Source organism: Bacillus timonensis, from assembly GCF_000285535.1.
GTDB lineage: Bacteria > Bacillota > Bacilli > Bacillales > Bacillaceae_L > Ferdinandcohnia > Ferdinandcohnia timonensis.
Genome location: NZ_HE610986.1, coordinates 909,103 through 954,962 on the forward strand (window position 1 = coordinate 909,103; position 45,860 = coordinate 954,962).

44 protein-coding genes and 2 pseudogenes are annotated in these 45,860 nt (G+C 40.4%); 4 read left to right on the top strand and 42 right to left on the bottom strand.

What is annotated here, in order from left to right:
• The 27 genes and pseudogenes from BTHG_RS27085 to spoIIR all read right to left on the bottom strand — a co-directional run.
• A pseudogene (locus BTHG_RS27085) lies at positions 1 to 389 on the bottom strand (NADH-quinone oxidoreductase subunit C); the annotation flags it as partial.
• Between the two features lies 1 nt (position 390).
• On the bottom strand, positions 391 to 903 hold the full coding sequence (locus BTHG_RS13110; protein ID WP_010677187.1) for a NuoB/complex I 20 kDa subunit family protein: 513 nt from the start codon (positions 901 to 903) through the stop codon (positions 391 to 393).
• Positions 894 to 1,271 carry an NADH-quinone oxidoreductase subunit A gene (locus BTHG_RS13115; protein WP_010677188.1) on the bottom strand — a complete coding sequence of 126 codons (378 nt, stop codon included), beginning with the start codon at positions 1,269 to 1,271 and terminating at the stop codon, positions 894 to 896. The genes BTHG_RS13110 and BTHG_RS13115 overlap by 10 nt, the downstream gene beginning before the upstream one ends.
• A 397-nt stretch (positions 1,272 to 1,668) precedes the next feature.
• A complete protein-coding gene (locus BTHG_RS13120) occupies positions 1,669 to 2,967 on the bottom strand; it encodes a DUF4179 domain-containing protein (protein WP_010677189.1) in 1,299 nt (432 codons plus the stop codon).
• Positions 2,943 to 3,482 (bottom strand): sigma-70 family RNA polymerase sigma factor, encoded by a 540-nt coding sequence (locus BTHG_RS13125; RefSeq protein WP_010677190.1) that lies wholly within the window; start codon positions 3,480 to 3,482, stop codon positions 2,943 to 2,945. Before BTHG_RS13125 ends, BTHG_RS13120 begins: the two co-directional genes overlap by 25 nt.
• Before the next feature lie 364 nt (positions 3,483 to 3,846).
• Complete coding sequence (locus tag BTHG_RS13130) at positions 3,847 to 4,251, bottom strand: F0F1 ATP synthase subunit epsilon (RefSeq protein WP_010677191.1); 405 nt, start codon at positions 4,249 to 4,251, stop codon at positions 3,847 to 3,849.
• Between the two features lie 25 nt (positions 4,252 to 4,276).
• A complete protein-coding gene (gene atpD, locus BTHG_RS13135; RefSeq protein ID WP_010677192.1) occupies positions 4,277 to 5,698 on the bottom strand; it encodes a F0F1 ATP synthase subunit beta in 1,422 nt (473 codons plus the stop codon).
• A gap of 207 nt (positions 5,699 to 5,905) precedes the next feature.
• Entirely contained in the window at positions 5,906 to 6,763 is an 858-nt protein-coding gene (locus tag BTHG_RS13140; RefSeq protein WP_010677193.1) for a F0F1 ATP synthase subunit gamma, read from the bottom strand.
• Positions 6,764 to 6,877: 114 nt separating this feature from the next.
• Positions 6,878 to 8,389: a F0F1 ATP synthase subunit alpha gene (gene atpA, locus BTHG_RS13145; RefSeq protein ID WP_010677194.1), complete on the bottom strand. Its 1,512-nt coding sequence runs from the start codon at positions 8,387 to 8,389 to the stop codon at positions 6,878 to 6,880.
• Between the two features lie 18 nt (positions 8,390 to 8,407).
• Entirely contained in the window at positions 8,408 to 8,944 is a 537-nt protein-coding gene (locus tag BTHG_RS13150) for a F0F1 ATP synthase subunit delta (protein ID WP_010677195.1), read from the bottom strand.
• Positions 8,941 to 9,465 carry a F0F1 ATP synthase subunit B gene (atpF, locus tag BTHG_RS13155; protein WP_010677196.1) on the bottom strand — a complete coding sequence of 175 codons (525 nt, stop codon included), beginning with the start codon at positions 9,463 to 9,465 and terminating at the stop codon, positions 8,941 to 8,943. Before atpF ends, BTHG_RS13150 begins: the two co-directional genes overlap by 4 nt.
• Positions 9,466 to 9,692: 227 nt before the next feature.
• On the bottom strand, positions 9,693 to 9,911 hold the full coding sequence (gene atpE / locus BTHG_RS13160) for a F0F1 ATP synthase subunit C (protein ID WP_010677197.1): 219 nt from the start codon (positions 9,909 to 9,911) through the stop codon (positions 9,693 to 9,695).
• 87 nt (positions 9,912 to 9,998) lie between these two features.
• Complete coding sequence (gene atpB, locus BTHG_RS13165; protein WP_010677198.1) at positions 9,999 to 10,733, bottom strand: F0F1 ATP synthase subunit A; 735 nt, start codon at positions 10,731 to 10,733, stop codon at positions 9,999 to 10,001.
• A gap of 56 nt (positions 10,734 to 10,789) precedes the next feature.
• On the bottom strand, positions 10,790 to 11,158 hold the full coding sequence (locus BTHG_RS13170; RefSeq protein ID WP_010677199.1) for an ATP synthase subunit I: 369 nt from the start codon (positions 11,156 to 11,158) through the stop codon (positions 10,790 to 10,792).
• Between the two features lie 6 nt (positions 11,159 to 11,164).
• Positions 11,165 to 11,386: an AtpZ/AtpI family protein gene (locus BTHG_RS13175; RefSeq protein ID WP_010677200.1), complete on the bottom strand. Its 222-nt coding sequence runs from the start codon at positions 11,384 to 11,386 to the stop codon at positions 11,165 to 11,167.
• Positions 11,387 to 11,797: 411 nt separating this feature from the next.
• A complete protein-coding gene (locus BTHG_RS13180) occupies positions 11,798 to 14,032 on the bottom strand; it encodes a S8 family serine peptidase (RefSeq protein ID WP_026021811.1) in 2,235 nt (744 codons plus the stop codon).
• A gap of 173 nt (positions 14,033 to 14,205) precedes the next feature.
• The gene (gene upp / locus BTHG_RS13190; RefSeq protein WP_010677203.1) at positions 14,206 to 14,835 is read right to left on the bottom strand and encodes a uracil phosphoribosyltransferase; all 630 of its coding nucleotides are present in this window, start codon (positions 14,833 to 14,835) and stop codon (positions 14,206 to 14,208) included.
• 562 nt (positions 14,836 to 15,397) lie between these two features.
• Entirely contained in the window at positions 15,398 to 16,639 is a 1,242-nt protein-coding gene (locus BTHG_RS13195) for a serine hydroxymethyltransferase (protein WP_010677204.1), read from the bottom strand.
• 527 nt (positions 16,640 to 17,166) lie between these two features.
• Positions 17,167 to 17,784, bottom strand: a complete 618-nt coding sequence (locus BTHG_RS13200) for a TIGR01440 family protein (RefSeq protein ID WP_042341720.1) — start codon at positions 17,782 to 17,784, stop codon at positions 17,167 to 17,169.
• Positions 17,785 to 17,844: 60 nt separating this feature from the next.
• Positions 17,845 to 18,294, bottom strand: a complete 450-nt coding sequence (gene rpiB, locus BTHG_RS13205; protein ID WP_010677206.1) for a ribose 5-phosphate isomerase B — start codon at positions 18,292 to 18,294, stop codon at positions 17,845 to 17,847.
• Positions 18,295 to 18,434: 140 nt separating this feature from the next.
• Complete coding sequence (locus tag BTHG_RS13210; RefSeq protein ID WP_408605278.1) at positions 18,435 to 19,382, bottom strand: methyl-accepting chemotaxis protein; 948 nt, start codon at positions 19,380 to 19,382, stop codon at positions 18,435 to 18,437.
• A pseudogene (locus BTHG_RS27950) lies at positions 19,374 to 19,574 on the bottom strand (HAMP domain-containing protein); the annotation flags it as partial. The pseudogene BTHG_RS27950 and the gene BTHG_RS13210, both read right to left, overlap by 9 nt.
• A gap of 169 nt (positions 19,575 to 19,743) precedes the next feature.
• Positions 19,744 to 20,175 (bottom strand): low molecular weight protein arginine phosphatase, encoded by a 432-nt coding sequence (locus tag BTHG_RS13215; RefSeq protein ID WP_010677208.1) that lies wholly within the window; start codon positions 20,173 to 20,175, stop codon positions 19,744 to 19,746.
• Between the two features lie 205 nt (positions 20,176 to 20,380).
• Positions 20,381 to 20,944 (bottom strand): manganese efflux pump MntP, encoded by a 564-nt coding sequence (locus BTHG_RS13220; protein ID WP_010677209.1) that lies wholly within the window; start codon positions 20,942 to 20,944, stop codon positions 20,381 to 20,383.
• Between the two features lie 72 nt (positions 20,945 to 21,016).
• On the bottom strand, positions 21,017 to 22,060 hold the full coding sequence (locus tag BTHG_RS13225) for an L-threonylcarbamoyladenylate synthase (protein ID WP_010677210.1): 1,044 nt from the start codon (positions 22,058 to 22,060) through the stop codon (positions 21,017 to 21,019).
• Between the two features lie 342 nt (positions 22,061 to 22,402).
• The gene (locus BTHG_RS24975; protein WP_010677211.1) at positions 22,403 to 22,849 is read right to left on the bottom strand and encodes a GNAT family N-acetyltransferase; all 447 of its coding nucleotides are present in this window, start codon (positions 22,847 to 22,849) and stop codon (positions 22,403 to 22,405) included.
• 144 nt (positions 22,850 to 22,993) lie between these two features.
• Positions 22,994 to 23,659, bottom strand: coding sequence for a stage II sporulation protein R (gene spoIIR, locus BTHG_RS13235; RefSeq protein ID WP_010677212.1), 666 nt, complete (start codon positions 23,657 to 23,659; stop codon positions 22,994 to 22,996).
• 190 nt (positions 23,660 to 23,849) lie between these two features.
• On the opposite strand from spoIIR, the gene BTHG_RS13240 reads away from it, so the two are divergent.
• A complete protein-coding gene (locus BTHG_RS13240) occupies positions 23,850 to 24,059 on the top strand; it encodes a helix-turn-helix transcriptional regulator (protein WP_010677213.1) in 210 nt (69 codons plus the stop codon).
• On the top strand, positions 24,056 to 24,529 hold the full coding sequence (locus BTHG_RS13245; RefSeq protein WP_010677214.1) for a hypothetical protein: 474 nt from the start codon (positions 24,056 to 24,058) through the stop codon (positions 24,527 to 24,529). Before BTHG_RS13240 ends, BTHG_RS13245 begins: the two co-directional genes overlap by 4 nt.
• Before the next feature lie 98 nt (positions 24,530 to 24,627).
• On the opposite strand, the gene prmC is transcribed toward BTHG_RS13245, so the two are convergent.
• Both prmC and prfA read right to left on the bottom strand, forming a co-directional pair.
• Positions 24,628 to 25,497 carry a peptide chain release factor N(5)-glutamine methyltransferase gene (gene prmC, locus BTHG_RS13250; RefSeq protein WP_010677215.1) on the bottom strand — a complete coding sequence of 290 codons (870 nt, stop codon included), beginning with the start codon at positions 25,495 to 25,497 and terminating at the stop codon, positions 24,628 to 24,630.
• Positions 25,497 to 26,564, bottom strand: coding sequence for a peptide chain release factor 1 (gene prfA / locus BTHG_RS13255; protein WP_010677216.1), 1,068 nt, complete (start codon positions 26,562 to 26,564; stop codon positions 25,497 to 25,499). Before prfA ends, prmC begins: the two co-directional genes overlap by 1 nt.
• Positions 26,565 to 26,846: 282 nt before the next feature.
• Here prfA and BTHG_RS24980 point away from each other — a divergent pair, with 282 nt between their 5' ends.
• Positions 26,847 to 27,362 carry a MerR family transcriptional regulator gene (locus tag BTHG_RS24980; RefSeq protein ID WP_010677217.1) on the top strand — a complete coding sequence of 172 codons (516 nt, stop codon included), beginning with the start codon at positions 26,847 to 26,849 and terminating at the stop codon, positions 27,360 to 27,362.
• 63 nt (positions 27,363 to 27,425) lie between these two features.
• Here BTHG_RS24980 and BTHG_RS13265 read toward each other — a convergent pair whose 3' ends face one another.
• From BTHG_RS13265 to BTHG_RS13300, 7 genes are all read right to left on the bottom strand, one after another.
• Complete coding sequence (locus BTHG_RS13265; protein WP_010677218.1) at positions 27,426 to 28,046, bottom strand: thymidine kinase; 621 nt, start codon at positions 28,044 to 28,046, stop codon at positions 27,426 to 27,428.
• Between the two features lie 176 nt (positions 28,047 to 28,222).
• The gene (gene rpmE, locus BTHG_RS13270) at positions 28,223 to 28,423 is read right to left on the bottom strand and encodes a 50S ribosomal protein L31 (RefSeq protein WP_010677219.1); all 201 of its coding nucleotides are present in this window, start codon (positions 28,421 to 28,423) and stop codon (positions 28,223 to 28,225) included.
• Between the two features lie 224 nt (positions 28,424 to 28,647).
• Positions 28,648 to 29,940, bottom strand: coding sequence for a transcription termination factor Rho (gene rho, locus BTHG_RS13275; protein WP_010677220.1), 1,293 nt, complete (start codon positions 29,938 to 29,940; stop codon positions 28,648 to 28,650).
• A 399-nt stretch (positions 29,941 to 30,339) separates the two neighbouring features.
• Positions 30,340 to 31,302, bottom strand: a complete 963-nt coding sequence (gene glpX, locus BTHG_RS13280) for a class II fructose-bisphosphatase (RefSeq protein ID WP_010677221.1) — start codon at positions 31,300 to 31,302, stop codon at positions 30,340 to 30,342.
• Between the two features lie 147 nt (positions 31,303 to 31,449).
• Positions 31,450 to 32,736, bottom strand: a complete 1,287-nt coding sequence (locus BTHG_RS13285; RefSeq protein WP_010677222.1) for a UDP-N-acetylglucosamine 1-carboxyvinyltransferase — start codon at positions 32,734 to 32,736, stop codon at positions 31,450 to 31,452.
• A gap of 1,165 nt (positions 32,737 to 33,901) precedes the next feature.
• Positions 33,902 to 34,759 carry a class II fructose-bisphosphate aldolase gene (locus BTHG_RS13295; protein ID WP_010677223.1) on the bottom strand — a complete coding sequence of 286 codons (858 nt, stop codon included), beginning with the start codon at positions 34,757 to 34,759 and terminating at the stop codon, positions 33,902 to 33,904.
• 335 nt (positions 34,760 to 35,094) lie between these two features.
• On the bottom strand, positions 35,095 to 35,466 hold the full coding sequence (locus BTHG_RS13300) for a response regulator (RefSeq protein ID WP_010677224.1): 372 nt from the start codon (positions 35,464 to 35,466) through the stop codon (positions 35,095 to 35,097).
• Positions 35,467 to 35,724: 258 nt separating this feature from the next.
• Between BTHG_RS13300 and BTHG_RS13305 the strand changes: the two genes are divergently transcribed.
• Positions 35,725 to 36,258, top strand: coding sequence for a DUF2529 domain-containing protein (locus BTHG_RS13305; RefSeq protein WP_010677225.1), 534 nt, complete (start codon positions 35,725 to 35,727; stop codon positions 36,256 to 36,258).
• Between the two features lie 1,078 nt (positions 36,259 to 37,336).
• Here the strand turns inward: BTHG_RS13305 and BTHG_RS13310 are convergent.
• The 6 genes from BTHG_RS13310 to BTHG_RS27090 all read right to left on the bottom strand — a co-directional run.
• Positions 37,337 to 38,944: a CTP synthase gene (locus tag BTHG_RS13310; RefSeq protein WP_010677226.1), complete on the bottom strand. Its 1,608-nt coding sequence runs from the start codon at positions 38,942 to 38,944 to the stop codon at positions 37,337 to 37,339.
• Between the two features lie 393 nt (positions 38,945 to 39,337).
• Positions 39,338 to 39,913, bottom strand: a complete 576-nt coding sequence (rpoE, locus tag BTHG_RS13315; protein ID WP_010677227.1) for a DNA-directed RNA polymerase subunit delta — start codon at positions 39,911 to 39,913, stop codon at positions 39,338 to 39,340.
• Between the two features lie 198 nt (positions 39,914 to 40,111).
• Positions 40,112 to 43,372: a fused isobutyryl-CoA mutase/GTPase IcmF gene (gene icmF / locus BTHG_RS13320; protein WP_010677228.1), complete on the bottom strand. Its 3,261-nt coding sequence runs from the start codon at positions 43,370 to 43,372 to the stop codon at positions 40,112 to 40,114.
• 195 nt (positions 43,373 to 43,567) lie between these two features.
• On the bottom strand, positions 43,568 to 44,188 hold the full coding sequence (locus BTHG_RS13325; RefSeq protein WP_010677229.1) for a TetR/AcrR family transcriptional regulator: 621 nt from the start codon (positions 44,186 to 44,188) through the stop codon (positions 43,568 to 43,570).
• A gap of 241 nt (positions 44,189 to 44,429) precedes the next feature.
• Positions 44,430 to 45,569: an acyl-CoA dehydrogenase gene (locus tag BTHG_RS13330; protein ID WP_010677230.1), complete on the bottom strand. Its 1,140-nt coding sequence runs from the start codon at positions 45,567 to 45,569 to the stop codon at positions 44,430 to 44,432.
• 2 nt (positions 45,570 to 45,571) lie between these two features.
• Positions 45,572 to 45,860: hypothetical protein (locus BTHG_RS27090; RefSeq protein WP_010677231.1), on the bottom strand; the 289-nt coding region annotated here is incomplete at its 5' end.

The following is a 45,860-nucleotide window of genomic DNA, read 5'->3' on the forward strand; positions in this document are numbered from 1 at the left end:
GCCGTTGCCTTATCATCATCTCCTGTTGTTTCTCCGGATGCTGCTTCTGCCGCCTTTTGCTTCGCTAACGCTGCAGCCTTGGCCTTTGCCGCTGCAGCTGCTTTTTGCTTCGCAAGATCCAAGTCAGTTCCTTCAGATGATTCTGATTTTTTATCAGACCCAGCGTCCTCTTCCGCTTGTTGTTTCGCCTTTTGCTTCGCCAAAGCCGCGGCCTTGGCTTTCGCCGCCGCTGCCGCCTTTGCCTTTGCAATATCTATATTTTCTTCCTTCGATTTTTCTTCACCATTTGCTTCAGCCGCCTGTTTTTCAGCTAGTCGCTTTCTTGCAGCTTCCTTAGCCTTCTCAGCAGCCTCCCGTTTACGTTGTTCCAGGTCTTTTTCTTCGCTCACGCTAAATCACCTTCTTCCCCGTTTTAGCCTCATAGCGAATCTTTTCTCTTAATTTATTAATCCCGTAAATCAGGGCAGCTGGATTTGGCGGACAACCAGGAATGTACACATCAACCGGTACAATTTGGTCTACCCCTTTCACAACCGCATACGATTTCACATAAGGACCTCCTGCAGTTGCACACGACCCCATTGCAATCACCCATTTCGGCTCAGGCATTTGATCATACAATCTCTTTAAAACAGGAGCCATTTTCTTCGTCACCGTACCTGACACAATCATACAATCAGATTGACGCGGAGACGTACGGAAAAAGGAACCAAACCGGTCTAAGTCATAATGGGAAGAACCTGTCCCCATCATTTCAATCGCACAACAAGCCAGACCAAATGTAAGTGGCCACAACGAATTACTTCGTGCCCAACCTTTCACCTGCTCCAGCGTTGTCAAAAATACACTTCTCTTCAACTCTTCCATCTCTAAATCTGAAATTCCATCCATTTTTAAATCCATTTTAACACGCCCTTCTTCCAAGCATATACTAAGCCGATAACGAGCATAACAACGAAAATGAACATCTCTACTAATGCGAAAATTCCGAGTTTTTCGTAGGCGACAGCCCATGGATATAAAAATACAGTCTCAACATCAAAAATAACAAACAATAGCGCAAAAATGTAATAGCGTACATTAAACTGTACACGAGAATCATGGAATGGCTCAATCCCACTCTCATATGTAGTAGCCTTCTCCTCACTCGGTGCATGTGGTCGTAGCAACTTCCCCATAAACAACGCCACAATCGGGAGTAGAATACCTAACAACAAGAAGACAACCACAATCAAGTAATTATTCAAATACTGATTCAACAGATCCTCCATGCAGCCCCCTCCAATATCACACAATATTTTATTACCAAAATATTATGAATGTAACCGAATACATTATATCACTTTATCTGACCCAGTGTCGACCAATCCTTCCACTTATTCTATGAAATTACCATTTTTGACAAAACGGAGAAATACAGGCGGTGTATTCCGTTTCCTTAAAGCAATTTTCACTATTCGCCTCACCACCAATCACATTCCTATTTGAAGTAATAATTACTCCAAAACATCACCAATCCAATCAAACCCTAAACCCATTTCATCCATAAATTTTAATTATTATTCTATACTTATAGACTATTGTCCAAACACTAAATTTATCAGTGATAAATCAAAATTATTGCCTAATACGAAAAAAGGACTACTTAAAAGCAGCCCCTTACCTATATTACTTCAACTCAATTGTCACTTCTAAGTCCTCCAAAAATTTCGGAGCCTTTTGTTTATACGTGACAACCTTGATATCTTCAACAGCCACATCAGCCTTGCATTCAATCACATACTGCTTTATGGTGCCCTCCACTCTTTTTGGTGCTTGTTCTGAATAATAGGATTTGCCATTCTTATCCTCAATCCAAATACTGTTTGCCTGCCAGTACGCATCTTCTCCGTCAGTTTCCACGGTTAATGTCACTATCCCATTTTTACTCATTATGTCTACTACAGTTATTTCCCCAATGTCTCCTTGTGACAGCGTCAAATTTTCCCCTACCCAGTTTCCTTTTACTTCTTCTACCTTATCATTTCCTGCTAATAAATAAGGTTTAATCGTTAAGGACTTTGGCAAACTTTCAAGAGGTTCGAAGTATTGGGTCATTGTCTGCAGTATTTTTCCGTCCTTTGTGGGACCTCCCCCACCTCCACCACTTAAAGGTTGAAGAACACGCCCTTGGTCATCCACAACCTGATAATCCATCCAATCATACTTTTTACTTTCAAAGGCTTTTTCATCGATCACCTGTCGAAAAGCTATTTCGGTACTCGTTGGGAAGAATGTAACTTTATCATAGTGGATTGTTAAATCATTGGTTTCTACCGTTTGATTTACCAAGGTTGACCGATTTTCTCCCTGTTTTGTAATAGGCAATTCAACATACATTGATTTCTCATTCAGAGACTGTATGCCAAGCGTAAACGACTCAGGAAGCTTCTGATCTATTTTAATGCTAATCACACCTGCATAATCCCCATTTTCTAATATTTCGCCACGCTCACCCATACCATAGCTCACATGTTTACCATTAACTGTTAGCTTAAGTGGCGACAATAAATCAGCCGTACTCGCTGTCTTATTCGTATACGATTCGATAAGATACCCAATATGGATCTGAGACCCATCATATAAACTCTCAGTAAAGGTTATGACTTGACCATTGATTTCGACTTGCTGACCTAATAATGTAGTTAAACCCTTTTCCTCTCCCTTTTGAGCCCCAATATCACCTACCATTTTAAAAATAGACCCGATTACTGGAACAGATTTCAGCGTTTCGGCTAATGTCGGGGACATAAAGGATACGCCAAATAAAAGAAAACCCACTAAGATAACTGCCGCTACTGGATAATAAAAACGCGGAACTCTTTTTTTATTAGGAAGAGAACGAAGTGTTTCATTTATACGCTGATCCACACTTTTTGGAATTTGAGGATTTGAGTTCACGCTCATTTGCTTTTCCCATTTTTCCATACTGATCCCTCCTCTTTTATATCCCAGTATTCTCGCATTTTTTCACGAGCGCGTCGTAATCTTGTCTTAATTGTATTTTCAGGAACCTCATAAATGTGTGCCAACTCTATGATTGACATCCCTTCTATATGAAAAAGCTTCAACAAGTGAGATTGCTCTTTAGGTAGAATGCTCAACATTTGTTCCATCTCCACTGTCTCAAAACCGTGGTCCTGTGTTTCGAGTTCCAACCATTCCTCCATATGAACCACATTCTTTTTCTGCCTCAATAGCTGATAGCATTCATTTAAAACTATTCGACACAACCAACTTTTAAAATAAGCAGGTTCTTTTAACGTATTCATTTTTTGGTAGGCTTTGAGGATAGCCTCTTGGATTGCATCTGCGCAATCTTCGTCGTTCACTAAAATGGTTTTGGCAACGCGGTACATCAAAAGCTTATGGGCCATGATTAGTTTTTCAAAAGAAGAATTGCTCCCACGCCGTGCCTTTTTCACCTCTTTTTCAATATCCAAAGTCCGCTCTCCTTTCTCGGGTCGACCTAATCCTTAGATACAAGAAAAGGGCAAAAGGTTTCATTGAAAATAAAAAACCTTATTTAATGGCCAAAATCTGTTAAAACCATTTTATAAGGGATTGCTTGGAATCTTATTAATCAGTATTTAACCAAAATAGCTAACCTGCTATCGACGGTATTTTTACCCTATCGGTCCTATTTTGATTCTATCAGTTTTATTTTGTTGCTATCAATTTTATTTTCATTCTATCGACTTTATTCTGATTCTATCGACTTTATTCTGATTCTATCGACTTTAGCCTTACTCCAAAAACTACAAAACCCCCAGAGACTTCAAGCCTCTGGGGGTTTCCATTAACAAATTAGTATTTGTTTTGTGTTACATTTAATCGATTGATGGCACGTTTTAAAGCGAGCTCTGCTCGTTTAAAATCGACATGATCAGTTTTCGCCTGCAAGCGCTGTTCAGCGCGCTTTTTTGCTTCGCTAGCACGGTGAACATCAATTGACTCAGCTGTTTCAGCAGCTTGAGCAAGAATTGTTACTTGGTCAGGACGAACCTCGAGAAAGCCTCCACTTACAGCCACAAGTTCAGTGTTGCTTCCCTTCTTAAGTCTAACTGCCCCTACTTGAAGAGGAGCAACCATAGGAATATGTCCAGGTAAGATACCCAGCTCACCACTTTGAGCTTTGGCACTTACCATTTCCACATCAGCTTCATAAACTGGGCCATCAGGAGTCACGACATTCACTTTTACTGTCTTCATTTTATACCCTCCTAGGTCCCGTTAATTATGCTTCAACACCCATGCGCTTTCCAGCTTCTACTGCTTCTTCAATTCGACCAACTAGACGGAACGCATCTTCTGGAAGATAGTCGTATTTTCCTTCTAGGATTTCCTTGAATCCACGAACAGTTTCTTTAACTGGTACGTATGAACCTGGTTGTCCAGTGAACTGCTCCGCAACGTGGAAGTTTTGAGATAAGAAGAATTGGACACGACGCGCACGGTGCACGACTAACTTATCCTCATCACCTAACTCATCCATACCTAGGATTGCAATGATATCTTGTAGTTCACGGTAACGTTGTAATGTTTGTTGTACTTGACGTGCAACATTGTAATGCTCTTCACCAACAATCTCAGGAGATAAAGCGCGAGAAGTAGATGCTAATGGATCCACCGCTGGGTAAATACCCATCTCAGAAAGCTTACGCTCAAGGTTTGTTGTTGCGTCTAAGTGAGCAAACGTTGTAGCTGGAGCCGGGTCAGTATAGTCATCGGCAGGAACGTAAATTGCTTGGATTGACGTTACAGATCCAACGTTTGTAGATGTAATACGTTCTTGTAATTTACCCATCTCAGTTGCTAGAGTTGGTTGGTAACCAACGGCAGATGGCATACGACCAAGTAGGGCTGATACTTCAGAACCTGCTTGTGTGAAACGGAAAATGTTATCAATGAAGAATAACACGTCTTGGCCTTGCTCATCACGGAAGTATTCTGCCATTGTAAGACCAGTTAAAGCTACACGCATACGTGCGCCTGGTGGTTCGTTCATCTGTCCGAATACCATCGCAGTCTTTGAAATAACTCCAGAGTCCTTCATTTCGTAGTATAAGTCGTTTCCTTCACGAGTACGCTCACCTACACCAGCGAATACGGAAATACCACCGTGTTCTTGTGCGATGTTGTTGATAAGTTCTTGGATAAGAACTGTTTTACCAACTCCGGCACCACCGAATAGACCGATTTTTCCACCTTTAATATATGGTGCAAGAAGGTCTACTACTTTAATACCAGTTTCAAGAATTTCAACCTCAGTTGAAAGTTGTTCAAATGTTGGTGCTTCTCTATGAATAGCATCACGACGTGCTTCCGCAGGTACTGGTGCATCAAGGTCAATGTTTTCACCTAGTACGTTAAATACACGTCCAAGTGTTACATCACCAACTGGTACAGAAATTGGCTTACCAGTGTCAGTAACCTCTAATCCACGAACTACACCATCAGTAGATGACATCGCAACTGTACGTACAGTATCATCACCAAGGTGAAGCGCAACTTCTAATGTTAAATTGATGTCAACTTCGTTTTCGTTACGCGCACTATGTTTAATAGTAAGGGCGTTATATATCTCAGGAAGATGGCCACTGTCAAACTGTACGTCTACAACAGGACCCATAACTTGGGTAACGCGTCCTTTTGTCATCGTTTTCCCTCCTAACTTACTTTTAGGAAGTTCAAAAAGTCCGGGAAAAATTGTCGTCGAATCTCTTCGTTGGCTTGCTTCTCCGGTGCTCATGTATTACCTCATACACTCCGCTCCTCAAAGCTTCCCGCCTCGACCTTCTCCGCCCTTTTTGTCCTCCTTTTTGAACGTCTATTTACATAAAGTATGTTAATTTTATTTTTGTTTTTACTCGAGTGCTGCTGCTCCACCGACAATTTCCGTAATTTCTTGCGTAATTGCCGCTTGACGTGCACGGTTGTAAGAAAGAGTAAGTGAGTCGATAAGTTCTTTCGCATTGTCTGTCGCGTTTTTCATCGCAGTCATACGAGCTGAATGTTCACTTGCTTTTCCGTCTAAAAGTGCTCCGTAGATGAGACTTTCAGCATACTGAGGTAGCAATACCTCTAAGATATCTTCTTGTGAAGGTTCGAATTCATAAGAAGTTTGTTTTTTATTTGCAGCTAAATCTGTTAAAGGAAGTAGCTTTTTCTCCGTTACATCGTGTTGAATTGCACTTACGAAGTGGTTATACCACATGTAAAGCTCATCATACGTACCATCTGCAAACATATTCACAGTCGCATTTGCGATTTCCTTAATTTCAGCAAAAGATGGCTGATCAGATAAACCAGCGATTTCTAAGCTAACAGAAATTCCTCTTTTTACAAAGAAGTCTCGACCAACACGACCGATTGCTATTACTGTGAACTCGTCATTGCTTTTATGACGTTTTTGCATGGCTTGGTATGCACCACGAATTACGTTACTGTTATATGCACCAGCTAATCCACGGTCAGATGTGATGACGATATAAGCAGTCTTTTTAACTGGTCGATGAAGTAACATTGGATGGCTTGCATTTGAGCTACCCATTGCGATATTCGCTACGACCTCTTGAATCTTTTCCATATATGGAACAAACGATTTTGCATTTGCTTCAGCACGGCTAAATTTAGATGCCGAAACCATCTGCATCGCTTTAGTAATTTGACTTGTTTTCTTTGTTGAAGTGATTCTTGTTTTTATATCACGTAAGGATGCCAAAGGTTCTCACCACCTTTTCCTCGATTATTCGTAAACGCTTTGGAACCGAGTCTTCCTAGCTTTTATTCAGATAAGCGACGAACTATGAAAGCACGTCGCTCTTCATAATGTTAATTATTCAGAAACCGCAAATGTCTTTTTGAAGTCATTGATTGCAGAAGTAAATACTTCATCTTCTGGAAGCTTACCAGTTGATTTAATGTGATCAAAGATTTCAGCTTTACGGTTATGATCTAACCATACAAAGTATTCTTCTTCAAAACGAGAGATATCTTCGACTGGGATATCATCTAAGAATCCACGAGTTAACGCATATAGAATCGCAACTTGCTTTTCTACTGCTAGTGGCTTATTTAGACCTTGTTTTAATACTTCAACTGTACGAGCACCACGGTTAAGTTTTGCTTGAGTTGCTTTATCAAGATCAGAACCGAACTGAGCAAATGCTTCTAATTCACGGTAAGATGCAAGGTCAAGACGTAATGTACCTGATACCTTCTTCATCGCACTGATTTGCGCTGATCCACCAACACGAGATACGGATAAACCTGCGTTAACGGCAGGACGTACACCTGAGAAGAATAGATCAGATTGTAAGAAGATTTGTCCGTCAGTGATCGAGATAACGTTTGTTGGAATGTATGCAGATACGTCACCAGCTTGTGTTTCAATGAACGGTAAAGCTGTAATTGACCCGCCACCTTTTGCGTCAGAAAGCTTCGCAGCACGCTCAAGTAGACGAGAGTGTAGGTAGAATACATCCCCTGGATATGCTTCACGACCTGGAGGACGACGTAGTAATAATGAAAGTTCACGGTATGCAGAAGCTTGTTTTGTTAAGTCATCATAAATAACTAAAACGTGCTTTCCATTGTACATGAACTCTTCGCCCATTGTTACACCCGCATATGGAGCTAAGAATAACATTGGAGCTGGTTGAGCTGCAGAAGCAGTTACAACGATTGTGTAATCTAAAGCACCATTTTTACGTAAGGTTTCAACAACACCACGTACTGTTGATTCTTTTTGACCAATCGCAACGTAAATACAGATCATATTTTCGTTCTTTTGGTTTAGAATTGTGTCGATTGCAACAGATGTTTTACCCGTTTGACGGTCACCGATGATCAACTCACGCTGACCACGACCGATTGGAATTAACGCGTCAATCGCTTTAATACCAGTTTGTAATGGTTCATGAACAGATTTACGATCCATGATACCAGGAGCTGGGCTTTCAATTGGACGAGTTTTTGTAGTTTCGATTGGACCAAGACCATCAACTGGTTGTCCTAGAGAGTTAACAACACGGCCGATCAATGCTTCACCAACTGGAACTTCCATGATACGTCCTGTACGACGTACTTCGTCACCTTCACGAATGTCTGTGAAAGGACCAAGGATGATAATACCAACGTTGTTTTCTTCAAGGTTTTGTGCCATACCCATGACACCGTTTGAAAATTCAACGAGTTCTCCAGCCATGACATTGTCGAGGCCATGAGCACGTGCGATACCGTCACCGACACTGATAACTGTACCAACTTCGCTCACTTGTATTTCAGACTGATAGTTTTCAATTTGCTTTTTTATCAGCGCACTAATTTCTTCAGCTTTGATGCTCATGAATTTCACCCCTATCTTTTAGCGGATAAGTTCACGCTCTAAGCGATCCAACTTACCTTTTACACTTCCATCAAATATACGATTTCCGATTCGGAGCTTAACGCCACCAATCAGACTTGTATCTACAATGTTTTGAATACGTAATGATGATTTTCCTACTTTACTAGCAAATACGCTTGAAATTCCTGCTTCCTCTGATTCTGTTAAAGGACGAACAGAGTAAACAGTTGCATCCGCAATACCGCGCTTGTCATTTGCCAATGCGATAAATTCATCCGCGACGTCTGCAATGATATCTTCACGATGACGGTCAATTAGTAAATGTAACGTATTTAATGTCATTTGTGAAAAGCCCTGAAATGCATCCGTAACAATCGCTTTTTTCTTGTCGACTAAAAGCTTTGGATTTCTTAACAAAGATTGGAATTCATCACTATTTGTAAACACTTGTTTAATCGTACGAATTTCTTCTTCGTACTGATCAAGTGCATTTTGTTCACTTGCTAATTGAAAAAGAGCTACTGCATATCGCTTTGCTACGATCCCTTTGCTCATTGCCCTTCTCCTACCTCTTGAATATATTCGTTAATTAACTTCTCTTGATCTTCAAGGCTAAGTTCCTTTTCGATAACCTTAGAAGCAACTAACACAGAAAGTGATGCAACCTGTTCGCGTAAAGCTGTAACAGCTTGTTCTTTTTCTTGAACGATTTCTTGCTTTGCAGCTTCTTTTAAACGGTTTGCTTCTTCACGAGCAGCTTGGATAATTCCTTCTTTCTGCTCTTCACCTAATTTTCGTGCGTTTTCGATTAACTCAGCAGCTTCTACACGGGACTTTTTAAGTAGCTCACGTTGTTCTTCTGCTAATTTTTTTGCTTCTTGGTGATTTTGCTCTGCAGAATCAATTTCATTCGCGATATGAGATTCACGTTGTTTCATGATATTCATGATTGGACCAAACGCAAATTTACGAAGTAACGCTAATAAAATGATGAATACAACCAATTGGAAGATAATATCTCCAAGGTTAACAGGCAGCCCACCAGCCGCAGCGCCTAAGACAAAAAGATCTAACACCTATATTCCCTCCTTTTGCGAGTTCCACGTCGAAATGGAAGTCCTTATTTTCATATCAAGTGCGGGATACCACACGAATTCTATTCGAATTTTCAATAATACAAAGGAATGGCGAAGGTTCTCTTGGAATGATCTTCGCCATTTTGTTATCTAGCCTTCACTTTTGAATGTTACGAACTAAGGGATTACCTTATCAATAACGTCAAGGAAAGCTTCGAGAAATCTTCTTATGAGTTAGCGCCGAATACCATGAACGCAATAACTACTGCGATGATAGGAATCGCCTCAACTAACGCAACCCCGATGAACATAGTAGTTGAAAGTTTACTTTGTGCTTCTGGTTGACGAGCAATCCCCTCAACTGTACGAGATACGATAAGACCGTTACCGATACCAGCACCTAGTGCTGCTAAACCAATTGCAATTGCTGCTGCTAATAAACCCATTGAAATAGTCCTCCTTTAATTGTATAAAAAAATAATTGTAATTGTATTTGTTTGCCCAAAAAGTCTCATTTTGGACAAGGTTTATTTTTAATGGTCTTCACTCACTTTGTGAGAAATATAAACCATTGTTAACATTGTAAAAATGTATGCTTGGATGGCACCAACAAAGATACTAAATCCTTGCCATGCTATCATCGGAATAAAGGCTCCGATTGTACCTAAAATTCCTCCAAAAATGCTATCGCCATAACCACTTACTGCCATACCTGCAATTAATCCTAGTAAGATTTCACCAGCATAGATGTTACCAAATAGACGCAGTCCGAGAGTTAATGTGTTTGCAAATTCTTCGATAATTTTTAATGGAAACATAAATGACATAGGTTTAAAGAAATCTTTCCCGTATTCTTTAGCACCTTTCATCTTAATTCCGTAGTAGTGTGATAATCCAACAACCATAACCGCTAGTGTTAACGTAATCGTTGGATCAGCGGTTGGAGACTTCCACCATAACTCATGGCCGAAAATGACCGCGAATGGTAACCCTAAAAAGTTTGATACAAGGATATACATTAATAAAGTAATCCCTAGTATTTGGAAGCGCCCGCCTGTTTGCCAGTCCATCGAACTTTTGATTATTCCTCGAACAAAGTCCATAACCCATTCCATAAAGTTCTGAGCACCAGTTGGCTTCATTGCAAGGGTACGAGTTCCAAGAACCGCAATAATGAAGACAATCACACTTGCGATTGTGATCATTAACATGTTAGATGCACTGAACCAAAGTCCAAACAATTTAAACGTAGGAGCTTCGTGACCCAACAGTATTCACCTCTCTTCCCATATTGTCTAGCACAAGCTATAACCTGTGCCATAGTCTATTTATGAAGTTTTTGAAAAAAGAAATCTATCATAATGACAAAATAGGCTGTCATTAATCCAATAATCATACTACCTAAATGAAACATTTCTGGATACTCCATTACGACCAATACAGCTAAACCAGCGACAGCCATTCTGGACATTGTTCCAAGCGAACGGACTTTACGTCCTTCTTCAAAAGCTTTCGTAAATTGCTTATTTTTCCTAGCTAACGTGAATAGAATCCACAAACTTCCTAGTGTCCCTAATAATAGTCCTAGGAAGACCGATTTGTATGCAGTGAATCCCCAGCCAAGTACATAGATTGCAAGTAAGTAGAATATGTATTTACGATATCTCGTAAACGCTATGGATAGATCCTGCATATCAAGTTAATCTCCTGAGAAAAAATGATTGACTAGACGAATTGTTGCGTAGACTCCTGCTGCTAGTCCTAATAGAAGGCCAATAATTAAAAAAAGTGGTTCGGTGCCTAGCATTCGATCAATCCATCTGCCGAGGAAAATACCTAGTAGAATAGATCCTACTAGCTGAGATAGAATACCAGACATAAGCGCATAGGCTCGTAAAGGATATTTGTCATTTTTACGCATCAGCATCCCACACTTTACGCGTTAGAGATAGGTTTCTAATGTGTCTGAAAATACTTAATTTTACAAGTAATACACAGATGTAAACCTTCTCATTTATACCCTTTGTAAGCATACAATAGGCACCTAGTAATGTCAATTGTTTGGAAGGAAAAAGTTCAGCTTCTCACAAGCAGTTTTTCATTGTTCCACATCCGCTTACAAATGCCATATTATCGAGTTTTTGTTAGTCCTATTATCGTAGTAGTAATTCAAAAATTCAAACAGTGTTCACAAAAAATTCATAATTCGACTGTTTAAATCGAAACCACTTAGACACCTTCGCGCCAGTCTCATTCAAGTTCATTGAACATGTCTTCTCCACAATCTATAAAAAGATATCCAGCAGAAGTGATTGACTTCTGCTGAAATGTTTTAATGGCCGCCTATCATTGTATCTTCGAAAGAGATTTCTGTTTCAAGTATATCCTCTTTACCCGCTTTTTTTACATAAATGATAGCTTTGAATATCCCTCTAAGTTTTCGGGCCTTCCGATTTACTTTTTTCTCTACTAATCCTCTCGCTACATTTCTGTCCCAATCTAAAAATGTCACGAACCTCAAAGTATCCGGATCATAAAGAACAATCCCATACTCTTCCGCTCCACCAGGTAAATATAATTCGTAACGAAAAACATCCTCTTGATCTCCTTTTCCAAACTGGAAGCCCATAATCCGAGGATAATTGGGTTCTTCAATCACATACATATATGGAATGTGATACCGATTTTTTCCTTCTTTTAAATACAGATTGCCGTCATGTAAGCCGGCTCCAATTGTACTTGGGGTAATATCCATTCCGATTGTGATAATCTTCTTTTGTTTTGGTTTTACGGTAAAAGGAAGCGGCAAATCCCATTGAATTCCTTCTATACTTTTCGGAACCTCAAATGAATATTTCTTTTCCTCATCAGATTGGTTATCTACCGTTATTTTCATTGTCTTCTTCGTGCGGTTGTCCTGATGGTGTAGCATCCCAGCTGAAAAAGAGCCTGGATAGAGCAATGTTTCCGAGTGGATGGCTTCATGGAGTTGAATTCTCCCTGCACCTTGTTCATAAGGCTTGTACAAGGTTCCGTCTTCTTTTTCTAAAAGTCGGGCCGTATTCATTAAAGCCGCTTTTATTTGTTCTGGACTCCAATTCGGGTGTGCTTGTTTTAAGATTGCACTTGCTCCGGCAACATGCGGCGCGGCCATACTCGTCCCTTGCATTTCCTGATAGCCATTCGGAATCGTGCTGTCAATCGCCACACCAGGCGCAACCACGTCAGGCTTGATTGCCCATGTATGTGTAACCGGGCCACGCGAACTAAACGAAGCAATTGTATCCTCAATTTGCATGAATGACGTTTTTACTACCTGCTTCTTCGATTTGATTTGTTTTTTAAGCCATTCTCCATCTTCCTTCGATAGTGAAGCAACTGGTATCGGAAGCTCTTGTTCGAGAGTCCCCGAGAAGTTCCCATCTGTATTATTATAAATTAACACCGCAATTGCTCCAGCTTCGTATGCACGTACCGCTTTCTGTGTAAAAGTGATTTGACCTCTTTCCATTAATACAATTTTGTTTTTTGCCTTTGGGAATATCGACTCTGTACCAATTCCTGCTTTGACGATTTCGTACTTTTTTTGGAGTTTCCACGGAATGGAGCCTTGGAGGGGTTGAAGCTGAATTTTTCGATCAGCAAACCCAACTGTTAGATAAGGCAAAGTCATTGGTGGTGTCGACGCACCAACCGAAATTGCCTTTGAAGATGTTCCTGGTGAACCAACGGTCCAGACCATCGGCCCTGAGTTCCCACTTGAAGTGACTGCAACAATCCCTTTTTCTGTTGCTTTATCTAGGGCAAGACTAGTTGGCCAGTCCGGTCCATTGATTGTATTCCCAAGGGATAGATTAATGACATCAACTTTATCTTCGATTGCTTTATCAATCGCAGCTATGACCTGTTCGGAGGTTCCCATCCCTCCTGGCCCTAACGCACGGTAGCCAATGATATCAGCTTCAGGTGCGACACCTTTTATTTTTCCATTTGCCGCAATAATCCCAGCAACATGAGTTCCGTGTGAGGTATTACGCCCCTCCACTCCTTTTGTTTCCATCGGGTCATCATCACCGTCGACGAGGTCGGAGCCACCCTTATAATTTCTTCGGAGGTCTGGATGTGTATAATCAACACCCGTATCAATGACTCCAACCTTCACTCCCTTACCGGTTAGGCGATGATCGTTTTTATCAAAATGACTACGTATTTCTTCGCCGCCAATAAAAGGTACGCTTTCCTCAAGTGAGGCATGATAGGTTGCAACAGGTGAACTATGTTGAATGCCTGATTCTTTTTTTAACTTTTGGATATCACGTCTTTTTCCCGTTACAGAGAAGCCTGGAAACACATGCTTGTATATGTGGTTTATTTTTAAGGAGGAATATGCTTTGGTTTTTTCTACTAAGGTGTCAAATTGAGATTTGTCCGTAATAATGATTTCATGCACGATCTCTTCCATATCCACTTCAGGCAATGGAGGCCTCTCGGGATAACGGTGAGCATGGGCTATATTGGTTGAAAATAGGAGGATAACAGCCATACAGATTGTTAGTAAAACTCTCACAAAAAAACCACCTCTTTGAGATAGGTTCTCTCAAAAGGTGGTCAAATATGTGGGTTCTAATGCAGCGACTAGAAACTCGAGAAATTTCACCTCCTCCTTCAGAGGCAAAGAACGCCTCTGAGTCGGAGCCTCCAATTTTCTCGTTTCTCGGCAAGTCGCTTCTGCTTTTCGTTTTATTTTGTACCGAATAAACGGTCTCCAGCATCTCCAAGACCTGGAACGATATAACCATGGTCGTTTAGCTGCTCATCAAGTGCTGCGATGTAAATATCGATATCAGGGTGAGCTGTTTTCATTGCTTCTACGCCCTCAGGTGCTGCAATGAGGCACATAAATTTAATATTTGTAGCGCCGCGCTTTTTTAACGCGTTGATGGCTTCAACTGCTGAACCACCTGTTGCAAGCATTGGGTCTACAACGATGAATTCGCGCTCTTTAATGTCAGAAGGCATTTTGAAATAATACTCAACAGGCTGCAATGTTTCAGGGTCACGGTAAAGTCCAATATGCCCTACCTTTGCTGCCGGTATCAAACGTAAGATTCCGTCCACCATACCTAAACCAGCACGAAGGATTGGCACAATCCCAATCTTTTTCCCAGATAAAACCTTCGATTTTGCCTTACGTACAGGAGTTTCAACTTCTACTTCCTCTAATGGCATTTCACGCGTAATTTCAAACGCCATTAAGCTAGCCACTTCGTCAACCAATTCACGGAATTCCTTTGTACCTGTGTTTATATCACGTATGTATGTTAGCTTGTGTTGAATTAGTGGGTGATCAAAAACGTACACTTTCCCCATCGTTCATCTCTCCTTTTTTAACTATTGCTTTTCTTATAATTACCATCAGCTGAAAAAATAACACCACGTTCTACATTTTTCACACTTCAATAAATTTTACAGAAAAAACAAAGCATGTTCAAGATGAATATCAAAAATACATGAAATGAACAAAGTTTCAAATTGTCAGTTAACGGCTTTTCGCAGTGATTGGGGAAGCTTGATATTCTTAAAGTTCGGGACAATATTAGTGAAAAGTAAACAGCGTATGCGAGGTGGTTTTTGATTTAGTCGGGGAATTGGGGTTCCGAGAGTATTTGGAGTGTTTTCTTTCAAAACTGGTTGTTATAGGACAAAGTTTCTTTTATATGGGACAGTTCATTGAATATATAGGAATAAATTTCAACATATGGGACAACCCCTGAATATTAGTCCTACATGCTTGCGGAGTGATTTCGCCTAGGATGTGACCTAGACATCGATGATTAGTGCCAACCCCCTGAGAATTTCTCCCACACTCCAGATATATTGAACCTAACCAAAGAGGCAGGACCCCCAAATAGGAGTCCTGCCTTCAAACATTTTAATACTCTTTATAAAGTACAAACTTACTAGTTAATGCTTCAACACGCGCGCTTGCTTCAGCTAACTTCACTTCATCTTCTGCATTTTTCAATGCAAATCCGATAATTGACGCGATTTCATCCATGTCCTCTAGACCGAAACCTCTACTTGTTACAGCAGCTGTTCCGATACGGATACCACTTGTTACAAATGGGCTTTCTGGATCGAATGGAATTGTATTTTTATTAACTGTGATACCGATATCGTCAAGAACTTTTTCAGCCACTTTACCAGTTAAACCTAAAGAACGAACGTCAACTAATAGCAAGTGGTTGTCAGTTCCGTTAGATACTAATTGTAAGCCTTCTTTTTGCAAAGACTCAGCAAGTCTAGCCGCATTTGCCACGATATTTTTTGTATATTGTTTAAATTCATCAGTAAGTGCTTCCCCGAATGCAACTGCCTTTGCAGCAATAACGTGCATTAACGGACCACCTTGGATACCAGGGAAGATAGATTTATCAATTTTCTTCGCGAATTCTTCTTTACAAAGAATCATACCACCACGTGGACCACGTAATGTTTTATGAGTCGTTGTTGTTACGAAGTCAGCATATGGAACCGGGTTTTCATGAAGACCTGTTGCCACAAGACCTGCAATATGAGCCATGTCTACCATTAAATAAGCTCCGACTTCATCCGCGATTTCTCTGAATTTTTTAAAGTCAATTGCACGTGGATAAGCACTTGCACCTGCTACGATAAGCTTTGGCTTATGCTCAAGTGCTTTTGCTCGTACATCGTCGTAATTGATTCGATGTGTTTCTGAATCAACACCGTACTCCACGAAATTATAATGAATTCCACTGAAGTTTACCGGACTACCATGCGTTAAGTGTCCACCATGAGAAAGATTCATCCCAAGTACTGTGTCACCTTGTTCTAAAATTGTAAAGTACACAGCCATATTTGCTTGAGCCCCAGAGTGCGGCTGCACATTTGCATGCTCTGCGCCGAAGATTTCCTTCGCACGATCTCTTGCAATGTTTTCCACAACATCCACATGCTCACAACCACCATAGTAGCGACGGCCAGGGTATCCTTCTGCATATTTGTTTGTTAATACAGAACCTTGGGCTTCCATAACCGCTTCACTTACAAAGTTTTCAGATGCAATCAATTCGATTTTAGTACGCTGTCTTTGTAGTTCATCTTGAATTGCATGAAATACTTTTTGATCTTGCTCCGATAAATGTTTCATTGGAATCCTCCTTTTAATCTATTATGAATTATTTCGCTAATTTGAAAAATACTTTTCCATTGTAACACGTTTATTCGGTAGTAGGAAGGTTAAGTTTTTAATGGTTTTTTAGTTGAAAACGCTTTAAAATCAGCTTATTAGTTACAAAGACGTTACTACTATTGGCTTTTCAGTCAATTAAAAAAACTTAGCGATTTTTTGCCAAACACGAACATTTAAAAACAAAGATAAAATAATGTTCATTTTTAGGGTAGGAACCAGAGGGACGGTTCTGTTGGTTCACTAGCAAACCCAACTAGCAAATGAAGAATACTATTTTATAGGGACGATAGAGTATTATATGTAAGTAGAATTCAATTGAAGATAGTTATTTAGTGGAAAATTTGATAGGAAGTGATATTGATAACTCATTTCTTAATTGAAAACTAGATAACGCACCAAACATTATTGAAGTAGTAATTGAAATATCCCTAAAAAACAAAAGGAGCCACAGGAACCGTCCCCGTGGTCCCTTTGCTCCTAGTTATTTAGCATTTTTTATTTTCTTTTTTGTCGGGGTAGACGGCGCGTTCGCCTCCGATGAGTTTGGGTCTTGCTTTGGCCATTGTGACATGCGCTCCTCCAAGTTCCTTCACCGTACTTCTGATTGGCACTGCTACATGTTTTAGATGCATACCGATAAAGGTGTCACCTATGTCAATCCCAGCTTCAGCTTTAATAAACTCTACCACAACGGGATCTTTTAAATGTCCGTAAGCATATGTTGCCATGGCTCCACCTGCTGTTCGAACCGGTACCACTGTTACTTGCTCGTAGTTTTTAAGTAATGCTGTTTCCCGCTCGACTACTAATGCACGATTTAAGTGCTCACAGCATTGAAACGCTAGTTCAATACCTACATCTTTACGAAGCGAATCCAACTCACTAAAAATCAGTTGAGCCACTTCTTCAGATCCCGCCGTTCCAATTCGTTCACCGATGACTTCACTCGTACTACATCCAATAACGAGCAACTCCCCTTTTTTCAACGAAGCCCTTTCTGCAAACTCTGAGAGAATCGTCCGCAGCTGCTCTCTCCACACTTCAATGTCTGCAACCACAAAATCTACCTCCTTGGGACTCAGGACAGGTTCCGTGTCCCACATAATTTATGTTCAATTTATATAAAATACGCCTGATTCAAAATATCCTCAGGCGCTCCATTTTTATGCTTCAGTGTTATCTTCGTAATCACTGATTTTATTGATTCTGTTTTCATGGCGGCCACCTAAAAATTCAGTTGTAAGCCATGCTTTTGCGATTTCACGGGCTAGTCCAGGACCGATGACACGCTCACCCATCGCAAGCATATTGCTGTTGTTATGCTCACGCGTAGCCTTTGCACTGAATACATCATGACAAAGCGCACAACGAATGCCATGAACCTTGTTCGCAGCAATACTCATTCCGATTCCAGTTCCGCAAATTAAAATACCACGTTCATATTCCCCAGCCGCTACTTTTTTTGCAACAGGTAATGCATAATCTGGATAATCAACTGATGTCGAGCAGTCACATCCAAAATCATCATATTCAATCTCAAGTTCGTCTAATAAACCCTTGATTTCTTCACGTAAATTTAACCCACCATGGTCTGAAGCTATTGCAACTTTCATTGTAAATCCCCCTATACTTAATTTCCACTTGGCGCAACTGCACCACTTTTTCGCGCTAAACCGCCAAAGATATTACCTTTATTCTTATTATACCTAAAATAGAACTCCCGAACCAAAAGGAGAGTTCCTAGACGAAATAATTATAACGTAAAACGCTGGATGGTCTGTTTCAACTGACCTGCTTGGGAAGCAAGTTCTTGGGCAAGCCCATCCACTTCACATATCACGCTTGTCTGATGTTGTGTGGCTGCACTTACTTCCTGTGCACCTGCAGACGTTTGTTCAGCAATTGCAGCAACCTCCTGCGATTGTAAGGATGTCGCTTGAATACGATCCATTTGTTTTTCAACCAATGCAGCAATTTGTTTTACAGCAGCCGCAACCTCAGTTACAGAAGTATTCATTTGAGCAATAGCCTCATTTGTGATCTTCCCTTTTTTCGCTTCCTCATTTGCAACCGAAACCTGTTCAGAGATTTGAACAACCACATGTAAAACCTCTTGTTGAATATTTTTTATAAGCTCAGAAATGCCTTGAACAGCCTTTGAGCTTTCGTCCGCAAGCTTTCTTACTTCATCTGCAACTACTGCAAAGCCCTTACCATGTTCACCTGCACGTGCCGCTTCAATTGAAGCATTCAATGCCAACAGATTTGTCTGTCCAGCAATATCGCCAACAAGTGAGATAATATTTTCAACTTCCTTCGCATTTTTCTCCAGGCGATTCACCGCTTCAAGTGACGTCTGATTGTTGTCAACCAACTTATTAATCCCCGATATCAGCGAATGCACAACCTGCTTCGTGTCCTTTAACGTATCAACCATTTCGACCGACAAGTTTTGTGCCGTTTTCGCATTTTGTTCAACCTCTTCGGCAATTTGAATCACATCCTCGACTGATTCAGCCGTTTCTTGAATCGAAACAGCTGAGCTGTCGGCTCCTTTGGAAATATCGGAAATGGTTCGATTAATATTTTCGGCCTGCTCGGATGCGAGACTGGATGCCTTGGTAATCTCAATCACTTTTTCATTGGTATTCCCAAAGTTTTCTTCGATTTTTTGGACCATATCACGTAGGTTATGTAACATTTTATTAAAAGCTAGACTTAAGCTACGAATCTCATCGTCCGATTTCGAGATTGGAACATCCTCACGAATATCCCCATTCGCTGCATGGATGGCCACCTGCTCGAGCGTCTGAAGTGGCTTTGTAATAATAGATGCCGCTAAATACGCAAGAATACCCGACCAGATAATACCTAAAGCCAAGGTTCCAATCACAAATATTTGCTGACTTATCCATTCCTCAACGAAAGGATAGACAAAATAGATAAATAACGCTGATGTAGAATATGTTACAATCGCCAAAATGGTTGTAAATAGAACCAATTTTACCCTAAGACCAAATGTATAGTGCCTCTTTTTCAACCGATTCTCCCCCTGAATCTAACTACTGTAGTTTAGAAAGCAAATCATCAATTAATGGTTCAAGTTCTGCATACGTTTCTCGATAAATATCAACTGGTCCTCCAAAAGGATCAGAAACATCTCCATTGGTATTCACATATTCCTTTAATGTAAATACTTTATCCTCAGCTTCTGGAAAACGTAACAGGATCGCTTCCTTATGTTGATTGGTCATTGTAAACACATAAGTAGCCCACTCAAGATGTTCTTTTGTTAAAAAAGACGAAAAATGCTGACACTCAATACCATTTTCCTTTAATACCTGTGCCGTATTCGCTGAAGCAGGACTTCCTTCCCCCGCATATATCCCCGCTGACTTCACTTCGATGGATTCCCCCGCTTTGCTTCGTAAAATCGCTTCCGCCATTGGACTTCTACACGTATTTCCTGTACAAACAAATAAAACGCGAATCATTTCATCACCCTTTTCTTTTCTGCTTAAGCTACATTGCACCTGCAATTTTAGACATAATTCGATATAGTACCATTATAAGCGAGATTTGAAACAAGACATAGTCTATAGAAGAAAAAAGAGCACGAGTTTTTCACTCGCACTCACATTTTTGTAATAATTTGGGACAGGTCCCATACCCACGGGACTAAATGGACCTTTGTCCCACCTATAAAGGAAATAACAGTTTTACACCGAAGACTAGAAGGATGCTGCCACCTAGTACTTCACTATATGTACCGAGCCAGTTTTGGACCTTCCGACCTAATAAAAGTCCAAGCCATGATAAAACCATGCTGACGACGCCAAACATGAGGATGACCATAACTGTTTTTGCACCGTAAATGCCAAGCGAAAGGCCGACTGAAAAACTATCCAAACTTACACTTAAGGCGAAAATAATTAATCCGAATCCGACTGGTGTAATCATACGCTGCTGATCGTCGTCCTTAAAGGAGGAAATAATCATTTGCAATCCTAAAAATAAGAGTAAGCCTCCGCCTACATAAGTTGCTATCGTTCCAAATGTATCTGATAAAAAGTGGCCAATCATCATTCCTGCCAAAGGCATCCACATATGGAACAGACCGATGGTAATTCCGATTGTAAAGATTTGCTTTAGCCTCAACCGGATTAATCCCATTCCAAGTCCTACGGAAAATGCGTCCATTCCTAAAGCGAATGCCATAACAAATAAAGTTATGAGTTCTCCGAGAAATGCTGTAATATCCATCTTCTACCTCCTTGGACGTGCCTATTTCAACATATGCATGTACACAACCAAATAGAAGAAGGATTTCTCAATTTATTCTGTTATGATTCGATGACCGGCGGCTTTTGTTAGCCGATTCATAATTGCTTGACCAATCCCCTCACTTGGGAAGCTCTCACTAAAAATAACATCGACGCCACTTTCATCAAAGAGGCGAAGGACATCATATAATCGATTTGCCACTGACTCCAAATCCTCACGCGAACCACAGGCAATTATTTGATCTGCCTCATATTTATTTTCACCCTCTGTCGTTGTCAGGATACCGACCTTCAAGCCCTCATGTTGTTTCTCTTTTACGAGAGTTTGAATAAATTCCATCGAACCATTCACAATTGAAAGCGGAGCTGTTGGTGCATAATGTTTATATTTCATACCCGGCGACTTCGGAGCTTGTCCCTCCTCTAAAATCGCACGATCAACCTCAACCACGCCACAGACTTCCTCTAATTGTTCCTTTGTCACACCACCTGGACGTAAGATGACAGGAATATCTCCTGAACAATCAAGAACCGTTGATTCAAGACCAACCCCAGTTGCTCCACCGTCAAGTATCCCCGCAATTTTACCAGTCAAGTCATCGGCAACGTGTTTCGCAAGTGTTGGACTCGGCTTCCCAGACAAATTTGCACTTGGTGCAGCAAGTGGAAGACCAGAAGCTGTTATTAATGCCAATGCAACAGGATGACTTGGCATCCGAATTGCCACCGTTTCAAGTCCAGCAGTTACCTTTTTCGAGACTGCATTTTCTTTTCTTTTTAAAACAAGAGTTAATGGACCCGGCCAGAATTTTTTAATTAAGCTTTTTGCCTGCTCCGGAATATCCTGAGCAATTTGTTGTAGTTGCCCAATTGTGGAGATGTGGACAATCAGTGGATTATCACTCGGCCGCCCCTTTGCTTCGTAAATTTTTGCAACAGCTTCGTCTGACAAAGCATTCGCACCAAGCCCGTACACCGTTTCTGTTGGGAATGCGACTACCTCATCTGCCTGGAGGAGATTTGCTGCTTCTTTTATTTGTGGATAAGATTCTAAATTATGTTGATTTTTATCCACAACCCATTGTTTTGTTTCCATGTAACGCAACTCCTATATGAAATTCCTTTTATTATGTAGCTTTATTATTATCACAATATAAAAAAGTATAGGTTTTTAAAGAGTAGAAAACAAGTGTTATCCACATTTTGTGGACAACTTACTCAAAAATGTGGATAATTTTGTGGATATAACCAATTTCCCCACAATTCACACATAGAGGAAAAAATGTATCCACACCCCATATTTTTCATCACGTTCCATAGACTATCACATTCGTCCTCATTTTAACAACAAAACTTATCCACATTATCCACAAAATTCAATAAAAAAACCTCTACTTGTGCACATTCCCATTCACAAATAGAGGTTTGAAAACTATTGTTACTTTTCAATTTTAGCAACCATAAACATTGGATCTGCTTTTTCAAGAAGTTGTGTGATATGATTCGAACCTTTAATATGGTCTGGAAGGTCTCCAGCATCCATTTGCTCAAAACCAAGCATAGCGAAAAATTGAATCGATGCTTGCTTATTCGTTGCTAAAAATAAACGACTAAGTTCCTTATGCTTCGCGAGAGATATCACACTTTTAAATAAAGTTAATAGATTTGTTTGGTCCACTCCAGGAGAAATCACTAGTGACCGAAGCAAGCCGTCCTTTTCAATTCTTTCAACACCCAATGTTGCAAGTATGTTTTGGTCTGCGTCCTCCATTAAAATAAAGTGATCAATAATCGATTCAATTCTATCCGCACTTACATCAGCTTGTCCTAAAAACGATTTTACCTTTTCGATATCCTGTTCATTAGCTGTTCTAATTTGCTTCATTTACCCCACCCCATCTTAAATCAAATGCGCCTTGGCGTATTTGCGCCCGATTTTTTTCGAGCTGTTATCCTAGTAACTACTCTATGTGGGATTTAGAAAAATAGAACCAAATGCTAGAATTTATATGATATCAAAAACTCATTTTTAGCTGAATAAAGATGTGAAAAATTCAACTAAGAAGAATTTTACCTCTACTTCTTCCTCTTCACTTTCGACCTTATCTTTTTTGTCTTTCTGTTGTTCCCTATCTTCCTTCTCAACTTCTTGTTCGATTGCCACATCTTTTCCTTCCTCATCTGAAGCATCTATCGCATCACCGGTTGAAAAATCTAAGAAACATAATGGCGGGAATAACACGCACCACCAGTTTGCACCTTCCGCTTCACCTAACGAAATAAGGATTGCTTCATACTCACCTGCTGGATAAAGAAATTGACCGTAAAGTTTTGTTGGAAACTGTACATTACGTCCGTAATCTACTGTATATGATTGATTGCTATTTTCTTCTTCTAAAACTCTAGCAACGATTTTCTCGATTTCTGGAAGTCTCTCTTGAATCAATTCTCTTGCAGCTTCAATTGAAGTTAATTCTGCAACCCACTCCGTAATCTCCGCATTCACAGCATCACGCACTTTGCGCTTTAATGCCTGGTCTTCATCGGAATCACTGTTTGCTAAGATGCGAAGTCGAATCGCCTCATCAGGAATCACCTGAGGACCTTCCGCACTCGTTTCCTTTATTAATAAATGGCTATTCGCCCCAATTAACATTAAAAAGATAAATGATACAATTGCAATTTGTTTACTCACTCTCTAGCACCATCCCTTCAAAAACCAGTCTCGCCAAAAAAAGAAAATCCTAAACTACCAAATTTAAAAAATCTAGTAAACTATTTTTTATAGGACATTTCCATGATTTTTAAAATGGATGTAAAGTTGACTTTACAAAATGTATAGTTTATTTTACAATGTAAGTAGAAATAATTGGAGGATATTGCCAATGGAGATTAAAAATCGCGTCAAGGAACTACGGGCAAGGCATAACCTGACACAAGGAGCACTTGCTGAAAAGGTCAATGTCACACGGCAAACCATTGTTGCACTCGAAAAAGGTAGCTACGTCCCTTCGCTTTTACTCGCGATGAATATTGCACATACATTTAACTTGCCAATTGAAGAAATTTTTTATTTGGAGGAGGAAAAAAGATGAGTATTGTCCGTAATGTCATGTATTCCGTTATTTCAATTGTATTATTGGGTTGGGCGCTTTCGTCGATGTACGATGCACAATTGGACTTTGCCGAAATTGTGAAAACGAATCAGGAACCACCTTGGAGCGTCGAATTGAACATGTTACCCTTTTTTATCGCTCTCGTAGTAGGAATCGCATTTACAGCAATAACATTTCCAAAGCTAAAAAAGAAACGCAAATCATGGAAAAATGTTTTTATGTTGCCAGTCGAATTTGAGGAAGAAGACGAACGGGAAAAGGAACTAACCGGTAAAGCGTGCAGGGCTTCTTATATTAGTATGTGGTTCACGTTCCCAATCATCACTGCTTTGTTTTTACTTTATCCATTCATCTCAGATTCCGTACCGTACTATCCAATCATTTTATTGCTGCTTTACCCGTTGATCCAGATTGTTACGTATTTTATTTCGTGGAAGAGAAATTATTAATCAAATAGGTTCGGTGATAAAGCGCAATTGCATTGTAAAGAGTGTGCAATCAGCCTTTGTCATTAAAAAAGGCTTGGGATTACACTCCCGAAGCCTTTTTAAAACCCTATTTCCGCAAATACCATTCGGTCTTTTCCGTTGATGTCATTTACGACCTCTACCTTAGCACCTGAAAAGGTATTTTGTAGCATTTTTGCAACGGCCTCACCTTGACCAATTCCAACCTCAAAGGCCACAATCCCTTTTTCATTCAAAACGTAAGGAATCTCCTTCATAAACCTACGATAGAAATCCAATCCATCATGACCACCCACTAAGGCGCGGAGAGGCTCGTGATCCTTTACAACCGTTGATAAAGTCGCAATGTCATCTTCCGGAATATAGGGTGGATTCGAAACGACCACATCCACCTTCATTCCTTCTTCAATCAGCGGTCCTAATAAGTCACCTTCAAAAAATCTTACAGTTGCCCCTAACCGTTTAGCATTTTCCTTCGCCACATCAATGGACGCTTTCGCTATATCGACGGTCATTACATCTAACTTCTGATTTTCCAGGGCAAGCGTAATCGAAATCGCTCCACTCCCTGTTCCAACATCAACGACGTTTATCTCATCAGATGTACCAAAAAGGCGTCTAATTCTCGCTAGCACCCCTTGAACCAGCTCTTCCGTTTCAGGTCTTGGGATTAACACTTCCTCGTTCACCAAAAATCTACGCCCGTAAAACTCTTCATAACCCATAATGTGTTGAACGGGCACTCCACTGGCGACCTCTTCTATGGCTAACTCAAACTTCTCTTTTACTTTAGGGTCAAGCTCTTCCCGAAGTTCCGCAAGCAACTGAGCCCGACTCATTCCAAGATAATGACATAAAAGCATTTCCCCACAATTTTCGTCCCGACCATGTTCCCTTAAAAAAGAAGAAGCCCATTTGAGGGCTTCGAATATTTTATGCAAATCTGCCATTACTCGGCTTGCTCCATTTTTCTTGCTTGGTCCTCCATAATGAGAGCATCAATCACTTCATCTAGCTTCCCAGTAAGGATTTGATCAAGCTTTTGAATGGTTAATCCAATACGGTGGTCGGTAACACGGTTTTGTGGGAAATTGTACGTACGGATACGCTCAGAACGGTCACCCGTACCGACTGCCTGCTTACGGTTTTGGTCGTATTCTGCTTGTGCTTCCTGTTGGAATTTATCGTAAACACGCGCACGTAATACTTTCATTGCTTTTTCCTTGTTTTTGATTTGGGATTTCTCATCTTGACAGGAAACCACAATACCAGTTGGTAAATGCGTTAAACGAACCGCAGACATTGTGGTGTTAACACTTTGTCCTCCAGGTCCACTGGAAGCGAATGTATCAACACGAATATCTTTTTCATGGATGTCGACTTCAACTTCTTCTGCTTCTGGTAAAACAGCCACCGTTGCAGTTGATGTATGGATACGTCCACCTGATTCTGTCTCAGGAACACGTTGTACACGGTGTGCCCCATTTTCAAACTTCAGTTTTGAAAAAGCACCTTTTCCGTTAATCATAAAAATGATTTCTTTATAGCCACCAACACCTGTTGTGTTAGCTTCCATCACTTCAGTCTTCCAACCCTGGTGCTCAGCAAAACGGCTGTACATGCGGTAAAGGTCTCCGGCAAATAGCGCAGCCTCATCTCCACCTGCAGCACCACGGATTTCCATGATAACGTTTTTGTCATCATTTGGGTCCTTTGGCAATAAGAGTACGTGAAGAATTTCCTCAAGTTCCTCCATTTGGTCCTCAAGTTCGTTGATTTCTTCCTTCACCATTTCACGCATTTCAGCATCAAGCTTTTCTTCAAGCATCGCTTTTGCATCGGTTAACTGTTCCTTAACCTCTTTGTACTCTCTATATTTCTCAACAGTTTCTTGTATATCAGATTGTTCTTTTGAATATTCACGTAGCTTAGTTGTATCACTAACGATATCTGGATCACTTAATAGTTCATTTAGTTTTTCATAACGAGCTTCAACAGCCTCTAAACGATCAAACACGCGCTTCACCTCAAAATTTAGTCCATAACATTATAATTATAGTATAGGGTATCCATATAGGTCAAAGCAAATTACGGAATGACGCCCTTTTTCACAACCTCCCACAAAATCCCGCTGTCGAATAATAGTTTTTATGTAGGATTGGTTCTTTCTTTGACGAAAAGGTTCTAGTTTTGTCTACCAGGGAGGATTTTTCTCTCTAAAGGGAGAACGTAGTACTATACAAAGAATCGGAAAAATTAGGACATACGAGAAAAAGAAGAACGAGGGGGAGTGGTTGGTGTGAACACTGCGGAGTTCGCAAGAAAATTAGGGGTTTCAACCAAGACGGTTCGGAAATGGATTAAAAATTTAAATCTTACTTGTGAAAAAAATGAATATGGCCATTATGTATTTGAAGAAACAGACCTTCCATTATTTGAAGGAATACGGAATCAAGTGAAATCTGGGGTCCCATCTGATAAAATCGTAATATCAACACCAGCGCCTAGGAAGGGGACCGCACGGAAAATGGTTCAAGTATCTGATAAAACACTCTCTGAAAAATTAAATGAAATCATGAAACGGATCGAAGAAAACGAAAGGCAGATTGAGGGCAAAGCAAGTGATGTTGTATCTTACCAACTCCTACAGCATCGCAAGGAAATCGATGAGCTTCAAAAAAAGATGCAAAAACTGGAGGCATACATCGACCAGCTAGAAAGAGAAAAAGAAGAACTTCTGAAACAAACGGCGATTACACTCGAAAAAGTCGAGGGATCCAGAAGACGTAAAAAAGTACTTGGATTTTTATTTTAAGATCAGGAAACACAACCTGATCTTTTTTAATTCAAAAATAAAAAGCACCCCATCAGGAGCGCCTTATAATTTCAATGTATCCTTTTTGGCAACTAATTGTAACAGTGGTTTCCCTGGTACTTCATGATGATGGCGACAGCGTGGTTCATAGGACTCTGATGCACCTACTAATATGACCGGATCATCATAGGATGCTGGTTGTCCATTTATTAAACGCTGTGTTCTGCTTGATGGTGAACCACAAACGGAACAAACGGCTTGCAGCTTTGTCACAAGTTCAGCTAATGAAAGCAGCTCTGGAACCTTTCCAAACGGTTCGCCACGAAAGTCTTGATCTAAGCCAGCAACAATTACGCGATGGCCACGGTTTGCAAGAATTTGAACAACTTCTACTATCTCGTCATCAAAAAATTGCACTTCATCAATTGCAACAACATCTGTATCTGCAGAAACTGCTTCCAGAATCTCAGCAGAAGTTGCAACTGGTTTTGCTACAAAGGATGCACCATTATGAGATACAACAGAATCATCACTATATCGATTATCAATTTGAGGCTTAAACACCTGAACGGATTGTCTTGCAAATTCAGTACGACGAACACGTCGAATCAACTCTTCAGATTTTCCTGAAAACATGCTACCACAAATTACTTCAAGCCAGCCACTTTGCTTCATTATATACATGAAACGAAGGTCTCCTTTCCTCGGGTTGGTTCTAACCTTGAGTCAACTAATGACTGTAAGTATGAGGATTACTTTATAAGAGGTACATAACGAATAATTGCGAGAAAAATAGGTCTAGTAGCACAAAAAACAGGCAAGAAGAAAAACTTGCCTGTTTTTGGCTTTTCAAATCGATATTATTTAATACCGTATTTTTTGTTGAATTTATCTACACGTCCACCTGCATCAGCGAATTTCTGACGACCTGTATAGAATGGGTGACACTCTGAGCATACCTCAACGCGTAACTCTTCTTTTACAGAACCAGTTTCAAATTCGTTTCCACAAGCACATTTCACCATAACTTTTTTGTAGTTTGGATGAATTCCTGCTTTCATTCGTCTCATCTCCTTCCGCCCTGAATCATTGATCGAAACAGAGTTACGTTTTAGCAAGTTTATACAATTGCATGTACAATCTCGAATACCTAAAACGCACATGTTGAAATTATAACAAGTGAAGCCGTGAATTGCAACTTAATCCTGCTGTTAAAAATCGTCAATTGACAATATTTTTTCCAACCTCATTAAGTAAGAACTCTTAGCAAACCCACTTTATTTTTTTATGCCTCAGATCGATTGTTATTTCTTCTGGCAACAGCCGCTTTCTTTTCTGCTTCAAGCATTTCAAAGAACTCTGCATTTGTCTTAGTTTGCTTAAGTTTACGTAAAAACTTCTCAGCAAAATCTGGTGAATCTGACATTGCTTTACGGATTGCCCAAATTTTGTCTAGCTTGCCTTTTTCAATAAGAAGCTCTTCTTTTCTTGTACCAGAGCGACGAATATCGATTGCAGGGAAAATACGACGTTCCGCTAATGAGCGATCTAAGTGAAGCTCCATGTTACCCGTACCTTTGAATTCCTCATAAATGACATCATCCATACGGGAACCTGTGTCAACTAGTGCAGTAGCCAAAATAGTTAGGCTTCCACCCTCTTCGATGTTTCTCGCTGCACCAAAGAAGCGCTTAGGACGGTGGAATGCTGCAGGGTCAATCCCCCCTGATAATGTACGCCCACTTGGAGGAATAACAAGGTTATAAGCTCTTGCAAGACGTGTGATACTATCCATGAGGATAATAACATCACGTTTATGTTCAACTAAGCGCATAGCTCTTTCTAATACGAGCTCCGCAACCTTAATATGGTTTTCCGGAACTTCGTCAAAAGTAGAGCTTACCACATCGCCAGCTACAGAACGTTCGATGTCAGTAACCTCTTCTGGACGCTCGTCGATTAGCAATACAATCAATTCAGCCTCTGGGTGATTTGTCGTAATGCTATTTGCGATTTCCTTAATCAGCATGGTTTTACCAGCCTTTGGAGGTGCTACAATAAGCCCACGTTGTCCGAAACCAACCGGTGCCAAAATGTCCATGATTCGTGTTGAAATATGGTTTGGCTTCGTTTCTAGGATTACTTGTCGATCTGGATATAGAGGCGTAAGACCAGGGAAATGGACACGTTCCTTTGCAGATTCTGGGTCATCACCGTTCACAGCTTCAACGTGAAGAAGTCCGTAGTAACGTTCATTTTCTTTTGGAGGACGTACCTTACCTGATACCTTATCCCCATTTCTTAGGTCAAAACGACGGATTTGGGAGGCTGAAATGTAGATATCCTCTGAGGAAGGAGAATAGTTGATTGGGCGTAGAAATCCAAATCCTTCTGATTGGATAATTTCAAGAACACCCTCCATAAATAAAAGGCCATCCTGTTCAGCGCGCGCTTTTAAGATTGCAAAAATCAACTCTTTCTTTGACAACTTGCTATAATAGGAAACCTTAAATTCACGTGCAAGTTCATATAATTCCTTCAGCTTCATGTTTTCCAAGCTTGAAATTGTAATACTCATTCGTACACCACTCTTTTGTTTTTGTTTATTTTCTATATCTCGTAAATGCTCTCCACTCGATTAGGTTTTGAAGTTTTTCATTCGTCCATCATATAAAAGCGTTTTCGCATTTTTCCCTTCAGTAAATAAAGAGATAGATGAAACATTTTATATATAAGGAATGGATGGAATGATACAGAAGCATTATGAGGATTGCATAGAAGTTTTCACCGCGGTACTCATTTTTTCGTACGAGAAAATGAAATCCCTAATTAGAAGTAAAAAGACCATAGATAGTCCTCTCTATTTTACCCTATTCTCGTATTTTTAATCAATACCCTTCTTTTGATAGAGTCGTGACGTTTGAGGCTAAAAGCCTTACAAAACCAGGAGAAGCGAGTACAAAGACTCGCTCCTACTCTATTTAATTACTAAATTTGGCTTTTTCTTCAAGCTATGTCTACCATCTATGAATCTAACAGTTCCAGATTTTGCTCGCATAACAAGCGAATGAGTTGTCCCAATGGAACCTTTAAATTGAACACCGCGTAAAAGCTCACCATCTGTGACTCCTGTTGCTGCAAATATTGCGTCATCCCCTCTAACTAAGTCTTCCATTCGAAGAACCTTTGAAACATCAAGACCCATCTTGATACAACGGGCAGCCTCTTCATCATTTTGCGGAAGTAATTTCCCTTGAATTTCTCCACCCAAACATTTTAAGGCTACGGCTGAAAGTACACCTTCTGGGGCTCCACCTGAGCCAAATAATATATCGACACCGGTATGGTCAAATGCCGTATTAATTGCACCTGCAACGTCCCCATCATTGATTAATTTAATCCGAGCACCCGCATCACGAAGTTGTGAAATAATTTTTTCGTGACGAGGACGATTTAAAACGGTTGCTACGACGTCTTCTATATCCTTGTTTTTTGCTTTTGCCACAGCTTTTAGGTTATCAATAATTGGGGCATTAATATCGATTAATCCTACCGCCTCTGGTCCGACCGCGATTTTTTCCATGTACATGTCTGGGGCATGAAGTAAATTTCCGTGATCGGCAACCGCCAGCACAGAAAGCGCATTCCAACCACCGGATGCTAAAATATTTGTTCCTTCTAATGGGTCAACTGCAACGTCCACTCTAGGTCCATAGCCGTTTCCAAGCTTTTCGCCGATATAAAGCATTGGGGCTTCGTCCATTTCTCCTTCACCAATGACAACTTGTCCCTTCATTGGGATTGTATCAAATACATCTCTCATCGCAGATGTTGCTGCCCCATCTGCTTCATCTTTTTTGCCTCGTCCCATCCAACGGGCTGATGCCAATGCCGCTGCTTCTGTAACACGAACAAGCTCCATCGATAAGCTTCTTTCCATGATCCATTCCCCCTTGCTGATAATAATCTTTCTCTAGCAATTATTTAACATATCCATAACATAAAAACGCTTTCTCTCTACTTTTCTTCTTTAGAATACATGAAAACTCCCACTTTTTGTAGTGGGAGTTCGTTGATTTTTATTCTATTACGAATTTTGAACTTGTTCTATTTCTTCTTCTGTTAAGCTTTCTCTCCAGATGGTTGCACCTAAGCCTGTTAGTTTTTCTTCTAGATGGCTATAGCCGCGGTCGATATGCTCTAGGCCTGTAATCTCGGTTACACCTTCTGCCATTAAGCCAGCAACCACAAGTGAAGCACCAGCACGTAAGTCACTTGCCTTAACCTTTGCTCCCTGTAGCTGAACTGGTCCTGTCACGATTGCAGAACGGCCTTCAACTTTGATTTGAGCGTTCATACGGCGTAGTTCATCAATATGTTTAAATCTTGCACCGTATATTGTATCTGTTACAACACCTGTACCACTTGCCCTAGTTAGCAAGGATGTAAAAGGTTGCTGCAGATCTGTTGGAAAACCAGGATATACAAGTGTTTTGATATCAACAGATTTTAAATCCTTATTTCCAACAACCCAAATTTGGTCATCACTTGTTTCAACTGTTACTCCCATTTCACGGAACTTGGCTATTAAAGATTCCAAGTGGAGTGGGATTACATTATCAATTAAAACACCTTCGCCCATTGCAGCACCGATAATCATATATGTACCAGCTTCAATGCGGTCAGGAATAATTGTATGGCGGCAGCCTTGTAGGGAATCAACACCGTCAATGCGGATAACATCCGTTCCGGCTCCTTTGATTTTAGCCCCCATACTTGTTAAAAGGGTTGCGACATCAATAATTTCTGGTTCTTTTGCGGCATTTTCAATAATTGTACGGCCTTTTGCGCGCACCGCTGCCAACATGATATTAATCGTTGCACCCACACTGACAACGTCAAGATAAATACGAGCACCTCTTAGCTCATCAGCACGAAGGTAGATGGCGCCTTGTTCATTGGTTACTTTTGCACCAAGCGCTTCAAAGCCTTTAATATGTTGGTCAATCGGTCTTGGACCTAAGTGGCAGCCACCTGGTAACCCAATCACCGCTTTTTTAAAGCGACCAAGCATCGCTCCCATTAAATAATAAGAGGCACGAAGCTTCTTTACCTTCCCATTCGGTAAGGGCATTGAAACAATATTTGTTGGATCAACGAAAATTTCTTCTTTATTTATAGATACACGGCCACCGATTTCTTCAAGCAAATCACCTAAAATTTGTACATCGGATATATCTGGTAGACCTTCTATTGTTACTGGCGTTTCTGCTAGGATTGTTGCTGGAATGAGGGCTACTGCACTATTTTTCGCCCCACTAATTTTTACAGTTCCTTTTAATGGATAACCGCCTGCTATTTTTAGTTTTTCCATATGTGGCTCCCTTCTAGCGAAGATGACGGTTTTGTAAGGGAAACCTCGAATTGCCACGGATACAACCTGTCCGGAACATTATCTGCGGATAAAATTAACACTTTAGGCAGTTCTTTTCCCTTATTTTTCGTTACATGATATAACGACACTTCACTTGAATTGGTATATTTTTACACAGTCTCAATGCATACTTGTACGAGTATTAATTCTTAGTTTACACGAAAATCGAAAAATCATGTATCATTTTATATCTTTTTCAAAAAACAATCAAATTCACCTAGTGAAGGTCAATTTTCTTAGGGCGAAAATCGTACTACAAAAGTCGTACTTCTTTTATTTTGTTTGTGATGAATGATTATAGTTGAAGTGATTCTTGGTGAAGGTTCATTTGTTCATACGTTACAATGTTCGTCTTGGTTTCATTTTTTTGGGTAAATTACACAAATCAGCTCCTTCCACTTCTTTTGTGTGTCTTTATTACCAACAATTACCCCTAGACTCCCAATTGTTTGGCAAGGATTTTATAAAATAACCTTGCACTTTTCTTTGTGCACTAGCTTCAGGCGCCATCGGCTCGAGGTCATAAGCCAATCGCTTCGGAAGGTAAAATACACCTCTGTCAGCGCTTTTCTTATGCTTGTCGCTGATAAACAGGCGCCTTGCGCTTTTCTTTGTGTCCAGCTTCAGGCGCCATCGGCTCGAGGTCATAAGCCAATCGCTTCGGAAGGTAAAATACACCTTCTGTCAGCGCTTTTCTTATGCTTGTCGCCGATAAACAGGCGCCTTGCGCTTTTCTTTGTGTCCAGCTCCAGGCGCCATCGGCTCGAGGTCATAAGCCAATCGCTTCGGAAGGTAAAATACACCTTCTGTCAGCGCTTTTCTTATGCTTGTCGCCGATAAACAGGCGCCTTGCGCTTTTCTTATTATAACGCAAGAAAACCGCTATTTCCAAATTACCAGTTTAAAATAATGGGAAATAAGCGGCTTTTCTATATGGTTTGGAAGAACTTCTTCCAATCTATTTAATTAGACGTAGAAACTTTATTCAAAGTTTCATCCTCCGGCTGAAGCCACAGATTTTTAGAGGAAACTTTACGAGCAAGCTCGAAAAAATCTGGGCTCAAAAACGCCAAGGCGTATTTGATACAATAAAAGGGTTTCGTTCTTATGCTCTTCCTGTAGAACCGAATTCACGCATTTTGCCTTTTACAGTTTCACGAATTGCGTCACGAGCAGGTCCTAAATATTTACGTGGATCGTACTCTTCTGGCTTAGCAGCAAGTGCTTCACGAACTGCCTTCGCTGAAGCAATTTGGTTTTCTGTATTTACGTTAATTTTAGCTGTTCCAAGAGAAACTGATTTTTGAATATCTTTTGTTGGAATTCCAGTACCACCGTGAAGTACTAGTGGTAAACCAGTTTTGTTACCGATTTCTTCCATTTCTTTGAAACCAAGGTTTGGTTCACCTTTGTAAGGACCGTGAACAGAACCTAATGCTGGAGCTAAACAGTCAATACCAGTGCGGTTAACAAGCTCAACACACTCATTAACATCTGCATAGATAACACCTTCAGCTACCACGTCATCTTCTTGTCCACCAACAGTACCTAGCTCAGCTTCTACAGAAACTCCGTGGAAATGTGCAAGTTCAACAACTTTAGAAGTAATTTCAATGTTCTCCTCAAATGGATGATGAGAAGCATCAATCATTACAGATGTGAATCCAGCATGGATAGCTTTTGCACAATTTTCGAAAGAAGAACCATGATCAAGATGGATTGCAACCGGAACTGTGATGTTGGATTCTTCCATAATTGCTTTAACCATTGCAACTACAACTTTGAATCCACCCATATATCGGCCAGCACCTTCAGAAACACCTAGAATAACTGGTGAATTTTCTTCTTGTGCAGCTTGTAAAATAGCTTGTGTAAACTCAAGATTGTTTAAGTTAAATTGACCTACTGCATAACCTTCTGCTTTTGCTTTTTCAAGCATTTCTTTCATTGAAACCAAAGGCATGTGAATTTCCTCCTTTTGTACTGTTTTGCTGTGTGAAATAAGAATTTCTTCCTAAACACATAGAAACACGGCAAAAATCACCGCAGGTAAATTGTATCCCTATTCCAAAGATTTCGTGTCACAATTAGAATGACCGAAACAAAATGATAATATGTAAATTCAAGTTAGAATAACAGACAAAAAGCACATAAAAATGCCTCTTGTGTTAAGGAATAGCAACAATACAGTACTAGCATATCACAAGATTTTGATTTCGCAATAGACGTTTAATTAGCGCATTTTTCATTAAGCGTTTTCATTTTGATAACAACGCGGTTTTATATTTTTTGTGACTTTTATTCGGATTTTAATGGTATGTTTGCTCTAACTGCTTCACGAAGCTCATCAATATCAAAGGGTTTTGCAAAATGGGTAATTGCTCCCAAATCCTTCGCTTCTTGAATCATATCGAGCTCACCATAGGCGGTCATGATAATAACACGGATATCCTGGTTAATTTTTTTCAATCGTTTTAGGATTTCAATCCCGTCCATACCTGGAATTTTCATATCTAATAAAACTAAATCTGGAGAGTGTTTTTGAACAATATCGATTGCCTGTACTCCATTAGCTGCTTGGAATGTCTTGTAACCTTCTTTTTGAAAAACTTCGTTTAATAGTATTCGTATTCCGTATTGGTCATCCACAATTAAGATTTTCTCTGACATTCTTTAAAAACCCCCCTTAAATAGATAAAAATAATAGGTTTAATACTTTTGTTGTCTCTTTTTTCAAATTATTATATCATTATTCATTTTTATTCTACCATTACGAACAAATTTCCTTCTTTTTACGGAGAAAACTTTTATTTCCAAGAGCGAAACAATTTTCTCAACATAATTCGACATGATTTCTTATTTTTTTGTATAACGTTATAATGATAATATATATGGAAAATGACAAAAGAGAAAGAAAGGAATACATGTATGTTGAAAATTTTTACAACACAGCTTCAGGGACAGTTTAAAAAGATTATGGAACAAGAAGAAATGAATATGGAGGATGGCGCAAGAATCCTTGCTCAGTCTGCCATTAGCGATGGTACAATATTCATTCATGGGTTTGGAGAGATGGCTGCAGTTGCAACAGAAGCATTATTTGGTGCTGAACCATTGGAGTCTGCAAAACCGTTGTATACAGATGGAAAAATGAACGAGATTGGAGATGTCGATTCTGTTCTGTTGATCACTAGATTTTCAACCGATAAAGAGGCTATAAAGCTAGCAGAAGAACTTCGTGGCAATGGAATTCAAGTAGTTGCGATTTCGGCGATTGTAAAAACAGAGGCTGATCGCACACTTAATGAAATCGTCGATATTCATATTGATAGCAAGCTTCAAAAATCACTCATCCCCGATGACGATGGAACCCGCTTTGGTTTTCCAAGCGTGATGACGGCTCTATATGCCTATTTTGGACTGAAATTTACAATCAAAGAAATGGTTGAAGAATTTGAATAAGACAAATTGAGTAAATTTGGGAAATTAAACTTGATGAAGGCCTAAATGAGGTTGATTTTTAACCAAAAAGTCCTTCATAGGCTGTATGAAGGACTTTTCTAGGCTTACTTTCAATCAAAAAGGTCTTCATTACCCTGATGAAGGACTTAACCAACTTATTTTTCATTCAAATAGTCCTTCATAACCCCGATGAAGGACTAAACCCTGCTGATTCTTTTACTTAATCTTCTTCATGGACCACTTGAAGTGGAAAACTCTTCAGTTTCTCAGACCTAATCCCCTTCATGGACCACTTGAAGAGGATACACCGTCAGTTTCTCGGACCAAATCCCCTTCATAGACCATTTGAAGAGGAAAACCCTTCAGTTTCTCAGACCGAATCCCCTTCATAAACCATTTGAAGAGGATACACCTTCAGTTTCTCGGACCAAATCCCCTTCATGGACCACTTGAAGTGGAAAACTCTTCAGTTTCTCAGACCTAATCCCCTTCATAGACCACTTGAAGAGGATACACCTTCAGTTTCTCAGACCGAATCCCCTTCATGGACCACTTGAAGAGGATACACCATCAGTTTCTCAGGCCGAATCCCCTTCATAAACCATTTGAAGTGGAAATCCCTTCAGTTTCTTGGACCTAATCCCCTTCATAAACCATTTGAAGAGGATACCCCATCAGTTTCTCAGACCGAATCCCCTTCATAAACCATTTGAAGAGGACTTCACCTCAGTTTCTCGGACCAAATCCCCTTCATGGACCACTTGAAGTGGAAAACTCTTCAGTTTCTCAGACCGAATCCCCTTCATGGACCACTTGAAGAGGATACACCATCAGTTTCTCAGATCGAATCCCCTTCATAAACGACATGAAGAGGATTTCCCATCAGTTTCTCGGACCTTTTCCCTTTCATAGACCACTTGAAGAGGACTTCACCTCAGTTTCTCGGACCAAATCCCCTTCATGGACCACTTGAAGTGGAAAACCCTTCAGTTTCTCGGATCGAATCCCCTTCATAACTCTAATTTCACAAAAAAACGGCGAGTGATAATTCACTCGCCATTTCTTACATATCTATCTATTACATTTTTTCAGCGTTCGTTAAAGATGCTCTAATAAATTCTCTAAACAATGGTTGTGGACGATTTGGTCTTGATTTAAATTCTGGATGGAATTGTGATGCCACAAACCATGGATGATCTTTCAACTCAATAATTTCCACAAGACGTCCATCTGGGCTTGTCCCTGAGAACATAAAACCAGCTTCTTCCATTGCTTGACGATAGTGGTTGTTAAATTCATAACGATGGCGGTGGCGCTCATATACCACTTCATCATTGTATGCTTCATAAGCTTTCGTACCTTCCTCTACTTTACAAGGGAAGATTCCAAGACGAAGCGTTCCACCTAAATCCTCAACATCTTTTTGCTCTGGTAAAAGGTCAATGATTGGATGTGGCGTATCTGGATCAAGTTCAGCAGAATGTGCGCCTTCAAGTCCTAACACATTTCGTGCAAACTCAACAGATGCTAACTGCATACCAAGACAAATACCTAATAAAGGTGTTTTGGTCTCTCTCGCATATTTTAAAGCAGAGATTTTCCCTTCGACTCCGCGATCACCGAAGCCTCCTGGAACAAGAATACCGTCTGCTTCACCAAGTAATTCAGCAACATTTTCATCTGTTACATCTTCAGAATTAACCCAGTTGATATTGATATCAGAATCAAATGCATAGCCTGCATGTTTCAATGCTTCTGCTACAGACAAATACGCATCCTGAAGCTCAACATATTTTCCGACTAAGGCAATATTTGTTGTTTTTGTAAGATGTGTAACCTTCTCAACGAGCTTCACCCAATCAGACATGTCAGCTTCTTGGCAATCTAATTGAAGGTGCTCGCACGCAATTTGATCAATGCCTTGTTCTTGAAGTGATAACGGAATTGAATAAAGTGTTTCCGCATCACGGCTCTCAATAACCGCCTTTGGATCAATGTCACAGAAAAGCGCAATTTTTTCTTTCATATCTTCTGAAATCGGCATTTCTGTACGGACAACAATAATATTTGGCTGAATTCCAAGGCTACGAAGTTCTTTTACACTGTGCTGTGTTGGCTTTGTCTTCATTTCTCCTGCCGCTTTAATGTACGGAACAAGTGTACAGTGTACGTACATTACATTATGTGCGCCGACATCACTTTTAATTTGGCGGACTGCTTCTAGGAAAGGCAGTGACTCAATGTCTCCAACCGTACCACCGATTTCAGTAATGACCACGTCTGCATTTGTTGCATGTCCGGAACGGAATACTCTTTCTTTAATTTCGTTTGTAATATGTGGGATAACTTGAACAGTTGCACCTAAGTAATCACCGCGACGCTCTTTCTTTAAAACAGTTGAATAGATTTTACCTGTTGTCACGTTACTGTACTTGTTTAAGTTAATATCAATAAAACGTTCATAGTGTCCTAAGTCTAGGTCTGTTTCAGCACCGTCATCCGTAACGAAAACTTCACCATGTTGATACGGACTCATAGTTCCTGGGTCCACGTTAATGTATGGATCGAATTTTTGAATCGTTACATTCATTCCTCGGTTTTTTAGTAAACGACCTAAAGATGCGGCAACAATCCCTTTTCCAAGGGACGACACAACCCCACCTGTTACAAAAATATATTTTGTCATCTTTCTTTTTTCCCCCAATCATGTAATTAGTTAAAGTTTGCTCAAATTAATGAAATTGTATAAACATAAAAAGCGCAAATGCCTCATCAGCCCCGACAAGTATAAGAAAAGCCGGCAAGAAGGATGTCTTTTATCCTTATTGACGGTTTGGCTTATGATCTCGAGCGGTTAGCTGCCGGAGCTAGACATAGAGAATTCTCGGTGCGGGGGTAGATTATTCTCACTCGCCGAACCTATACTCCTATAAAAATAAAAAAGCTCCACTTACAATATGTAAGGGAGCGAAACTTTATATGGTTTCGTAGATACTCTTTTTTTAGAGCCCAAAAAGTATTCTACCTAGTTAAGATTGAAAAGTCAATACGAAGTTTGGTTGAAAGTATTACTCAAAAATTAGTCTTCTTCCTCTTCTTCTTCCAGTTCTTCGTCTTCGTCTTCTAACTCATATTCGTCATCATCAAGCAGTTCATCATCGTCTTCGAAATCTTCATCTTCATCTTCATCGTCAATGTCGTCGAAGTCCTCTTCTTCCTCTTCTTCTTCATCGTCGATGTCATCAATTTCCTCGTCTTCTTCATCATAATCTTCATCAAAGTCAAGTTCATCTTCATCAAGATCGTCGAAGCCGATGAGATCTTCATCCTCATCCTTTTTCTTCTTGCCCTTTTTCTTCTTCTTCGGCTTTTCGGTATGAGTAACCTCTTCATCAATTTGCTCGTATGGATACCAAGTGCGAAGTCCCCAACGATTATCACCTAATGTAATAAAACGACCATCAATATTGATATCTGTATAAAATTGAGAAATTCTAGCACGAAGCTCTTCTTCTGAAAGCTCCAATACTTTTGCAACTTCGTCAACTAGCTCGTTAAAAGTAATCGCATCTTTTCTCCCTAAGAAAATCTCATACGCTACTTCAAGCATTGACATTTCTTTTACCTGCTCTGGTGAGTATTGATCGAGACTCATCAAGGCACTCCCTTTCTATGTATGTAACTACAAATCATAATAATAACTTGTGTATTATATATTACCATTGAACTAATAGAAAAAAATAAGTTCTGTAAAATACATATCATTCATTATAAACAAAATCAACCACTTTATGCCAGCCTATTCATTTTTTAAGGCTGGGTCATCCACTTTTGACCCAGCCTCGAGCTTTTTCTACATATTTCTACGGTATTGACCGCCCACTTCATAAAGCGCATTGGTAATTTGACCAAGACTTGCAAACTTTACCGTCTCCATCAACTCCGCAAAAATATTTCCATTGGTAACGGCAACCTGTTTTAGACGTGTCAGTGCTTCGTTTACGTTATCCTGATTTCGTTGTTGGAATTCTTTTAAGTTGTTAATCTGAAGTTCTTTTTCTTCCTTTGTTGCCCGAGCAAGCTCGATATTGTTTAAATCCTCCTCTGTTGGCGGATTTGGATTTAAGTAGGTATTCACGCCAATAATCGGAAGCTCTCCTGTATGCTTTTTCATTTCATAATACATGGATTCATCCTGAATTTTTCCACGCTGGTACTGTGTCTCCATTGCACCTAGAACTCCACCGCGGTCATTCAATCGGTCAAATTCTTGAAGCACTGCCTCCTCCACTAAATCAGTTAGCTCTTCGATGATGAATGAGCCTTGTAACGGATTTTCATTTTTCGTTAATCCATGCTCTTTCGTAATAATCATCTGAATTGCCATCGCGCGACGAACAGATTCTTCGGTTGGTGTTGTAATCGCCTCATCATATGCATTCGTATGAAGGGAATTACAATTGTCGTGAAGTGCCATGAGAGCCTGCAAGGTCGTACGAATGTCATTAAAATCAATTTCCTGCGCATGAAGGGAGCGTCCAGATGTTTGAACATGGTATTTTAGTTTTTGACTACGCTCGTTTGCTCCATACTTTTCTCTCATCACAGTTGCCCAAATTCGGCGTGCCACCCGGCCAATAACCGTATATTCAGGATCCAAGCCATTACTAAAAAAGAAGGATAAGTTTGGTGCAAAGTCATCAATCTTCATACCACGGCTGAGGTAGTATTCCACATAGGTGAACCCGTTTGATAAGGTAAACGCGAGCTGTGAAATTGGGTTTGCACCCGCTTCCGCGATATGGTATCCCGAAATCGAAACCGAATAATAGTTTCGGACTTTGTTTTCAATAAAATACTCTTGGATATCCCCCATCATTCTAAGTGCAAATTCCGTTGAGAAAATGCATGTATTCTGACCTTGATCTTCTTTTAAAATATCGGCCTGCACTGTTCCTCGTACGGTTTGTAACGTTTTCGCGCGCACCTCTTGGAATTCCTCTACCGTTAAAACACGACCAAGCTCCTGTTCACGTTTTTCAACTTGTTGGTGAATGGCTGTGTTCATGAACATTGCTAGGATAATTGGTGCTGGGCCATTGATTGTCATGGAAACTGAAGTGGAAGGTGCACACAGGTCAAAGCCGTTATAGAGCTTTTTCATATCATCAAGTGTACAAATGTTAACGCCACTTTCGCCGACTTTCCCGTAAATATCTGGACGATATGCTGGGTCCTCCCCGTATAAGGTGACAGAATCAAACGCTGTACTTAAACGCTTCGCAGTATCGTCCTTCGATAAGTAATGGAAGCGGCGATTTGTTCTTTCAGGAGTTCCTTCACCTGCAAACTGACGCTTTGGATCCTCCCCTTCACGTTTAAACGGAAAAACACCTGCTGTATACGGGAATGCCCCAGGAACGTTTTCTTTATAGACCCATCGTAAAATTTCCCCGAAATCTTTGTAGTTCGGGAGTGAAATTTTGGGTATCGACAATCCTGACAGGCTTTTCGTTTTTAAGATTGTAACGATTTCCTTGTCACGAATTTTTGTGACGAATTTCTCACCTTTATAGGTGTCCTTCAGGGATTCCCAGTTTGCCAAAATCTTTTTTGACTCGTCTGTAAGTTTTGCTTCATATTGCGTTTTAAGTGTTTCAAGCGTTGTTAGGACTTCTTCGTTTCCTAGCTCCTTCACACTATCGATTGCACCACTGATTTGGAATAGTTTTCTTGCCATTTCCACTTGATGTGCCGCTTTTTTATGATAATTACGAACGGCATCTGAAATCTCACGCAAATAATAGCGACGGTCATTTGGAATAATCACATTTTGTTTTTGAACATCTGCTGTTTTATCAAAAGTTGTTTTCCAATCAGTGCCCATTTTTTCATTTATGATATCAACAAGGTTAGCAAAAAGGGCGTTTGTTCCCGGGTCATTGAACTGACTTGCAATTGTACCGTACACCGGCATTTCGTCATAATCTTTTTCAAATAATAGATGACTGCGTTGATACTGCTTCTGAACCTGCCGTTTCGCATCCTCTGAACCCTTGCGCTCAAATTTATTTATGACGATTAGGTCAGCATAGTCAATCATGTCGATCTTTTCAAGCTGTGAAGGCGCACCGAATTCACTGGTCATGACATACATCGAGATGTCACAAACCTCTGTGATTTCCGCATCCCCCTGCCCAATTCCGCTTGTTTCAACGATGATTAAGTCAAAACCGGCTGCTTTTACGACAGCGATGGCATCCTTAATGGCAAGTGACAACTCTGATTTAGAGCCCCTTGTAGCAAGGCTTCGCATGTACACTCTTGGTGAAAAAATGGCATTCATGCGAATTCGGTCACCAAGAAGGGCTCCACCTGTTTTTTGTTTCGTTGGGTCAACAGACAGAATCGCAACCTTTTTATCATCCAGTTCATTGATAAAGCGGCGAATTAGTTCATCAGTGAGCGAGCTTTTTCCAGCCCCACCTGTGCCTGTAATCCCTACAACAGGTACCTTTTTTTCAAGATCTTTTATTTTTTGAATCACAGCTTCTGCGGTTGCTGCCATTTCAACTGTATTGCCAATTTGATTCTCAGCAATCGTAATCAGTTTTGCGACTGTTTTATAGTCCCCTTTTTGAAGAAGTTCAAGCTCATCTGTTAGCTCGGTGCTTGTCGGAAAATCACATTCTTTTATCATTTTATTGATCATTCCTTGAAGCCCCAAGACGCGACCATCTTCAGGAGAAAAAATACCGGCAATGCCATATTCATGCAGTTCCTTCACTTCACGTGGGATAATAACCCCACCACCACCGCCATATATGCGGATATGGGGCGCTCCCCGCTCCTTCAGAAGATCATACATATATTTAAAATATTCTACATGGCCTCCCTGATAAGAGGAAATCGCGATTCCTTGTACATCCTCTTGGATTGCCGCATTCACAACTTCCTCTACTGAGCGATTATGTCCAAGGTGAATCACCTCAGCACCACTCGCTTGTAAAATACGACGCATGATATTTATCGAAGCATCATGCCCATCGAATAAGCTTGAAGCTGTGACAAACCGTACATGATGCTTTGGACGATAAACTTCCACCTTACTCATTTCCTCTCCCCCAGTCTTTTTAATAAAGTACAAAGCGCCTCAATTCCAGTTAAAAGCAGGCACGTCCTGTGCCTATAGCTAGCCAGCCTGGCATGGACGACAAGCACAAGACAAGCGGTAAAAGAATGTGATCTTTGCCTTCAGAAACACGGCTAGTGAGCTTGTGCCGATTGCGCCTTGTGCTAGACAATACCTTCATTTAACAATTCCATTTAGTAAAAGTTCTGTTTGCATTTCAATATATTCCTCAAGTGTGAAAATCTTGCGCATTGCCCAGCGGCGAAACCCCCACATCTGACCTTGAACGAAAATGTTATGAGCAACAAGTTCAACTTGTTTTTTCGGCAATTGAAGTTCCCCGTTTGCGATACAATCTTCAATTGCTTTTTCAAACATACCGACCATTTCGACTTCCTTATTTAGCACATATGGCAGCGCGTCCTTTGACAGTGACTTCGCCTCCTGATAGAGAACAAGAACCTCATCCTGCATTTCATCCATAACGAGAAAGTAATTGTGAATCGCACGCTTCAGGCTTTCAATACTGGCTTCCTTTGTATTGAGTGCCTCTTGCATCCGCTCCTGAACTTGGTCATAAATGCTATCCACAACTAAATAAAGGACATCCTCTTTCTTGCGGATATATTCATAAAGGGTGCCGATGCTAAAACCGGCTGCTTTTGCAATCTCCCTTGTCGTAGAGCGATGAAAACCCTTCTCCTTAAAAAGGGTCACTGCACCCTTAATCATCTGATCCCTTCGTTTTTTGATCAACTTCTCATCTTTCACCGAAGCAGGCACATCATTTCTACGCATCCCATCACCTCCTGTAAGAAAAGCTCTAGGTGACCCGTCTATCGGCGACAAGCATAAATCAAGCGCTGTTAGAAAGTGTATGACCTTCCGAATCAATTGACTTATGCTAGAGAGCCAAACCAATGGGCACCTTAAGCTAGACGTTTTGGGACAGGGGGACAGGTTCATTGTCCCATCTTACCTGGTACACAGGACCTGTCCCCTTGACCCACTTTTTTCGTAAAAGGTTAGAAACCTACTTTTATTTTGTTAGCATTCGAGAGATTACGAGGCGTTGAATCTCTTGAGTACCTTCATAGATTTGGGTAATTTTTGCATCACGCATATAACGCTCTACTGGGTAATCCTTCGTATAGCCGTAACCACCAAAAACCTGTACCGCCTCTGTTGTTACTTTCATTGCGGTATCCCCTGCAAATAATTTTGACATCGCGGATTCTTTCCCGTAAGGAAGCCCCTCTGATTCTAGCCATGCTGCTTGATAGGTTAGGAGTCGAGCCGCCTCAACACTAGTTGCCATATCCGCAAGCTTGAAGCCCACCCCTTGCTGAGCAGCAATTGGTTTTCCAAACTGAACACGTTCCTTCGCATATTCAGTTGCAGCATCAAGCGCTCCTTGAGCAATTCCAACTGCTTGGGCTGCAATTCCGTTTCGACCACCATCAAGCGTCATCATCGCAATTTTAAAGCCTTCTCCCTCTTCACCAAGTAGGTTTTCCTTAGGTACTTTGCACTCTTCAAAAATAATTTCAGTTGTCGGTGATGAACGAATTCCCATTTTCTTTTCTTTTTTTCCTACAGAGAAGCCAGGAAAATCACTCTCGATAATAAATGCACTTGTACCCTTGTGCTTTGAAGAAGGATCTGTTAGCGCAAACACGACATAAATATCGGCAATTCCACCATTTGTAATAAAGATTTTAGAGCCGTTTAAAACATAATGGTCGCCTTCTAATCTAGCGGTTGTTCTCATTCCACCTGCATCTGAGCCTGAGCCGGGTTCTGTTAATCCATACGCACCGATTTTTTCACCCTGCGCCATTGGGCGTAGATACTTTTGCTTTTGCTCTTCACTACCAAACTTAAAAATCGGCCAACCCGCAAGCGAGGTATGAGCTGAAAGGGTTACCCCTGTTGATGCGCACACTCTTGATAACTCCTCAACAGCGATACAATACGCTAAATAGTCACTGCCAATGCCACCGTATTCTTCTGGCCATGGAATTCCTGTTAAGCCAAGCTCCGCCATTTTATCGAAAATTTCACGGTCAAAGCGTTCCTCCTCGTCGCGCTCTGCTGCTGTTGGTGCCACCTCGTTTTTAGCAAAGTCACGCACCATTTTACGAATCATTTCATGCTCTTCTGATAATTTAAAGTACATAGTTAGTACCTCCACTTGTATAGAATGTTAGTTTTTGTGATGAACTGCGTCGTTTTGGGGCTGGGATTTGCGTCTACTTTCACTTTTTTGCGTCGATATTCGCGGATTTGCGTCATTTTCCCGATTTTTGCGTCAATATCCGCGGATTTGCGTCTTCTCCCTGATTTTTGCGTCGATTTCTTCGGATTTGCGTCTTCTCCCTGATTTTTGCGTCGCACACCAAGGTTTTGCGTCTCTTTCCCGATTTTTGCGTCAATATCCGCGGATTTGCGTCTTCTCCCTGATTTTTGC

Excerpts from the sequence above, each read along its gene's own strand:
- BTHG_RS13110 (WP_010677187.1), bottom strand. The coding sequence starts at position 903 with ATGGATTTAAAAATGGATGGAATTTCAGATTTAGAGATGGAAGAGTTG.
- BTHG_RS13115 (WP_010677188.1), bottom strand. The coding sequence starts at position 1,271 with ATGGAGGATCTGTTGAATCAGTATTTGAATAATTACTTGATTGTGGTT.
- BTHG_RS13120 (WP_010677189.1), bottom strand. The coding sequence starts at position 2,967 with ATGGAAAAATGGGAAAAGCAAATGAGCGTGAACTCAAATCCTCAAATT.
- BTHG_RS13130 (WP_010677191.1), bottom strand. The coding sequence starts at position 4,251 with ATGAAGACAGTAAAAGTGAATGTCGTGACTCCTGATGGCCCAGTTTAT.
- atpD (WP_010677192.1), bottom strand. The coding sequence starts at position 5,698 with ATGACAAAAGGACGCGTTACCCAAGTTATGGGTCCTGTTGTAGACGTA.
- atpA (WP_010677194.1), bottom strand. The coding sequence starts at position 8,389 with ATGAGCATCAAAGCTGAAGAAATTAGTGCGCTGATAAAAAAGCAAATT.
- BTHG_RS13150 (WP_010677195.1), bottom strand. The coding sequence starts at position 8,944 with ATGAGCAAAGGGATCGTAGCAAAGCGATATGCAGTAGCTCTTTTTCAA.
- atpE (WP_010677197.1), bottom strand. The coding sequence starts at position 9,911 with ATGGGTTTATTAGCAGCAGCAATTGCAATTGGTTTAGCAGCACTAGGT.
- BTHG_RS13170 (WP_010677199.1), bottom strand. The coding sequence starts at position 11,158 with ATGCAGGATCTATCCATAGCGTTTACGAGATATCGTAAATACATATTC.
- BTHG_RS13175 (WP_010677200.1), bottom strand. The coding sequence starts at position 11,386 with ATGCGTAAAAATGACAAATATCCTTTACGAGCCTATGCGCTTATGTCT.
- upp (WP_010677203.1), bottom strand. The coding sequence starts at position 14,835 with ATGGGGAAAGTGTACGTTTTTGATCACCCACTAATTCAACACAAGCTA.
- BTHG_RS13195 (WP_010677204.1), bottom strand. The coding sequence starts at position 16,639 with ATGAAACATTTATCGGAGCAAGATCAAAAAGTATTTCATGCAATTCAA.
- BTHG_RS13200 (WP_042341720.1), bottom strand. The coding sequence starts at position 17,784 with ATGTGGGACACGGAACCTGTCCTGAGTCCCAAGGAGGTAGATTTTGTG.
- rpiB (WP_010677206.1), bottom strand. The coding sequence starts at position 18,294 with ATGAAAGTTGCAATAGCTTCAGACCATGGTGGGTTAAATTTACGTGAA.
- BTHG_RS13210 (WP_408605278.1), bottom strand. The coding sequence starts at position 19,382 with ATGTTACATAACCTACGTGATATGGTCCAAAAAATCGAAGAAAACTTT.
- BTHG_RS13215 (WP_010677208.1), bottom strand. The coding sequence starts at position 20,175 with ATGATTCGCGTTTTATTTGTTTGTACAGGAAATACGTGTAGAAGTCCA.
- BTHG_RS13220 (WP_010677209.1), bottom strand. The coding sequence starts at position 20,944 with ATGGATATTACAGCATTTCTCGGAGAACTCATAACTTTATTTGTTATG.
- BTHG_RS13225 (WP_010677210.1), bottom strand. The coding sequence starts at position 22,060 with ATGGAAACAAAACAATGGGTTGTGGATAAAAATCAACATAATTTAGAA.
- BTHG_RS24975 (WP_010677211.1), bottom strand. The coding sequence starts at position 22,849 with ATGAAGCAAATTAGAACAGCTAATGAACAGGATATCGAAAAGGTAAAA.
- BTHG_RS13240 (WP_010677213.1), top strand. The coding sequence starts at position 23,850 with ATGGAGATTAAAAATCGCGTCAAGGAACTACGGGCAAGGCATAACCTG.
- BTHG_RS13245 (WP_010677214.1), top strand. The coding sequence starts at position 24,056 with ATGAGTATTGTCCGTAATGTCATGTATTCCGTTATTTCAATTGTATTA.
- prmC (WP_010677215.1), bottom strand. The coding sequence starts at position 25,497 with ATGGCAGATTTGCATAAAATATTCGAAGCCCTCAAATGGGCTTCTTCT.
- BTHG_RS13265 (WP_010677218.1), bottom strand. The coding sequence starts at position 28,046 with ATGTATATAATGAAGCAAAGTGGCTGGCTTGAAGTAATTTGTGGTAGC.
- rpmE (WP_010677219.1), bottom strand. The coding sequence starts at position 28,423 with ATGAAAGCAGGAATTCATCCAAACTACAAAAAAGTTATGGTGAAATGT.
- rho (WP_010677220.1), bottom strand. The coding sequence starts at position 29,940 with ATGAGTATTACAATTTCAAGCTTGGAAAACATGAAGCTGAAGGAATTA.
- glpX (WP_010677221.1), bottom strand. The coding sequence starts at position 31,302 with ATGGAAAGAAGCTTATCGATGGAGCTTGTTCGTGTTACAGAAGCAGCG.
- BTHG_RS13285 (WP_010677222.1), bottom strand. The coding sequence starts at position 32,736 with ATGGAAAAACTAAAAATAGCAGGCGGTTATCCATTAAAAGGAACTGTA.
- BTHG_RS13295 (WP_010677223.1), bottom strand. The coding sequence starts at position 34,759 with ATGCCTTTGGTTTCAATGAAAGAAATGCTTGAAAAAGCAAAAGCAGAA.
- BTHG_RS13300 (WP_010677224.1), bottom strand. The coding sequence starts at position 35,466 with ATGTCAGAGAAAATCTTAATTGTGGATGACCAATACGGAATACGAATA.
- BTHG_RS13305 (WP_010677225.1), top strand. The coding sequence starts at position 35,725 with ATGTTGAAAATTTTTACAACACAGCTTCAGGGACAGTTTAAAAAGATT.
- BTHG_RS13310 (WP_010677226.1), bottom strand. The coding sequence starts at position 38,944 with ATGACAAAATATATTTTTGTAACAGGTGGGGTTGTGTCGTCCCTTGGA.
- rpoE (WP_010677227.1), bottom strand. The coding sequence starts at position 39,913 with ATGAGTCTCGATCAATACTCACCAGAGCAGGTAAAAGAAATGTCAATG.
- icmF (WP_010677228.1), bottom strand. The coding sequence starts at position 43,372 with ATGAGTAAGGTGGAAGTTTATCGTCCAAAGCATCATGTACGGTTTGTC.
- BTHG_RS13325 (WP_010677229.1), bottom strand. The coding sequence starts at position 44,188 with ATGCGTAGAAATGATGTGCCTGCTTCGGTGAAAGATGAGAAGTTGATC.
- BTHG_RS13330 (WP_010677230.1), bottom strand. The coding sequence starts at position 45,569 with ATGTACTTTAAATTATCAGAAGAGCATGAAATGATTCGTAAAATGGTG.